This is a genomic window from Aeromicrobium flavum, from assembly GCF_007992115.1.
GTDB lineage: Bacteria > Actinomycetota > Actinomycetes > Propionibacteriales > Nocardioidaceae > Aeromicrobium > Aeromicrobium flavum.
On the sequence record NZ_BJZQ01000008.1, the window covers coordinates 1 to 57,671 of the forward strand.

General features: G+C 67.6%; 40 protein-coding genes, 2 tRNA genes and 2 pseudogenes (1 of these 44 running past the window's edge). 25 read left to right on the forward strand and 19 right to left on the reverse strand.

Annotated features, from left to right (window positions below; genetic code table 11):
• Positions 1 to 64 precede the first annotated feature (64 nt).
• Both greA and AFL01nite_RS09235 read right to left on the reverse strand, forming a co-directional pair.
• Positions 65 to 562: a transcription elongation factor GreA gene (gene greA / locus AFL01nite_RS09230; RefSeq protein ID WP_146827393.1), complete on the reverse strand. Its 498-nt coding sequence runs from the start codon at positions 560 to 562 to the stop codon at positions 65 to 67.
• 66 nt (positions 563 to 628) lie between these two features.
• Positions 629 to 1,009 carry a DUF4307 domain-containing protein gene (locus AFL01nite_RS09235; RefSeq protein WP_186813883.1) on the reverse strand — a complete coding sequence of 127 codons (381 nt, stop codon included), beginning with the start codon at positions 1,007 to 1,009 and terminating at the stop codon, positions 629 to 631.
• Positions 1,010 to 1,083: 74 nt separating this feature from the next.
• Between AFL01nite_RS09235 and mca the strand changes: the two genes are divergently transcribed.
• The gene (mca, locus tag AFL01nite_RS09240; RefSeq protein ID WP_146827493.1) at positions 1,084 to 1,935 is read left to right on the forward strand and encodes a mycothiol conjugate amidase Mca; all 852 of its coding nucleotides are present in this window, start codon (positions 1,084 to 1,086) and stop codon (positions 1,933 to 1,935) included.
• Between the two features lies 1 nt (position 1,936).
• Here the strand turns inward: mca and AFL01nite_RS09245 are convergent, their stop codons facing one another.
• Positions 1,937 to 3,562 carry a phytoene desaturase family protein gene (locus AFL01nite_RS09245; protein ID WP_246119662.1) on the reverse strand — a complete coding sequence of 542 codons (1,626 nt, stop codon included), beginning with the start codon at positions 3,560 to 3,562 and terminating at the stop codon, positions 1,937 to 1,939.
• On the reverse strand, positions 3,559 to 4,005 hold the full coding sequence (locus tag AFL01nite_RS09250; RefSeq protein WP_146827395.1) for an SRPBCC family protein: 447 nt from the start codon (positions 4,003 to 4,005) through the stop codon (positions 3,559 to 3,561). The genes AFL01nite_RS09245 and AFL01nite_RS09250 overlap by 4 nt, the downstream gene beginning before the upstream one ends.
• A 116-nt stretch (positions 4,006 to 4,121) precedes the next feature.
• On the opposite strand from AFL01nite_RS09250, the pseudogene AFL01nite_RS15715 reads away from it, so the two are divergent.
• From AFL01nite_RS15715 to AFL01nite_RS09275, 6 genes and pseudogenes are all read left to right on the forward strand, one after another.
• A pseudogene (locus AFL01nite_RS15715) lies at positions 4,122 to 4,226 on the forward strand (DUF8730 family Cys-rich protein); the annotation flags it as partial.
• Positions 4,227 to 4,253: 27 nt separating this feature from the next.
• A complete protein-coding gene (locus tag AFL01nite_RS09255; protein ID WP_146827396.1) occupies positions 4,254 to 4,472 on the forward strand; it encodes a hypothetical protein in 219 nt (72 codons plus the stop codon).
• Positions 4,469 to 4,912 (forward strand): ASCH domain-containing protein, encoded by a 444-nt coding sequence (locus AFL01nite_RS09260; RefSeq protein ID WP_146827397.1) that lies wholly within the window; start codon positions 4,469 to 4,471, stop codon positions 4,910 to 4,912. Before AFL01nite_RS09255 ends, AFL01nite_RS09260 begins: the two co-directional genes overlap by 4 nt.
• A 1-nt stretch (position 4,913) precedes the next feature.
• Positions 4,914 to 5,471 carry a GNAT family N-acetyltransferase gene (locus AFL01nite_RS09265; protein WP_146827398.1) on the forward strand — a complete coding sequence of 186 codons (558 nt, stop codon included), beginning with the start codon at positions 4,914 to 4,916 and terminating at the stop codon, positions 5,469 to 5,471.
• Positions 5,471 to 5,764, forward strand: coding sequence for a hypothetical protein (locus AFL01nite_RS09270; RefSeq protein ID WP_146827399.1), 294 nt, complete (start codon positions 5,471 to 5,473; stop codon positions 5,762 to 5,764). Before AFL01nite_RS09265 ends, AFL01nite_RS09270 begins: the two co-directional genes overlap by 1 nt.
• A gap of 32 nt (positions 5,765 to 5,796) precedes the next feature.
• Positions 5,797 to 5,997 (forward strand): annotated as a pseudogene (locus AFL01nite_RS09275) (DUF255 domain-containing protein); the annotation flags it as partial.
• Between the two features lie 519 nt (positions 5,998 to 6,516).
• Here AFL01nite_RS09275 and AFL01nite_RS09280 read toward each other — a convergent pair.
• From AFL01nite_RS09280 to mobF, 6 genes are all read right to left on the reverse strand, one after another.
• Positions 6,517 to 7,059 carry a helix-turn-helix domain-containing protein gene (locus AFL01nite_RS09280; RefSeq protein ID WP_146827400.1) on the reverse strand — a complete coding sequence of 181 codons (543 nt, stop codon included), beginning with the start codon at positions 7,057 to 7,059 and terminating at the stop codon, positions 6,517 to 6,519.
• 360 nt (positions 7,060 to 7,419) lie between these two features.
• Positions 7,420 to 8,268, reverse strand: coding sequence for a nucleotidyl transferase AbiEii/AbiGii toxin family protein (locus tag AFL01nite_RS09285; protein WP_222593474.1), 849 nt, complete (start codon positions 8,266 to 8,268; stop codon positions 7,420 to 7,422).
• The gene (locus AFL01nite_RS09290; protein ID WP_146827401.1) at positions 8,265 to 8,807 is read right to left on the reverse strand and encodes a type IV toxin-antitoxin system AbiEi family antitoxin domain-containing protein; all 543 of its coding nucleotides are present in this window, start codon (positions 8,805 to 8,807) and stop codon (positions 8,265 to 8,267) included. Before AFL01nite_RS09290 ends, AFL01nite_RS09285 begins: the two co-directional genes overlap by 4 nt.
• Positions 8,808 to 9,022: 215 nt before the next feature.
• Entirely contained in the window at positions 9,023 to 9,313 is a 291-nt protein-coding gene (locus AFL01nite_RS09295; protein WP_246119663.1) for a hypothetical protein, read from the reverse strand.
• Between the two features lie 5 nt (positions 9,314 to 9,318).
• Complete coding sequence (locus tag AFL01nite_RS09300; RefSeq protein WP_146827403.1) at positions 9,319 to 9,573, reverse strand: helix-turn-helix domain-containing protein; 255 nt, start codon at positions 9,571 to 9,573, stop codon at positions 9,319 to 9,321.
• Positions 9,574 to 10,070: 497 nt separating this feature from the next.
• Positions 10,071 to 12,602, reverse strand: coding sequence for a MobF family relaxase (gene mobF, locus AFL01nite_RS09305; RefSeq protein WP_186813884.1), 2,532 nt, complete (start codon positions 12,600 to 12,602; stop codon positions 10,071 to 10,073).
• Positions 12,603 to 12,938: 336 nt separating this feature from the next.
• Here mobF and AFL01nite_RS09310 point away from each other — a divergent pair, with 336 nt between their 5' ends.
• From AFL01nite_RS09310 to AFL01nite_RS09335, 6 genes are all read left to right on the forward strand, one after another.
• Positions 12,939 to 16,274 carry a hypothetical protein gene (locus tag AFL01nite_RS09310; RefSeq protein ID WP_146827405.1) on the forward strand — a complete coding sequence of 1,112 codons (3,336 nt, stop codon included), beginning with the start codon at positions 12,939 to 12,941 and terminating at the stop codon, positions 16,272 to 16,274.
• A gap of 236 nt (positions 16,275 to 16,510) precedes the next feature.
• Positions 16,511 to 21,238, forward strand: coding sequence for a DEAD/DEAH box helicase family protein (locus tag AFL01nite_RS09315; protein ID WP_246119669.1), 4,728 nt, complete (start codon positions 16,511 to 16,513; stop codon positions 21,236 to 21,238).
• Between the two features lie 74 nt (positions 21,239 to 21,312).
• On the forward strand, positions 21,313 to 24,195 hold the full coding sequence (locus AFL01nite_RS15740; protein WP_146827496.1) for a helicase-related protein: 2,883 nt from the start codon (positions 21,313 to 21,315) through the stop codon (positions 24,193 to 24,195).
• Positions 24,195 to 28,904 (forward strand): Eco57I restriction-modification methylase domain-containing protein, encoded by a 4,710-nt coding sequence (locus tag AFL01nite_RS09325; RefSeq protein WP_371862821.1) that lies wholly within the window; start codon positions 24,195 to 24,197, stop codon positions 28,902 to 28,904. The genes AFL01nite_RS15740 and AFL01nite_RS09325 overlap by 1 nt, the downstream gene beginning before the upstream one ends.
• Positions 28,897 to 35,256, forward strand: coding sequence for a DEAD/DEAH box helicase (locus AFL01nite_RS09330; RefSeq protein ID WP_146827408.1), 6,360 nt, complete (start codon positions 28,897 to 28,899; stop codon positions 35,254 to 35,256). The genes AFL01nite_RS09325 and AFL01nite_RS09330 overlap by 8 nt, the downstream gene beginning before the upstream one ends.
• The gene (locus tag AFL01nite_RS09335; protein WP_146827409.1) at positions 35,256 to 37,499 is read left to right on the forward strand and encodes a 3'-5' exonuclease; all 2,244 of its coding nucleotides are present in this window, start codon (positions 35,256 to 35,258) and stop codon (positions 37,497 to 37,499) included. The genes AFL01nite_RS09330 and AFL01nite_RS09335 overlap by 1 nt, the downstream gene beginning before the upstream one ends.
• Before the next feature lie 272 nt (positions 37,500 to 37,771).
• Here AFL01nite_RS09335 and AFL01nite_RS09340 read toward each other — a convergent pair whose 3' ends face one another.
• Positions 37,772 to 39,175, reverse strand: coding sequence for a site-specific integrase (locus AFL01nite_RS09340; protein WP_146827410.1), 1,404 nt, complete (start codon positions 39,173 to 39,175; stop codon positions 37,772 to 37,774).
• A gap of 127 nt (positions 39,176 to 39,302) precedes the next feature.
• Here AFL01nite_RS09340 and AFL01nite_RS09345 point away from each other — a divergent pair, with 127 nt between their 5' ends.
• Complete coding sequence (locus AFL01nite_RS09345; RefSeq protein ID WP_146827411.1) at positions 39,303 to 41,297, forward strand: thioredoxin domain-containing protein; 1,995 nt, start codon at positions 39,303 to 39,305, stop codon at positions 41,295 to 41,297.
• A gap of 4 nt (positions 41,298 to 41,301) precedes the next feature.
• Here AFL01nite_RS09345 and trhA read toward each other — a convergent pair whose 3' ends face one another.
• Positions 41,302 to 42,003 (reverse strand): PAQR family membrane homeostasis protein TrhA, encoded by a 702-nt coding sequence (gene trhA / locus AFL01nite_RS09350; protein ID WP_146827412.1) that lies wholly within the window; start codon positions 42,001 to 42,003, stop codon positions 41,302 to 41,304.
• A gap of 93 nt (positions 42,004 to 42,096) precedes the next feature.
• Between trhA and AFL01nite_RS09355 the strand changes: the two genes are divergently transcribed.
• Together AFL01nite_RS09355 and phoH2 are read left to right on the forward strand one after the other, a co-directional pair.
• Positions 42,097 to 42,858, forward strand: a complete 762-nt coding sequence (locus tag AFL01nite_RS09355) for an isoprenyl transferase (RefSeq protein WP_146827413.1) — start codon at positions 42,097 to 42,099, stop codon at positions 42,856 to 42,858.
• A gap of 194 nt (positions 42,859 to 43,052) precedes the next feature.
• Positions 43,053 to 44,375: an RNA 5'-3' helicase PhoH2 gene (gene phoH2 / locus AFL01nite_RS09360; RefSeq protein WP_222593475.1), complete on the forward strand. Its 1,323-nt coding sequence runs from the start codon at positions 43,053 to 43,055 to the stop codon at positions 44,373 to 44,375.
• 60 nt (positions 44,376 to 44,435) lie between these two features.
• Here phoH2 and pepN read toward each other — a convergent pair whose 3' ends face one another.
• On the reverse strand, positions 44,436 to 46,952 hold the full coding sequence (gene pepN, locus AFL01nite_RS09365) for an aminopeptidase N (protein ID WP_146827415.1): 2,517 nt from the start codon (positions 46,950 to 46,952) through the stop codon (positions 44,436 to 44,438).
• A gap of 123 nt (positions 46,953 to 47,075) precedes the next feature.
• On the opposite strand from pepN, the gene AFL01nite_RS09370 reads away from it, so the two are divergent.
• The 6 genes from AFL01nite_RS09370 to AFL01nite_RS09395 are packed head-to-tail and all read left to right on the forward strand — an operon-like array spanning position 47,076 to position 52,919.
• On the forward strand, positions 47,076 to 48,227 hold the full coding sequence (locus tag AFL01nite_RS09370) for a glutamate--cysteine ligase (protein ID WP_146827416.1): 1,152 nt from the start codon (positions 47,076 to 47,078) through the stop codon (positions 48,225 to 48,227).
• Complete coding sequence (locus AFL01nite_RS09375; protein WP_146827417.1) at positions 48,224 to 48,838, forward strand: mycothiol-dependent nitroreductase Rv2466c family protein; 615 nt, start codon at positions 48,224 to 48,226, stop codon at positions 48,836 to 48,838. Before AFL01nite_RS09370 ends, AFL01nite_RS09375 begins: the two co-directional genes overlap by 4 nt.
• 27 nt (positions 48,839 to 48,865) lie before the next feature.
• Positions 48,866 to 50,482, forward strand: coding sequence for a CDP-glycerol glycerophosphotransferase family protein (locus AFL01nite_RS09380; RefSeq protein WP_146827418.1), 1,617 nt, complete (start codon positions 48,866 to 48,868; stop codon positions 50,480 to 50,482).
• Between the two features lie 22 nt (positions 50,483 to 50,504).
• Positions 50,505 to 50,960, forward strand: a complete 456-nt coding sequence (locus tag AFL01nite_RS09385; protein ID WP_146827419.1) for a ribose-5-phosphate isomerase — start codon at positions 50,505 to 50,507, stop codon at positions 50,958 to 50,960.
• A gap of 12 nt (positions 50,961 to 50,972) precedes the next feature.
• Positions 50,973 to 51,785: an Fpg/Nei family DNA glycosylase gene (locus tag AFL01nite_RS09390; protein ID WP_146827420.1), complete on the forward strand. Its 813-nt coding sequence runs from the start codon at positions 50,973 to 50,975 to the stop codon at positions 51,783 to 51,785.
• 9 nt (positions 51,786 to 51,794) lie between these two features.
• Positions 51,795 to 52,919 carry a PP2C family protein-serine/threonine phosphatase gene (locus AFL01nite_RS09395; RefSeq protein WP_146827421.1) on the forward strand — a complete coding sequence of 375 codons (1,125 nt, stop codon included), beginning with the start codon at positions 51,795 to 51,797 and terminating at the stop codon, positions 52,917 to 52,919.
• Position 52,920: 1 nt separating this feature from the next.
• On the opposite strand, the gene AFL01nite_RS09400 is transcribed toward AFL01nite_RS09395, so the two are convergent.
• Together AFL01nite_RS09400 and AFL01nite_RS09405 are read right to left on the reverse strand one after the other, a co-directional pair.
• Positions 52,921 to 52,993 (reverse strand) — tRNA-Gly (locus tag AFL01nite_RS09400).
• 46 nt (positions 52,994 to 53,039) lie between these two features.
• The gene (locus AFL01nite_RS09405; RefSeq protein WP_146827422.1) at positions 53,040 to 53,588 is read right to left on the reverse strand and encodes a nucleoside/nucleotide kinase family protein; all 549 of its coding nucleotides are present in this window, start codon (positions 53,586 to 53,588) and stop codon (positions 53,040 to 53,042) included.
• A 62-nt stretch (positions 53,589 to 53,650) separates the two neighbouring features.
• On the opposite strand from AFL01nite_RS09405, the gene AFL01nite_RS09410 reads away from it, so the two are divergent.
• A complete protein-coding gene (locus AFL01nite_RS09410) occupies positions 53,651 to 53,893 on the forward strand; it encodes a MoaD/ThiS family protein (protein WP_146827423.1) in 243 nt (80 codons plus the stop codon).
• 1 nt (position 53,894) lies between these two features.
• Here AFL01nite_RS09410 and moaA read toward each other — a convergent pair whose 3' ends face one another.
• The 4 genes from moaA to AFL01nite_RS09430 form a co-directional block, all read right to left on the reverse strand.
• The gene (gene moaA / locus AFL01nite_RS09415) at positions 53,895 to 54,872 is read right to left on the reverse strand and encodes a GTP 3',8-cyclase MoaA (RefSeq protein ID WP_246119664.1); all 978 of its coding nucleotides are present in this window, start codon (positions 54,870 to 54,872) and stop codon (positions 53,895 to 53,897) included.
• On the reverse strand, positions 54,869 to 55,309 hold the full coding sequence (locus AFL01nite_RS09420; RefSeq protein WP_146827425.1) for a molybdenum cofactor biosynthesis protein MoaE: 441 nt from the start codon (positions 55,307 to 55,309) through the stop codon (positions 54,869 to 54,871). Before AFL01nite_RS09420 ends, moaA begins: the two co-directional genes overlap by 4 nt.
• 90 nt (positions 55,310 to 55,399) lie before the next feature.
• Positions 55,400 to 55,579, reverse strand: a complete 180-nt coding sequence (locus tag AFL01nite_RS09425) for a hypothetical protein (protein ID WP_146827426.1) — start codon at positions 55,577 to 55,579, stop codon at positions 55,400 to 55,402.
• 90 nt (positions 55,580 to 55,669) lie between these two features.
• A tRNA-Pro gene (locus tag AFL01nite_RS09430) sits at positions 55,670 to 55,743 on the reverse strand.
• Between the two features lie 136 nt (positions 55,744 to 55,879).
• Here AFL01nite_RS09430 and tig point away from each other — a divergent pair.
• Together tig and AFL01nite_RS09440 are read left to right on the forward strand one after the other, a co-directional pair.
• Positions 55,880 to 57,265, forward strand: coding sequence for a trigger factor (gene tig, locus AFL01nite_RS09435; protein WP_186813885.1), 1,386 nt, complete (start codon positions 55,880 to 55,882; stop codon positions 57,263 to 57,265).
• A 204-nt stretch (positions 57,266 to 57,469) separates the two neighbouring features.
• Positions 57,470 to 57,671 carry the 5' end (the start) of a lipase family protein gene (locus AFL01nite_RS09440; protein ID WP_186813886.1) on the forward strand. 1,013 nt of this gene lie beyond the right edge of the window, so the window shows 202 of its 1,215 coding nt (coding positions 1-202); it begins with the start codon at positions 57,470 to 57,472; the stop codon falls past the right edge of the window.

The window sequence follows — 57,671 nt, forward strand, 5'->3', positions numbered from 1 at the left end:
AAAAAGGCCCGCCACTCGTCGAGTGGCGGGCGAATCTGCGCCACTCGACGAGTGGCGGCCGGGATCAGAAGGGCTTGGCCTCGACGATCTCGACGGTGATGGTCTTGCCGTTGGGGGTCTCGTAGGAGACCGAGTCGCCGGCGGACTTGCCCATGATGGCCACACCGAGCGGCGACGTGGGGGAGTAGACGTCGAGGTCGACCGAGGAGTCCATGCTGAGCAGCTCGCGCGAGCCGAGCAGGAACGTCTCGGTGTCGGAGTCGCCCTGGAAGCGGATGGTGACCTTCATGCCGGCCTCGACGAGACCGTCGTCGGCCGGGACCTCGCCGACCTCGGCCCGGCGGAGCCGGTCCTCGAGCTGGCGGATCTGCGCGTCGGTCTTGCCCTGCTCCTCGCGGGCGGCGTGGTAACCGCCGTTCTCCTTGAGGTCACCCTCTTCGCGCGCGTTCGCGATCTTCTGGGTGATGTCGGGCAGGACCTCGTTCTTGAGGCGGTTGAGCTCGGCGACGAGTCGGTCGTAGGCCTCCTGGGTGACCCAGATGGTCTCAGTCTCAGTCGACATGGCTGTTCTCCTCACTACGTACGAGCACCCCGGGACCTCCCGGGGTGAAACCTCGAGTCTACAGCATCACACCGGTTCGCAGGAGTCCAGAACGGCGGTGACCGCACGCCGCTCGGTGCGGATCTCGCCGACGACGCGGACGTCGCGGTCGGAGGCCGGGACCTCGATGGTCTTCTCGCCGACGACGACCTTGTCCTGCGACTGGGCGAAGACGCGGCAGCTGAGGGCGACGGGCTCGTCGCGGAAGATCTCGAGGTCGACCTTGGTGGTGCGCTCGTCGACGACCTCGTAGGAGTGGACGCGGGCCTGGTGGACGGGCACGTCGGTCCACGAGGCCCAGGCCGCCCAGGCGACGCCGATGGTGATCCCGATGGTCGCGACGAGGGGCCACAGCCACTTCGGGGTGGGGCGGCGGTGGCGGCCGTAGCGGGCGTCGAGATCGGTCACGACATCCAGTGTCTCAGGGGCGTGGAAGACTGGGCGTCGTGGTCGAGAACGAGGCAACCGACAAGCTCCGCCTGATGCACGTGCATGCCCACCCCGACGACGAGTCGAGCAAGGGTGCGGCCTCCACGGCCAAGTACGTCGCCGAGGGGGTCGACGTCCACGTCGTCACGTGTACCGGTGGCGAGCGCGGATCGATCCTGAACCCGGCGTTCGAGCACCCGGGGATCCTCGAGAACCCCGAGCTCATCGCCGAGATCCGCCGCGAGGAGATGGACAAGGCGCGCGAGATCCTGGGCGTCACCCAGGACTGGCTCGGCTTCATCGACTCCGGCTGGCCGGAGGGCAACCCGAAGCCGCCGCTCCCCGACGACTGCTTCGCGCTGGTGCCGATCGAGGAGGCCGCCGCCCCGCTGGTGCGCCTGATCCGCTCGTTCCGTCCGCACGTCCTCACCACGTACGACGAGAACGGCGGCTACCCGCACCCCGACCACATCAAGTGCCACGAGGTCAGCGTGTACGCCTTCGAGGCGGCCGCCGATCCCGAGCGCTACCCCGAGCTGGGCGAGGCGTGGCAGGTCAAGAAGCTCTACTACCACCACGGCTGGTCGCGGGCCCGCATCGAGGCGATCAACGCTGCGATGGAGCGTCACGGCCTCGAGTCGCCGTACAAGGACTGGCTCGAGAAGCGCGAGATCGACCCCGAGCACGAGAAGCGCATGACCACGCGGGTGCCGTGTGCCGAGTACTTCCACGTCCGCGACCGGGCCCTGATCGCGCACGCCACCCAGATCGACCCCAACGGGTTCTGGTTCGCCGTGCCGCACCAGGTGCAGGAGGAGGCCTGGCCCACCGAGGACTGGGAGCTCGTGACGTCGTTCGTCGACTCGGAGCTGCCCGAGGACGACCTCTTCGCCGGCCTGCGCTGACTCAGCGGCGCAGCGAGCGGGCCCAACCGCGCACCGGCGAGACGACCTTGTCGATCCGGCCGTGCGCCAGCGCCGCGCGGGCGGCGTTCATGCCGGGCGCCCCGTGCACCCCTCCTCCGGGGTGCGCCGACGCCGAGCCCAGGTAGAGCCCCGAGATCGGCGTCTCGGCACGCCCCAGGCCGGGGATCGGGCGGAAGAACAGCTCCTGGTGCATCTGGGCCGTGCCGCCGTTGATGGCGCCGCCGGAGAGGTTGGCGTCGCGGGCCTCCAGGTCGTGCGGCCCCAGGACGCGCCGGGCCATGATGCGCGAGCCGAAGCCGGGAGCGAGCCTCTCGATCCGGTCCTGCATGCGGTCGGCGAAGCGCTCGGCGTCGTCGTGGTCCCACACACCGCGCACGGTGCCGTCACCGGCGTCGCCGATGGTCTTCTGCGGGACGTGCGTGTAGGCCCAGACCGACTCGGTGCCCGCGGGCGACCGGGTGGGGTCGGTGGTGGTCATCTGACCGGCCAGCAGGAACGGCGACGCGGGCACGTAGCCGGCGTGCACCTGCTGGAGGGCCTCGGCCATCTGGTGCCGCGTGTCGGCCACGTGGAACGTGCCCGGGTCGTACGGCGGGGCCGACGCCCACGGGATCGGCCCGTCGAGCGCCCAGTCGACCTTGACCGTGCCCGGGTCGAGTTGGAAGTGCCGCATCCGCTGGTGGACCTTGGCGGGGACGTCGCCGGGATCGAGCAGGTCGCCGTAGAGCGCCGGGGCGAGCACGTCGGCGACGACCGCGCGGGTGGCCCCGTACGGAGTGCCGTCGGCGGTGCGCACGCCGGTGGCGCGGCCGTTGGTCACGTCGATGTGCGCGACCCGGGTGGACGTCTGCACCAGGCCGCCGCGGTCCTCGACCCGGCGCGCGAGCGACTGGGTCAGCATGCCTGCGCCGCCCTCGGGCACGGGGAATCCCACGGTCTGGCCCATCATCGTCATCATCAGGCCCATGAGGCCCGAGCCCGGGGCGTTGAGGGGGATGTCGGCGTGGCCGGCGTTGCCGGCCAGCAGAACGCCGGGGGCGGGCCCGCCGAAGCGGGTGTCGGCCATGTCGATGACAGGGCTCAGCAGCATCTTCACGAAGTCGATGCCGCCCACCTTCGGCAGGTGCCGGAGCAGTCCGAGTCCACCCCTCACCGGGGGGAACGGGGTGAGCAGGCCCGTGATGAGGGCGTCGCCGATCTCGTCCCACAGCGCACACAGCTCGAGCCACGCGGCGCCGTCGCCGGCATGCTGCTGGTCCATCAGCCCGGCGGTGATGTCGCGGTCGCGGTGCAGCATGGCCCACGCGCCGTCGTGGCCGGGGTGTCCGAGCACGGCGGGGGCGTGGCGCCACACCAGGCCGTAGTCCTCGAGGTGAAGGTTCTGGATCGTGCGGGACGCCGCGGCAAGCGGGTAGAACGTGCTGAAGGTGTCGTGCACGAAGTCGGGGTGCACGTCGTTGTCGCTGCGGACCGCGCCACCCACCGTGGGCTGCTCCTCGATCACGAGCACGGACCAGCCGGCGTCGATGAGGTGGTTGGCGGCCACGAGCCCGTTCGGCCCGGCGCCGATGACGATGGCGTCGAAGGTCATCGACTCGGTGGTCACGGCGTCGGCATCTCGCGACGCTCGGCGATGAACGCCAGTCGGCGGAGCGTCTCGGTGTTGCGCCACTTCAGCGGGAGCGCCTCAAGGGGCGGGGGGATCATGGCCGCGGGACCGCTCACGGCCGTCTCGGTGATGGACACGTTCGTGCCGGAGCCCTGCGGCTCGAGGGTGATCAGGACCTCGGCCGCCCCGGCGGGCCACGCCCGGGCGTGCAGCTTGATCAGGCGGCCCGGCTCCATCTCCAGCACCTCGGTGTGGTCGTCGATGAGCAGGGGCCAGGTGCCGACGGAGTGGTGCAGCTTCGACCCGACCTCCGGCCAGGTGGTGTCGACGTCGCGCATGCGCGAGGCGCCCACGACCCACAGCGGGTACAACCAGCCGTCGGCCAGGACCTCCCACACGCGTTCGGGAGTGGTCTTGACGAGTCGCGTGTTGGTGCTCATGCACCCTCTGTACCCCGTTCGGGACGGTCCCACCACCCCAGTGGTCTGCCCGTGCTTCGTGGGGATCGTTAGGCTCCTGAGGTCAGCAGTTCGATCGACAAGTGAGGATGCGGCCCATGTGCTCTCCGGTCCCCTGCAAGCAGTGCGGCAAGACGACGTGGCGCGGTTGTGGTGAGCACGTCGACCAGGTCAGGGCCGCGGTCCCGGCCGACCAGTGGTGCGGTCACGAGCAGGACTAGGCTGCTGGTGTGACCATGCTGGATCTCGCGGTGATCGCCGCCCAGGAGATCGACCCGAAGGGCAACCAGTCGATCGGCTGGCTCGCCGGCCTCTACACGCTCGGCCTGTGCATCGTCGTGGGCCTGCTGCTGTGGTCGTTCACGAAGATGGCCAAGAAGGCCCGTCAGCCGTGGGAGGGCGAGGACCAAGACGTCCAGCGTCCCGAGGACGACCCGCCGGCTCGATGACCGGGTTGCCGCGCCTCTGGCAGGACTTCGTCGCGGCGCACCCCGAGCACGCCGGCGAGCAGCCGGAGGTCGAGCCCTTCGGTGACTCCGTGGAGATGGCCGAGGACCTCGCGCAGTTGGTGCTCGCCGGGACGAAGCGCGCCACCGCCGCTCCCGTCGAGGAGGGCGTGCCGCCGGACGGCGCGCACTGGGTGCTGCTCGACGGTCGTGACGTGGCCGTGGCCGTCCTGCGCACCACCGAGATCCGCATCGGTCGGCTCGACTCGGTGGACGACGCGTTCGCCTGGGACGAAGGTGAGGGCGACCGCACCCGCGACTGGTGGCTGGACGCCCACCGGGGCTTCTTCCGCCGGCGCCTTCCGCACGTGACCGACGTCGACGCGCTGCCGACCGTGTTCGAGCGCTTCCGCGTCGTGTGGCCGCCCGAGTACGCGGACTGACATGGCCGAGTTGCAGACCGAGCGACTGATCCTCCGTCGCTGGCGCGAGAGCGATCGTGAGCTGTTCGCCGCACTGAACACCGACCCCGAGGTCATGGAGCACTTCCCGGCTGCGCTGGACCGGGCCGCCAGCGACGCCATGGTCGAGCGCATCACCGCCCACCTCGACGCACACGGTTGGGGCCTGTGGGCGGTCGAGACCGACGACGGTCGCTTCGCCGGGTTCACCGGTCTCAACCCGGTGCCGCCGACCGTCGCCGCCCTGGTTTCTGGAAACCCGACGGTCGAGGTCGGTTGGCGGCTGGCCCGGTGGGCGTGGGGCCACGGGTACGCCACCGAGGCCGCGACGGCCGCGGTCCGACACGGCTTCGACGTCCTGGGCCTGGACGAGATCGTCTCGTTCACGGCCGCCGGCAACCTCCGCTCCCGCGCGGTGATGGAGCGACTCGGCCTGACGCGCGACCCGGCCGACGACTTCGACCACCCCGCCGTCCCGCCGGACAGCCCGCTGCGACACCACGTGCTGTACCGCCTGACCTGTTCGGAGACGGGGAACTGATGGCTGGACGAGACCTCGCCGCCGAGTTCAGGACGCTGCGCGAGCTGCTGGTCGGGGTGCAGCGTGTCGATGACCACGGTCCGATCCTCACGATCGAAGCGGTGGTCGCCCTGTCCGAATCGGCCGAGGTCATCGAGGGCCGCATCCACTTCACCGACGACCGAGCCCCCGGTCGCCCTTCGCGGACGTCCGACTTCGACTACGAGGTCCGTCAACTCGCCGTTGACGGCCCGAAGGATGCGGCAGAACTGCTGCTGATCAACCTGGAGGAGGAGGCGCTCGCCGCAGACTGACGGCTCACCGCCTGCCCGGGTAGCGTGAATGCGTGGCCAACCGACTCGCTCAGTCCCAGTCGCCGTACCTGCTCCAGCACGCCGACAACCCGGTCGACTGGTGGGAGTGGAGCCCGGCGGCGCTGGCCGAGGCCGAGCGCCGGGACCTGCCGATCCTGCTGAGCGTCGGGTACGCCGCCTGTCACTGGTGCCATCAGGGTAAGCGCCTCGTGGAATCTCACGTCGAAGTCGCGATTTTGCTTTGATTTTAAGGTTTTTCTTGGATGCCCAGTTTCACACGATTTCGTCGAATATCGCCACTTTCGGGCCCTCGTGTATCACTCTCGTGTATCACTCGGCTGTCGAAGGCTTCGCTCTCCCCCACGTTGAGTAGCCATGTGCCTATCAAAAGAATCCACTCAACTTCTGCTGATGGGTCGGCCTCCAAGGCCGGAACCGAGGAGGTCGGCAAGCAAGTTCGCCCCGGTCACACTGATGCCGTTCGACGGAGCCAACGGCCACGGGCGCGAGTACCGCCGTCGTGACGCTCTCGTGGCCAGATAGAGGGGAGACCGGAGGGGCCACGGCGCCGGCGTCTGAACTGTCGAGGGACTTAACACGTTCTGGCGACATGTTAAGGATTGACGTACTTCTTAACACGTCGCGCGGACCTCCAAGTACGAAGGCCGCAGGTTTCCCGTGGCTTCGTCCGCTACCCGGCGGCGAGGAAAGGCCGGATCGTTTCGGACGCATCGACGAGCCTGCCGATCCTGTCAGTTGCGGGGCCGAGTCTGACGACGGGCCGCGATCGCGGCCCGGACGCGATCGACCTGTTCGGCCGTCACCTCCGGTGCATCGTCGGTGGCGTAAAAGTCCTCGACGGCCATCTCCATCAACAGCGCGTACTGGGCCTCGCGGCGGCGGGACTTGCATGCGAGCACGTCATCAAGCTTGATCATCCGACGGCGAGTGCCGGGCGTCTCTGCGGGAAGCTCACCTGAGTCGATCAACTTGATCACCGTGGGCCGGCTGACCCCGAGCAGGTCGGCGGCCTGTTGCGTCGTGAGCAGCGTGTTCTGCGGAGCGACTGAGACAGCCTTGCCGAGGGCCATGGCTTCGACGACTTGCAGCAGGGCGCTGTAGACGGACTCGGGAAGTTCAACCTGATCGCCCTCGCCCGGGCCCGCCAGGAAGTAACGGTCAGCTGGACGGCTGCCGCGGGCATCCTCGTGCGCCTTGATGAAACTCAGCACCTCGGCGACCTTGTCCTCAGCCGTCGGCACGTAGGTCTGCTGGTCGAGTGGCTGCGCGGCCATGATGTCTCCTTCTTTCGAAGAAAGCGTAACGAGGTTTCGTTTCTTTCGAAAGATTGAATGGTGCGTCATTCGATCGTTTCAATGTTCTATACGACGTCCTCAACGAGCGCCGATAGTGCGTCGCTGCCTAGTCGCTGGACCTTGTCAGTGACACCGTCGATCGGGTGAACGCCCTCTTCGGCGAGGAGTTCGGCGGGAACACGTGTGTCGCTCGGATCGGACCACGCGAAGCCAGGGGCGACGCGTTCGTCGGATGTCAGCTCCCGCCACGGCTGCGAACACTAGGCAACTCCTCGACTCTCCTCAGGTTGCGGCGCGCATCGTCTTCACGCCGGCCTCCGGGAAGGGATCAGGCCAGCGTCACGACGACGTCTTCGGCGGTGCCTCCGCTTCGTCGATCGTCTCGATGAAGTCGTTCACCCAGGCGACGGCGGCTTCGACGTTGGGAAGCGACTCCACGTCCTCCGCTGCGGCGTCGTACAGGGTGTCCCACGCTGGGCCGGGGGTGACGACTGGTGGCCAGGACTGTTGGCGCCGGTACGTGAAGAGCCGAGCGCACGTGGCCTTGATTTGGCACAGGTCGAGGTCTTCGCTCCTGCTCAGAAGCTGGAGGTCGACGAGGTCGTGGGCTCGGTCGCTTCCCTCCGAGGTGAGGGCATGAAACTTCTGCGCGATTTGGTGGTCGGCTCGCATCACGGGGACGGGTTGTGGCGCCTCTAGCCCGACCTCCGTGAAGAGCAGGGCCAGATCCTCCGCAAGATGGAACTCCGGCTCCTCGGCGTCACCGATCTCGTTGTGTCCCAGCTCGAACTTCACCGTGCACCACGACTTGCTGCGGTAGCTGAGCTTCACCTCGAACGGTTGCATGACGTACGCGGTGGGAATCGCAGGCGGCCGTGGAGGGGCCTTCTCGATCAGTCGTCCGGTGAAACCCGCCCAACCGGTGGCGAGCGAGTCCTCGAACTCGCTGCGGAATCGAGCAAGGGGTCTCACTCGCGCGGCGTCCAGATCTTGGGTGAAGCGCGTTTCTCGTCCGTAGCGCAGCGCCATCGCACTCCCGCCCTTGACGGCTCCCTCGGGCAGCAATTGACCGACGATCACCAAGGACATGGCAACGCGTCGTCGGAGGACGAGCCCATCACTGCCCTCGATATTGCGGATGCGCTGGTCCAGCGACCGGACATTTGCCGGTGGGGTGGAGTGGGTCACGGCCGGAGCTCTCGCCTGACGCGCCGCCACTCGGCGCCGGTCAGCAGTCCTGCGTTGCGGGCCTCCTTGGCTGCGTCAACCAAGCGCTCGTTCACGATCCGTCCCCGGCACGCCAAGATGGCGTCAGCCATCGTCTGCGACTCCAAGCCTTCGTATTGAGTGGTCGTGACGTCGTCCTTCACCTGGGTCAGCTCGATCCACGGGGGCAGGGTCACCCGTGTTCGTCTGCGGACGCCGACCCTGATGCGCCGCGGATTGACGTCGGCCAGCCCGAAGAGGGCCAGCACCGATTCGCCGTGGAGGAATGCACCTTCGCCGGCACGCAGGAGCGCTTCTGCGAACTGGTCGTACTGGGTGGGGAGCATGTCAGGCACGCGGTACAAGCCGTAGGCGACATTCTCGAGCCCGCCGCGCGCGGCGAGTTTGGGGAGTTCGATCGCCGGCACGTCTGCCTCGACCGCGTCGCGTGTAGTGACGTAGCCGTATTGATCAAGCGCGATGTCGCGCACGATCGCGCGATACTTTGTCCCGGTGGCCATGTCACAACTATACCGAAAACGGTATAGTTGTGACACCCGCAGGAGAAAACTTTGGACGGTCGGTCGATGAGACTGGTCTTGTTCCTGGTGCTGGTCCTCGTCGTGATGATCTTGATCATCGTGATGGAACCTCGTCTACACGCCATTGAGGCCGGGTCCGGCTTCGTGGCCCTGAGGTCGAAATCAAGTCGGAGAGAATTGCGTCTCGACTTGGTCTACGCAGGTCGGCGGCGTCGCTTCGGCTGGGGGAGCAGGTCGGTGATGTTCGACCGAGATCCTGCGGGCTCGCGCGCGTTCAGCGTGGCCTCCGCGAGTTTCAGTTGCCGTTCCTCCCAGGCCATCAGCTGGTCGAGGCGCCAGCGGTCGGGGTGCCGGACGACGGGCGGCGGGATCATCTCGCGGTCCTTGAGGTTCTGGTAGCCGCGGGTCTTGCCCCAGCCGTAGCGACGCAGGACGTCGCCGGCGGAGAGGAAGACGTGGCGGGGGTCGTCGTCGGTCGTGGACATGGACATCAGTCCACCTTCCGGATCCGGCCGACGGGCGCCGAGGCGAGCCGCTGTCGACGAATCCAGTGGCGCACGTCGCCGACGGTGGTGAAGAGCCGGCGACCGAGCTTGAAGAACTCCGGGCCGGTGCCGGTCTGGCGCCACCAGCGAAGCGTGTTCTCCGGAGTATGCAGGATCTCTGCGACCTCATCGAGGGTGAGCAGGTCGTCGTCGTGCCGCTCGGGGAACGGTACGTCGGGGGAGGGGTGGTGTCTGGTCATGGGTGCCTCCTGGCGTCGGTCGGCGATTGCCGACGATTGGACGGGTGAGGGGACACGTCGCAACGAGTGCTGGTGGCCTCTCGCCAGGAAGGTGCGCAGCGGGTTCCGCGGTCAGGTCAGCGCGGTTCGTCGGGCCATCGCAGCGACATGAGGAAGAGCCGGCCCACGGTGCCGGCGATTCGCCGGCACCGGGGTGACCTGCGGAAACTGCGTGCTTACGGTGCGGGCGATTCGCCACCGCCGCCCACGACCTGCGGAAACGCTGTTTACGGTGCCGCCGATTCGGCATCACCGGCGTGACCTGCATAAACGTCAGTTCGCTTCAACTCGGGCCCGCCGTGGACGTCTCCGATCAACGTTCGGATCACCTCGACGTCACACTCCATCCTTCGACAATGCGCCGACCTCGCGTTGCCCGTCAACCCTCGGATGACAGTCGTTTTCCCCGACTGGGACAGTTCGCGACGTGGGCGGACATCCCGCTGCATGCACACGCATCAGAGGTCGAGTCCAGGCGCCGACGTCGTGAACGACGGCGGGTTCGCGGGCTCGGACAGGTGCGGCCGCGCTGGACGCTGGCGCCCGATGTACTGCGGCGGCGCCTTCGGCCCGTACCGGTCGATGGCCTCGGCCGCCGCGGCGCGGGCGTGGGTTGGGCCGAGGTCGGCGCGGTCGCGACCGAACACCTCGACCCACTGCTGGCGGGCGTCCTCGACCGAAGCGGCGACGAGGTGGGCGACGTTGCGCTCCCTACCGCGAGTCATGCCGACGTAGGCCGAGGCCGCGCCGGTGTGCTCGCCGACGATGACGTGCGAGACCGGCACGGTCGAGCCCTGCGCGCCGTAGGCGGTGGTGGCGTAGGCGAGCTCGACGTGGCGGAGCACGTACTCCGGCGGGAGGACCCGCCGACCGGATGCGCCGCCAACGGTGAGGCCCGCCCCGTCGCAGGTGAGCACGGTCCAGGTCTCACGGTTGGCGACATCCGCGTCGTGGTCGTTACGACGGGTCGCCACCGTGTCGCCGACGCCGATCCGCTCACCCGAGGACGTGACGACACGGTCGGTGACCTCGCGGTTGTCCCGCCTGACCCGATGGGCCAGCGCGTTGATCCTCGCGACCTGCTCGCGCGTGTCGGCGACCACCAGATCGCCGAAGGTCGCCCGGGCGGTCAGGGCTGCCTGGCGCTCGACGTCGCTGGGGTACACCACGATCTCGCCCCGGCGCAGGAGTTCGTCGAACACTTCGCCGGGCTTCTCTCCAGTGCGCATCCGCAGCGACAGCGAGGCGTAGGCGGGATCGGTGAAGCGGCGGACGCCGTCGAGCTGGGTGACCCGATCCGGCGCGTAGCGGACGGCGAGGTCGAGGACGCCGCCACGACCGACGGCGGGGAGCTGGTGCCGGTCACCTACGAGCAGCACCGTGGCCCGGCACTCGTCGGCGAGGCGGAGCAGGGCACGTGCGGTGTCCTGGTCGAGCATCCCGGCCTCGTCGACCACCAGCACGTCACGGGGATGCAGCCTGGCCGACGGCATCGGATCGGCAGGCAGCCGAGTCCACCGGCCGTCCTCGTCCCAGCGGTAGCCGTGCTGGTGCAACAGCCACGCCACGGAGTGGGCGACCGTGCCGACCTCGCCCGCGGCGACCTGCGCCGCCTTGCGGGTCGGGCTGACCAACATCATCTGGTGACCGTCCGCCTCGACGGCCTGTCGCGTCGCGGTCAGCCGGGAGGTCTTGCCGGCGCCGGCCGCGCCCTCGACGATCGTGATCGACTGCGCCTCCGCGCGGTGGGTGATCCGGTCGACGATCTCGTGCTCCACGGCCTGCACCTCGCGTGACGTCAGGGCACGCACGTGCTCGGGACTGTCGGTGCGATCGAGCAGGGGACGCGAAGCGGTTACGACGCGTTCAGTCAGGTCCTCGGCCAGCTCGCGCCGTACGGCCGCGTCGATGACTCCGCCCGTGGCGGCGATCAACTGCTCGACCTCGCCGCGCGCATCGGCGGCGTTCCACGCCGACCGCCGCGCACCCAACCGCACCAGTGCCACCTCCACCAGGGCGTCGCGGTCCAGGGTTCCGGGCCTCAGCAGCATCGGGGCCATCGTCGGAGTGTGGTGCTTCGGGTAGCCGAGCTCGTGAAGCTCGTCGACCCAGCGCTCGCGCAGCGCCTCACCGGAGGTTGGCACGACCTTGTCAGGGCGGGCGTCCGCCCACGCACGCCGATCCCACGCTTGCCGCAAGGCCGGCCCGGGTTCCTCACCCGGATGGTCCGAGCGCCACTGTGCTTCGTAGGTGTCGATGTTGGACTCGATCTGCCGCGCCCGCGCGCTGAATGCCCCGACGTAGGGCGCGAGCTCGCGGACCTCGCCGGTCTCCGGGTCGAGGGTCAGCCCGTGTGCGGCCAGCGCTTTCCGGAACGCGGGGTGGGTCATGACGGCCGCGTGCCCGATCCCGTTGATCGCGTCCAGGCTGTCGCGCACGCCGACGGTGTGCAGGCCCCGCCAGGTGTCCTCGGCGAACACGCGGGCGTTGATCTGCAGGTGTAGATGACGGTGCGGGTCGCCGGCCCGGGAGGTGAAGTGGCGGATGACGGCCGCCTCCATCTGCTCCACCGGCACCTGCACCTGACGCCCGCGCGGGCCCATCCGTGTTGTTGCATGGGAGGCGAGCCAGCCGATGATCTCCTGGGCTGCGGCCAGTTGGGCTGCGTCGTAGGCAGTGGCGACCTCAGGATGAAGAGCCGCGGCGAGCGACCACGTCTTCGGCCCGTTGACCGAGACCTCGACAAACCGCACCGCCTGGTCATCGTTCCGCAGGCGCCCCTTCGGCTCGCCGGCCTCGACCTCGAATCCAGCGACCCAGCGCTCGTAGGTCGGGCCGTCCATGTCGGGTCGCCGGTCGAGGCCGTCCGAGTCAGCGACAAACCGCATCGCGAGGCCGCTGCCCTCGGCCAGGTAGTAGTCATCGGCGCGCGACCGGTCAGCCTCGACGTAGTGCCGCGCCGCTGCCGCCGACCCCCGGTAAATCTTCACACCACCGTGCACCCGAACCGCCCCCATCAACAACCACCAACAACCGCTAAATCGCTGGAAAGTGAGCCTGAAACGTCACTGCCCCTACGAACTTTCGTAGCATGCGTGCCGGGTGATCGGGAGGGCGAGAAGGCGGATTAGTGGGGCAGGTTCGAGAGCCGTCAACGACCATCGATGAGTAGCGAAGTCGACCCACATGAGCAGGGTCGATGACATGCCCGAGAAGTGCACCCGTCCTCCAAAGGGCGAGTTGCGTGCGCCCGGTTTTCTAGCTGGCCGCTCATAACGGTGAAAGTTGTCGGCACTTTCATACATGATGCAACTACACAAGGCAGCGTGACGCAGGGAGAGAGCATGTCCGCGGACGGCGAGGTCATGAGGCCGGTCGAACTTCTAAATCACCGGGAGGAGTCCTGGTCACGGAAGGCGGCAGCCGTCTCACTCATCGCCGAGTGTGACGTGAATCCGGAGTTCACCGAGCAGGCGTTGGGCGTGCTCGGCCAAGGGTACCGGGTTCTCAACCCCAAAGGCAGGGCCGAGGGATGGCTTCGCCGCTGGCCGGCGGTTCACGTGATGTCCACCGTGCTGGTGGCGACGGAGCACTACAGCAACGGCACATTCTGGCCGCGCCTGTCAGAGCTCGCGGGGGTCGCCCAAGATCAACAGTTCCAAAGAGCGTGGGGTCAGGCGTTCTTGCACAATCTCGAACAGTTGGGGCTCCCCAGGTTCGAAGACGTGGACGATGCGGGCAGTACGTACGTGGGTCGCATCCTGTTGCACTCCGGGGTGCCCACGTACTGCTTGCCGGACTTCTTCACCCTCGTGGAAGAACGGCGACGGCGGACCCCAGGGCTCAGTGCTGATGCGTTCGTGGCGTGGGCTTCGTCCCGCCCTCTCCCTCACGTCGACAAGCCCGTCGCGCGCTTCCTCAAGTATGGCGGGGAGTTTGCTGTCGACGTCGTGGACCGTGTTTTCGACCTCTTGGACATTGCTTCGGTGGGAGGGAACCTTGACGAGGTTCCTCTGCCTGACAGGTTCCGTCAGGCTGCGCTGGAGCTGGCGCAAGCTGGCTCGATCGCGCGCAGGTCGCGTCGTTCTGCCTCAGGGCTGAATGCAGGCGCTGACCGACACCCGCGATTGTTCCTCGACCCCTTCGGTCGGGGTCTGCTTCTGCGGCTCCCCGCCGTGAGTGAGGCACCAGACGGTACAGCCAACTGGGTCGTCGGCATGGATGGCGTACGCCAGCGAGTAGCGACGAAGGCCCTGTGGCCGGGCTCCGGAGAGCCTGCCCCACCAACGGATGTATCAGTTCGTGCTCCGGTGCGAAGCGTTAGCGCCGCTCTGGAGAGTCACGGGCACTTGGCGGTCACGCTGCCGGTCGTTGATGAACGCGACCCCCTCCTCGCTTTTGACGAGGAAGGCACCCAACTCGTTCCCGGAGTGCCTTGGCGGGTTTCGACAGCTTGGTTGCTCTTCCCCGGCCAGAGGGACGATCTATCGGTGACCGGCACCTTGCACGTGCTCACGGAGGCATCCCTGCCTCCGGGCTGGGTGGGTTGGTCCCTCATCCAGGTTGACCTGACCCACGTCACCTCGATCTCTCATGGCGACAGCGCGAAGGCGCACCCCGTGCGCCGTGCCCATTCAGCGCGGATCGTCGTGCCCACTCCCATCGGTGGCGTACGAACCCGCACAGGTGATCCGGTGTTCACGGCGCCACCTCACATCGATCTACCCCCAGAGCTGGGTCCCGATGTGACATGGGAGGTCAGTATCGTCAACGGGCGAGGGGAACTCCTGGCCCGTCGTGTTGGTTTGACGGATCCTGATCAAATCTGGAGCGAAATACCCCGCCCCCTCTTTGGGGCCTACGCGCTCAAGGTCCGTGGGCCATGGGGACGCAGCGCCTCCCGTGATCTGGTCATTGTGGAAGGCCTGACCCCGACCTTTTCTCCCGTCTGGCGGCGGTTCCAGGTGCAGGGCGGCCTCGTGCCCTGTGAGGTCCGCATCGACGTCAACGAGGCCATGCACTGTGACTCCGCGTCGCTTTCGTTGGACTCGCACACCGTGAAGAGCAGCATCGCCATCACCCGCGGCGCTGACTCCCTGCATCTCTCGGTGGAGCCCGCCCACATGTCCGTCACGCACCAGTCGACTCAGGGGGTGACAGGCCCAACGGTTCAACCGCCGCTGTTATACACCGAGGACCTGGCCGCAGAGCCTGGCGTGCTGATTCTTTCGGTCGGGGCATCGGCGGCTCCGCTCCTACACGTGTTCGACGGCAAAGAACGACTGCAGGTCGTGGAGCCGGGCGCCGACGCTCGACACGGACTGCATCGATTCGATCTACGCAAGATCACCGACACGATGTTGGCCCACCCGCAGTTGAGACTTTGTGTTGACCCTGAGGGCATCCTGGAGATCGCGAACATCCGCCCTCACCGGTTGTTCAGTGGACTCCGGATTACAGATGGTGTCATCGTCCTCGATGACTGTGTCAACTTGGCTGGTCTCACCGTGATCGCGTATGCGACGCGTGCTCCCTGGCGTTCGGGAGTGCAGATTCCCGTCTCCGATGGCCACGCGTCACTGCCCGCCGAACTCGTCCAGGCCGGGCCCCTCGTCGTGAGCGTTCGGGTGGAGGACCCGTGGCTGCCTGAGCCGGTCCCGGCGTGGGCGCAGCCCGGTGAGGCCACGATCGTTTACGACGATGGGCATCTGATCAGTGCAGATACCGAAGAAACAGCTTTGTCGGCCTACCTGGCAGACATGGGTCCAGTGCCGTCTGACCTCAAGGACCTGGGACGGGTCTGGTCTACGTTGGCACGCCTCGACCAGATGCAAGTACGTGAGCGGACGCGAAAGCAAGGCGAGTTGGCGCGTTTGCTGGCGATGGATGTGTCCAGTTCCCTCATCGCGCTCACCTCCTCGGCCCTTGATGCGGCTGAGCGACTCCAGGTGTTGATCGATTCCAAGCTCGCCGCGGCTCCGGTCCAGGGTGCCCCGGTGCAAGTCGCAGACTTGGACTGGTCGAGGCAGAGTCTGGTGATGTCGGTGCTTCTGCTTGGTGCGGTGGATCCCGCTGCCCATCAACAAGCAATTGAGGAGGCAGTGGTCAGTGGTGGAGATCTTCTGCGGCTCGCTGCGCTGGGGAAGGACCCCGCTCCTCAAATCAGTGCCTTAGGACCGAGTCATGACCTCTACGACTCGTCTGGCCCAGACGTTCGTGCTGCCCTCGAGTCCGTCGCCGCCTTCGTCCCTCAAGGGGTCGTCGATCCTGAGTCGCGTCGGCTCGCGACCTTCGAGTTCTTGAAGACACGACATGACCATAATTTGGGCCTCGTCATTCCGCCCGCCGAGAAGCTTCTGGCCCAGGCGCGCGTCCTGTTCACGCGTGTCGGCGATCCGGACTCTGCTTTAGCCGTGGATGCACGAAGTCACCCGACGAATCCCACCTCATGGCGCACGATTCCACAACTTTCGATGGCCTTCGCGTGCGGCGCACGGCACGCCGCCCACGGCAGTGCAACGGCGGCGGGTTGGATCGACGCCCACCGGCGAGCCTGGTCCCAGATCGTGCGCGCATGTCCGGACTTGGTCGCAGCGGACCTGATTCTCGCCGAGTTGATGATCAACCCTCCGTCCCTCCCAGATCTCGAGGAAGCCTTGTGAACCCCTCTATCGACGCCGTCGGTGCCTCCCATGACATCACTAGCACCTACCGGCGGTACCTGAGGTCGCTCCTGGCGGTCCGCGACGCGAAGATGGGTGCGGCGCTCACCCACGCGATCGAGACGAGCCCGCTTTTGGACAAGGGGCCTTTCTTGGAGGCCACGCCTCCTTACGCTCCCCGAGCCACGCTCCAGGACCTCATCGATGAGGGTGTTCTCACCCCCGGGTTCGCTGATATGGCCAGTGCCGCCCTGCCGTTTGACCGGCCTCTGTACGCCCATCAGGAGAGTTCCGTCCGCAAGGTTGGAGCCGGGCGGAACGTGGTCGTTGCCACGGGGACCGGATCCGGTAAGACAGAGTCGTTCCTCTTGCCGATCCTTGACTCGCTTGTGCGCGAGAAGGAGGCAGGGACCCTCGGACCCGGCGTACGAGCGCTTCTCCTATACCCGATGAATGCACTGGCGAATGACCAGATGAAACGCCTGCGACAGCTGCTTGCGCAGTACCCGGACATCACCTTCGGTCGGTACACCGGAGAGACCGAGCAGGACCCCATCAAGGCCCGCGAGAAGTTCGCGGACCTCAACATCGGCGAGCCGATCCTGCCGAACGAGATCCTCAGCCGCCAGGAGATCCGAGATGCGCCTCCGCACTTCTTGCTGACGAACTACGCGATGCTCGAGTACTTGTTGCTTCGGCCCTTGGACTTCGAGCTCTTCGGTGACGGCAACAGTTGGCGCTTCATCGTCGTCGATGAAGCGCACGTCTACGACGGCACTCAGGGCGCCGAAGTTGCCATGTTGTTGCGCCGTGTCCGGGATCGAGTGGCTCCAGGGCGGGCGATTCAGTGCATCGCCACGTCCGCGACGGTTGGCGGCGACACCGACCCTTCGACCGTGACGACCTTCGCCACGAACCTCTTCGGCGAACCCTTCGAGTGGCGAGAGGGCGACCCCGAGCGGCAGGACCTGATCCTTGCGCGTCGAGTAGGCCTCCCCAACGGGCCGTTCTGGGGGCCACTGTCTGCCCTCGAGTGTGTCCAGATAGCCGCCAGTGCCGACCCTGAGTCAGCGGTTCTGGCCAAGGCTGAAGCGCACGGCGCAGTCGGCGAGACCGCCGCTGACGTCCTGGTGAACGAGCAGAGCCTTGCCGAAGTGCGCCGTATCTTGACAGAGGGTCCCCAGCCGATCAGGACGGTGGCCAGACGGGTGTTCGGTGACAGCGATGAAGCCGAGGCCGGTCTGGCCGCGCTGGTTCAACTTGGGAGCGCACTGCGTCGACACGATGGAACGACCCCCCTATCAGCTCGTTATCACCTCTTCCTACGGGCCACCGAAGGGGCTTTCACGTGCTTGGGCACGTCAGGCCCCCACGTGCAGCTGGCACGACACGAGAACTGCCCGGACTGCGCTGCGCGCATGTTCGAAGTGGGTTCGTGCACCCGGTGCGGCTCCGTCCACTTGGCTGGGTCAGTAGAGAAGGTCGGTACTCAGGACTTCTTCTTCCCGCCCAGAGCCAGCCAGCGTCCCACCTGGTTGGTCCTCGGCGATCCGGACGGAAACGTTGACGAGGACGAGGAGGCCGTCGCCTCCGATGTGTTCCTGCTTGAGAGTGAAGCGTTTGCTCTGTGCGTCATGTGTGGAGCGCTCGGAGCTCCGGGCTCTGGGACGTGCCCGTCCCCTGAGTGCTCCTCGACCGAGGTGAGACTGGTCCGGCGACTCAAGCGACAGGGCGAGGAAGTCGCGGGTTGCTTGGTGTGCGGTGCGCGTGGCCAGGGAACTGTCCGGGGGCTTCAGTCGGGCGCGGACGCCAGCGGTGCCGTGATCGCCACCTCGCTGTACCAGAACCTCAGCGCGCCTGATGTGCCCTTGACGGTGACCGACCACAAGCTGCTGATGTTCAGCGACAGCAGGCAGGCAGCTGCCTACTTCGCGCCCTATCTCGAAGATTCCTACGCCCGAGTTCGCCGTCGTCGGCTGCTGAGTCAGAGCTTGGTCCAGGCCGGAACGACAGATGATCCGGTGGGCGTGGAGGACCTGCTCTTCCACCTGCGAAAGGTAGCCGAGAACGCCGGGGAGTTCGAATGGAACGCGTCGGCCCAGAAGCAGACACGCCACGTCGCTCCGTGGTTGATGGCCGAGATCCTCAGCACGGACGATCGCCAGTCGTTGGAAGGGTTGGGACTCGTGAGTATCGAACTCATCAGGAACCCTGCTTGGGTGGCGCCGGCTCCTCTGGTGCAGCTCGGCCTGTCCCCCGATGAAGCGTGGGACCTGATTCAGGAACTGGTCCGAAGTCTGCGTCAACAGGGCGTGGTCTCCATGCCGGAGCAGGTGGCGCCGAACGACGATATCTTCGCACCCCGACTGGGGCCGATCTTCGTGCGTGGAGAAGGCCCGGAGCCTGGCAAGAAGGTGTTGTCCTGGCTTCCGGGCAAGGGAACGAATCGGCGCATCGACTATGTGCGGAGAGTGCTGCGGGCCCTTGACCAACAAGTGGACCCGGCAATGGTTCTTGAAGGTGTCTGGCGAATCCTCACGGCTCCCAACAGCCAAGTGGATTGGTTGCGCACCACTAACGAACCCAAACAGGGGACGGTGCAGCAGGTGGATCACGGAGCTGTGCGTCTGAGGTGGGTCACGGGGGCAGCCCCGGTCTACCGTTGCTCGGTGTGTCGCCGTACGACGCCGGTGTCGGTGCGGGCTGTGTGCCCTGCCCTCGGTTGCGAAGGAACGCTGGTGAAGTTCGCTCCACCGGCGATGGAGAATGAGGCGGACCACTACCGGAACCTGTACCGGGCGATGCGCCCGGCCAAGCTCACGGCGCTGGAACACACGGCACAGTGGACAGGTCGCGAAGCTGCAGCGATTCAGCAGAAGTTCGTCACCGGCCAGGTCAACGCCTTGTCGTGCTCGACCACGTTCGAGTTGGGCGTCGACGTGGGAGAATTACAAGCGGTGCTCCTACGAAACATGCCACCGACGACTGCCAACTACCTGCAGCGGGCGGGGCGTGCGGGTCGTCGCGCCGGTGCTGCTGCCCTGGTGGTTACCTATGCTCAGCGCCGCTCCCACGACCTGAGCAGGTTCGCAGCTCCCGAGGTGATGATGTCCGGTTCGGTGCGTTCGCCGTATGTCCCGCTGACCAATGAGCGCATTGACCGCCGCCACGTCCACTCAGTGACGTTGGCCGCGTTCTTCCGCTGGTATTTCGAGGAGACTTTGCGCATTGCCCGCACGGCAGGGGAGTTCTTCCTTGACGGGAACCAACACGAGGTTCCACCGGTCACCTTGGTCGAGCAGTTCCTCAAGGTGGTTCCCAGCGCACTCACCGACTCATTGCTCCGCGTGGTCCCGCGTTCGGTCGCTCAACGCCTCGACATTGAGGGCGGAGATTGGGTAACAGAACTGCTTGATCTCCTGAAGCAGACTCGTGAAGAACTTGAAAATGACGTCCAGGCTCTCAAAGAGCTGGAAGTCGCGGCCGCAGCCGCGGGGAACTACGGTCTCGCGCAGCGCTACAGCAAGGTGGTCGCCACGCTGCACAAGCGCGAGTTGCTGGGATACCTGTCCAACCACAACGTCTTGCCCAAGTACGGGTTCCCGGTCGATTCTGTCGAACTCCGCACGAACTATGGCAGGTCCGAGCACAACGTGGGCAAGTTGGTGGAGCTCAGCAGGGACCTCTCCCGGGCGATCCACGAATACGCGCCGGGTTCCCAGATCGTTGCCGGTGGGCGGGTTTGGACTTCACGCGGGGTATACCGGATGCCGGGGCGGGAGCCCGAATCGTTCAAGTACCGAGTGTGTGAAGGGTGCGGCTCATTCCGTCGCTCCCACGGCGAGGTCGATCCCATCTGCGATCGATGTGGGACCGAGTCGACGCGGATGCAGCGCACGCTGACAGTTCCGGAGTTCGGATTCGTTGCGGATCCCGAGACGACCCGGCCCGGCAGTCGTCCTCCCCAGCAGTTCTGGAGCGGATCTGTCCACGTGCTCGCCCAATCAGCGGAGGCGACGGAATCCGTGTTGGCCTTGGATGGGGGGCAGATCACCGTCAGCCAGGGCCCGCGGGGACGTATGGTCGCGATCGCCGACGGGCCGTCCGGGATGGGGTTCTGGATCTGTCAATGGTGTGGTTACGGTGCGCCATGCGCCGAACACCCGAGAAGGCCACCGGGATCTCACACGAGCCCGGTCACGGGCAAGCCGTGTACAGGGCCGGCCGACCGCTTGGATCTGGCGCACACATACGAGACTGACCTGCTCGACCTCGCGTTCTCCGCTGGACTGTCGGACGACAAGGACACGTGGAAGTCTGTTCTGTACGCCATTGTGGAGGCCGCCAGCGAGTCCTTGGAGATCGCCCGCGATGACATCGGCGGAACCTTGTCGCCGACGGGGATGAACGCTTGGTCCGTGTCGTTGTTCGACACGGTTCCGGGTGGAGCAGGGCACGTCCTGTTGGTCGCCCAGAATCTGCCGAAGGTCCTGCGCGCGGCCTTGGGCCGTGTCGAGAACTGTGAGTGTGGACCGGAGACGTCGTGCTACGGATGTCTGCGGAGCTTCAGCAATCAACGCGACCATGACGTGCTGTCTCGTGGCCGCGCTGCCGAGCTGCTCTCCACCCTGCTCGGCTCGTCGGCATCGGAACGTGCGTCTTCAGACGCGCCCCAGATCCAGGACTCCGATGACCTCCCTTCGGAGTGGCGGGCTGCTTGGGCTCAAGCAAACCAAGGTGAGCGCGCGTTGTTGCTGACGCTGCTGGCAGCCGATGTTCCTGTCCCGACAGTGGGGGCGGAAACCGAGGAGGGGGTTCCGCTCTCGCTGAGTTGGCCCCACGCGAAGGTGGCCGTCTCCACTGGACTCGAACCTGCTGAGATGGAGCAATTAGTCAACGCCGGATGGAAAGTCGTGGCAGATGACGCAGCCTCTGTTGCCGCGGCCGTTGGGGCCGGCGGGTGAGTGGACCCTCACGGCAGCAACGGGTGTGTTCCTCAGACGCAGTGGATCACGCCGACTAGGGTTCCAACGTGACGATGTCGGGCGCAACAGAGGTGGCAAGTGAGTTCGCGGCGCCGGGTTCGGTTCTCGAGATTCGTGACGAGACATGGCTCGTCACTCGCAGTGAGCGAGCCACCGACGGATGGTTTGTCGAGGTCCAGGGTCTGAGCGAGCTGGTGCGTGGCACCCAAGCGATTTTCTCCACCGCACTGGACAAGATCACGCCCCTGGACCCTGCGAAGGCGACGGTGCGTGTCGACATGAGCCCGGGGTTCAAGCAGTCCCGTCTCTGGCTAGAGGCGTCGCTGCGCAAGACCGCCGTCCCGATGACGGACCCTCGCCTGACGGTGGCGACCCGTGGTCTCCTCGACCCCCTGCCCTATCAGGAGGCGGCTGTCCGGCAGGCGCTCGACCCGGAGAACCTGCGGCCCAGGATCCTGCTGGCCGATGCCGTCGGATTGGGCAAGACCTTGGAGATCGGCATGATCCTGGCCGAGCTCGTACGCCGTGGACGGGGCGAGCGCATCCTGGTGGTGACGCCGAGGCACGTGCTGGAGCAGATGCAGTTCGAGTTGTGGACCAGGTTCGCCCTGCCGTTCGTTCGACTCGACTCGGTGGGCATCCAGCGGATCCGGCAGAAGCTGCCCGCCAACCGCAACCCCTTCGCCCATTTCAAGCGCGCCATCGTCTCCATCGACACTCTGAAGTCCGACCGCTACCTGGCGTACCTGGAGAAGCAGCACTGGGACGCGGTTGTCATCGACGAGTCCCACAACGTCACCAACGACGCCACCCAGAACAACCGTCTGGCACGCCTACTCAGCCAGAAGAGCGAGGCCCTCATCCTCGCGAGCGCCACCCCACACAACGGCAAGCCGGAATCCTTCGCCGAGCTCATCCGGATGCTAGAGCCCAGCGCCGTCACCCCCGACGGGGAGCTCGTCGAGGACGAGGTGCGGCGCCTGATCATCCGCCGTCACCGACATAGCCCGGACGTCGCAAGTGTCGTCGGCGCCGACTGGGCGGAGCGACACGAGCCCCACAACCTGCTGGTGGACGCCAACCCGATCGAGGACGAGATCGCCCAGGAACTTGAGCACACCTGGCTGCACCCCCAAGACGGCGCCTCGCCGTACTCCGGTGGCAAGAACCTCCGACTTTTCCCGTGGATCCTGGCTAAGGCATTCCTGAGTAGTCCTGCCGCGCTCGCCTCGACTGTCACCGAACGATTGAAGCGGCTCGATCCCGACAGCCCGACGGCCCCGAAAGAAACCGAAGCCCTCAAGGTCCTCGGCGACCTCGCCGAACGCAATGTGCAGCAGGGCAGCGCCAAGTACGACCGCCTCGTCGACCACCTCAAGGAAATCGGCATCAGTCGCACGGGCGACGCCCGCGTCGTTATCTTCGCGGAGCGGGTCGGCACGCTGACCTGGTTGCAGGAGCGGCTCGTGGAGACGTTCAAGCTGAAATCGGAACAGATCCGGGTGCTCCACGGCGGCATCAGCGACGTGGAGCAGCAGGAGATCGTCGAATCCTTCAAGGCCGAGTCCAGCCCGATCCGAGTGCTGGTCACCGGCGACGTGGCTTCCGAAGGTGTCAACCTCCACCTGCAGTGTCATGAGCTCGTGCACTACGACATCCCGTGGAGTTTGATCCGCATCGAACAGCGCAACGGCCGCATCGACCGCTACGGCCAGCGCCATCGGCCAAGGATCACCACCCTCCTGCTCAACCCCGCGACGGAGAAGTTCGGCGGCGACATCCGCGTCCTCCAGCGGCTGGTGACCAAGGAGCACGAGGCTCACCAGGCGTTGGGTGACAGTGCCTCGTTGATGGGGACCTACGACGTGAAGGCTGAGGAGGACGCGATCCGAGAGGTCCTCGCCGGTCGCAAGGAGCTCGACGAAGTCGTGCGCACGGTCGACGACGTCAAGGCAGGCAACGGCGTCGAGGCGATGCTGGCCCGCCTTTTCGAGATGGGTGACGCACCCAAGCCGGAGGCGGCGGCCGCCACGAGCGCCGCCGTCGACAGCGTCTTCGACGACGACCTCGACTTTTTGCGCGACGCCCTCGAGCTCGCCTTCGAGACGCCGGGTGCGTCGGTCCAGATGGGTGGCGTTAACTGGCGCGAGCACCAGCAACACGCGATCGTCGAGTTCGTGCCGAGCAATGACTTGAAACAGCGGCTCGACGTACTGCCGCAGTCGTACCTGAAGGAGCGGAAGGTCTCCGGCGGTATCCGGTTGGCGACCACTCTGGACCGCGGCAAGCAGGCGCTGATCGATGCCCGCGGTCCGGAGTCGACGTCGTTGTGGCCCGAGGCACACTACCTGGGACCGCTCCACCCGAGCCTGGACTGGGCGGCTGACCGAGCGTTGGAGTCGCTGGGCCGCAATGAGGTCTTTGCGGTCGCCGGCCAGGGGGAGCAGGCATTCCTCTTGCTCCAAGGGACGCTCACCAACGCTCGTGGTCAAGTGGTCTCCGCGACCTACGTCGTCGTGCAGTTCCCCGACGCCGCCGACCCTGTCTTCGCGCTGCCGCAACAGGTCACCACACTGCGCGAGGCTTTCGAGGTGATGGAGTTCCGTCCCGGCGGAGCGAACACCGGCCTCTTAGCCGGGGCTGAGGGCTTGGACGTGTACGTGGCTCCCGGTGTCGCAGCGGCTCGCACCGTCCTCGACGGTGCGTTCCAAGCCGTCGCCGCAGGTGTCACCGACCGGGTCGAGCGGTGGTCCGAGCGCGCGACCCAGTGGCAACGGGAGGCGGACGCGCTGGCGCAGCGGCTAGAGATCAAGACCCGTCGGGTCAGGGTTGAGGAGGAGCGCGCGCTGGTGCGCACGATGCTGCCCGACCAACAGTCCGTCCGCCCGTTGCTTTTGGTTGTGCCTGCACTGAACTCGAAGGGAATGAACGCCTGATGTCCAGCGACGCGATCATCGTGGGGGAGGAGTGGATCAGTGAGCACTACTTCACCACCGATGCGACTAAGGAGTCCTTCAAGGCCCGGGTGCTGGCACGCCGCACTGCGTGGGACGCGCTGAAGGATCAGGGCACCCCCCGGACCAGGTTCACCGCGGCTCGCAGCAGCCTCCTCAACCGGTTCGCCACTCTCGATGCCCACGACGACCGGGTCGCAGCCGTCCGCGCCCTCAACGCCGACGTCCGGGCCCTGCTGGGATTCGACGGGATCGGTTTCACCAGCAAGGTGCAGGGGCCGGTCACGTTCCTCTCTGCGGCGGGGCTGGATCACACCGCGGGTCTGGCCATCATCGACGCGTGTCCAGCAGAGACCATTGAGCACCTTCTCGCCAAGGACGAGGACAACCTCACCGAAGCGTTCCTGCCTGCCGACGTCGGACCCACAGCTGACGACACGGGCGTCCACAAGGATGCCGTCACCTCCGTGGCACGACTGCTGTCGCTGCTCTTTCTGCACGATGATTTCAAGCCCGCCTTTGCGCTGGTGCTTGCCGGCCCCCACGTCCTGGTGGCCGAGCGCGAACGGTGGCCCGAGGGCCGCTACCTCGCCGTGGACCTCCAGCTGGTCGCCGAGCGCAACGACGACAAGAAGGGTGGCGAGGTCGACCGTGCCCTGGCCTGCCTGGCCTCGGACTCCTTGGCACCGGACGCCCAAGGCGACATCTGGTGGACCGACACCCTGTCCGAGTCGGTCAAGCACACGGTCGGGGTCAGCAAGGATCTGCGCGAGGGGGTTCGGCTCTCGATCGAGATCATCGCCAACGAGGTCGTGGCACGCCGCAAGGCCGGCAGCCTCGATCCGCTCCCGTCCGCTGAGGCGCAGCCCCTGGCCAAGCAGTCGCTGCGCTTCCTCTATCGGATCCTCTTCCTGCTATACGCAGAGGCGTCGCCCGAGTTGGGTGTGCTTCCCGCTGGCGCCCCAGAGTACGAGAACGGGTACAGCCTCGACCGACTGCGTGAACTCATCCTGGTTGACCTGCCCACCCGGAACTCACAGGCAGGGACTCACCTGTACGAGTCACTGGGGGCTCTTTTCCGGCTAGTGGACCGCGGACACGATCCGTCGCGCCACGATCAGGCAGAAGGGGAGTACGTCGACGGTCTCACCTTCCGCTCACTGCGGGCGGATCTCTTCAAACCGGAGGCGACGGCCCACATTGACGAGGTCGGACTGGGCAACGCCGCACTGCAGCGGGTGCTGCGCCACCTGCTGCTCAGCAAAGAACAGCGGGGCCGCGACCGCGGCTTCATCTCCTACGCCGAACTCGGGATCAACCAGCTGGGCGCGGTCTACGAGGGCTTGATGTCCTACACCGGCTTCTTCGCCGAGACTGACCTGTACGAAGTGGCCAAGGACGGCAAGTCCGAGAAGGGCTCGTGGGTGGTGCCGGTCGCGGGGGCCGAAGGCATTGCCGAAAAGGACTTCGTTACGGTCGAGGACAAGTACGGCGAGCGCAAGCCGGTGCTCCACCCGCAGGGCTCCTTCGTCTTCCGGCTCGCCGGTCGGGAGCGCCAACAGTCCGCCTCCTACTACACGCCCGAGGTGCTGACCCGCTTCGTCGTCTCCCAGGCCTTGGAAGAACTGCTTGACCAGGACGGGCAACGCACCACCGCAGCGGAGATCCTGGAACTGACGATCTGCGAGCCGGCGCTTGGGTCGGGTGCCTTCGCCATCGAGGCCGTTCGGCAATTTGCCGAGCAGTACCTGAAGCGTCGCCAGGAAGAGCTCGACGAGAGCGTCGACCCGGACGCATATCCCCGCGAACTGCAGCGGGTGAAGGCCTACCTCGCGTTGCATCAGACGTACGGCGTGGACCTCAATGCCACTGCTGTCGAACTGGCGGAGATCTCGCTGTGGCTCGACACCATGGTCGAAGGGCTCGAGGCACCGTGGTTCGGTCTGCACCTGCGCCGCGGAAATTCCCTCATTGGTGCCCGTAAGGCCGTCTACTCCCGCTCGACCGTGGAGGACAAGTCCTGGCTCAAGGCAGTGCCGAAGCCGGTCAAGCCGGGAACCAATGACATGGACCACGTCGACAGGATCGACGGCCGCATCCCGCACTTCCTGCTACCGGCCGAAGGTTGGGGAGCGGCCGCGGACGTCGGCAAGGACATCAAGGAACTGGTGCCCGAGGCCGTTGCCGACCTCAAGAAGTGGCGCAGGTCCATGCACGCGAAACCCGGCAAGAAGCAGGTCGACGCCTTGGTCGCCCTTGGCCGCCGCGTCGAACGCCTCTGGGACATCGCGGGACACCGTCTCGCCATTGCCGAGCAACAGATCCGGCGCGATATCCCGTTGTGGGGCGCGCCGGAGACCGAGGGCGAGGGGGAGGGTCCGTCGCTCGGGCGTCACGTGAGTCGCGAGGAGATCGAGGAGTCGCTGGCCGACCCCGACGGCGCCTATCGCCGACTCCGGCTAGTCATGGATGCGTGGTGCGCCTTTTGGTTCTGGCCGCTGACCGAGGAAGAAGTGGCGCCACCCACGCTTGAGCAGTGGTATGACGCGCTCCGGATGATCCTTGGCGCTGACACGATGAGGGTCAGCACTGCGCGGAAGGGACAAGACACCCTCGAGTCCGCGCTCATCTGGGACGATCTCGGGGACTTCGAGTACAACGACCGGGTCTTCGCAGACGCTTCAAGGATCGACGCGGTACTGAACAAGCACCCGTGGCTGAGGGTTTGTCAGGCGGTTGCTGACCAGCAAGGGTTCTTCCACTGGCAGCTCGACTTCGTCTCGGTGTTCGATCGCGGGGGCTTTGACCTGCAGGTTGGGAATCCTCCCTGGGTACGTCCAGATTGGGACGCTGCAGCGGCTCTGGGCGAGTACGACGTACGCTTCGCCCTCGAGGGAAAGATGACCGTTGCGCGCGCCCGCGACCTGGCGGATCAGGCATTGTCGGATACCTCGGCGAGGAATGAGTACGTTGGACTGGCGGGCGACCAGCTTGCGGTTCGCGAATCTGTTTCGGATCCCACACTGTTTCCGCATCTTCAGGGACTGCGGCCGGATCTCTATCGCTGCTTTATGGAGCAGACCTGGGACCACCGGGCGCCTCATGGAGTCACCGTTCTTCTGCATCCTGAGACCCATTTCACCGATGAGAAGGCCGGGACTTTGCGCGCTGCGACTTATCGACGCCTGCGGCGGCACTGGCAGTTCATCAATGAGTTGGGCCTTTTTGACATTCACAACCTCGTCACTTACGGAGTTCACGTGTATGGCGCCGTTCGTGCGGAGCCCAAATTCCTCATGGCCACCTCGCTGTACGCTCCGGAGACTGTCATTCGGTCGCTGACGCACGACGGCGCTGGCGAGCAACCGGGCTTGAAGGACCCGGACGGAAGTTGGGACCTCCGACCGCATCGTGGGCGCATCCTTGAGGTCGGAGTGGACATGCTGGCTACCTGGCACTCGATGCTGGAGGATTCTCAAGTTCCCGTGCTGCAAACCCGCATGATTTATGCAGTCAATTCCGCGAGTGCTCGGGTCTTGCGGGTGATCTCCGAGTCAACCCGAATGCAAGACTTGGTACTCCAGTTCTCAGGCGGTTGGAACGAGACCACGGATTACAAGAAGGGCCGTTTTTCGCTCGAATGGGGGCCAGTTGGATCATGGGCAGAAGTGATTTTGCAAGGTCCTCACGTACATGTGGGTAACCCCTTCTATAAGTTTCCGAATCCGTCCATGTCAAGCAACAAGGATTGGGCTTCCGTTGATTTGGAGGCTTTGGGCGCTGGGGCGATCCCAGTGACCTCTTTCAAAATTCGAGGCGATTTCGCTAGATATGACGCGGCATACAATCATTGGGATGATGCTGCGGCGCGAGACACTTACCGCTTGGCATGGCGGAAGATGGCCGCCACTACCGGGGAGAGGACACTGATCCCTGCGCTTATTCCGCCTGGCGCGGCGCACATCCACGGGATGTTGTCGCTCGCAGTAGCTGGAGGTGCTCTGCGTTCCTTGTCGCTACTTGCAGGATTTGCCTCATCATTGGTCAATGACTTTGCATTGCGGGCCACGGGTAAGGCGAATTTGTACGCGAGCAGTATCGAACGCCTGGTTCTCACGAAGGGCCATCCCCTCGAAAGCTATTTAATTCTGCGGGTGTTACGGCTCAATTGTTTGTCCGAAGCCTATGCCGAACTTTGGGAGGATTTCAGCCGCGATGGGGTAACTGCCGATGATTGGCTTGGTGGCATTAACTTCCCTGGACGTCGAGCGCTCAGCGACGTAACACCGACCTGGACCGAAGGAGTGCCTCTTAGGCGCTCCTCTGACAGACGACAAGCTCTGGTAGAGCTCGACGCGCTGGTGGCCCTAATGGTGGGACTGTCGCCGGACGACTTGTCAACCATCTATCGCACTCAGTTCCCCGTGCTCTACGGCTATGACCGCAATAAGTATCTTTACGACATCAATGGTCGCGAGGTGCCCACGCCAATCGTGCAGCTCTGGCGAAAAGAGGGACTCGACGAGACCTCGGTTGACGGCCTGACCGCGGACGAGCGGACTCACACCAACGCCTCGGGCAACACCTACGTCTACGAACTTCCGTTCATCACCCTCGACCGGGAAGCGGACATGCGACAGGCGTACACGCATTTCGAGAGGGTCCTCGCGGAACGGACGGCGCATGAGTGAACTGCTGCCCAGCCTCGCTGCAGGCAGCATCCGCGACGGGTTGATCGACTACCTCGAGACGACGTTCTCGCTAGCCGACCTCCCGGCCAGGACGGCGCTCAACGAGTTCCTTGAGCACTCGACCGACGGGATCTTCAAGGGGCCGTATGTCCGGCTTCGACTGCCGTTCCAGCCGGCGGGGGGCGGATGGCGCGACAGCCTCGGGTGGCACCCCGCCGACTGGGGCGGCTTCGCGCCGTACAGCCACCAGGCGGCCGCGTACGAGCGGTTGTCCTCTCTCAACCTCGGTCCCGACAAGCCGCGTCCGCTTCCTACGTTGGTCACCACCGGCACCGGCTCGGGCAAGACCGAAGCCTTCCTGCACCCGATCCTCGACCACGTGCTGCGGTCGAAACGCGACGGTGTGACCGGTATGAAGGCCCTGCTGCTTTATCCGATGAACGCCCTGGCCAACGACCAGGCCCAGCGACTGGCCGACCTGATCACCACCGACCCCGCCCTGGCCGGGGTGACCGCCGGTCTCTACACGGGACAGGAAGGACCGCAGCGCACCAAGGTCACTGCTGACGGCCTCATCACCGACCGCTACATCATGCGCAGCAGCGCGCCGGACATCCTGCTGACCAACTACAAGATGCTCGACCAGATGCTCCTGCGCGAGGCCGACCAGAAGATCTGGGTCGACAGCGCACAGTCGCTGCAGTACTTGGTCCTCGATGAGTTCCACACCTACGACGGTGCCCAGGGCACCGACGTCGCCATGCTGCTGCGGCGTCTCGGGCTGGCGCTCAAGTCACACGGCATGACAGTGGGCGACGGCGAAGCTGATCGTCCGCTGGGGCACATCGCCCCGGTGGCCACCTCAGCCACCCTGGGGGACCGCGGTGACCCCGCCTCGATGCTGAAGTTCGCCGAGACTGTCTTCGGCGAATCCTTCGGTCCTGACGCCGTGGTCTCTGAGTCTCGCGTTGACTTGGACGACTGGGTCGGCCAAGCGTCGGAAGAAGCCTTCGCATTGAACCCGCGTGAGGGCGCTGAACTCGTGGGCGCAGTCTCTGCTGCGTTGACGGGACTCGGGATGGATCCGGCCGCGACTCCGTTGGCCGAAGCAGTGTTGACGGCAGCCTTCGAGGACGACCTCGCCAGTTACCGCGAGGCCCGCGGCACCGCAGGTGACCTGCTCCGCGTGCACCCGCTGACGGCTGTGCTGGTCGAGGTCTGTCGCGAGGCCACCTCGCTGGCCGACGTGGCCGCAAAGGCCTTCCCGGGCATCGAGGTCGCCGTACGGGAACGCTGTGTGTCGGCCTATCTGGGTGCCATCAGCCACGTGCGCAAAACCGAGGGGCGATCCATGCCGTCGGTCGAGGTGCACCTGTGGATCCGTGAGCTGACCCGAATCGACCGCGAAGCCGCCATGTCGCCAGCGTTCTTCTGGTCCGACGACGGCGGTGCGCCACTCGGGACGGGGCAGGACGAGGACCCGAGCAGCGCCTCCGGTGCCGTTTTCCCCGCGATCTACTGTCGCCACTGTGGACGCTCAGGATGGGGAGTCTCGCTCTCGCCCGCCAACAGCACCGACCTCGACGTCAGAGACGAAGACATCCGCCGCCAGCACGCCTCGGGCGAGGGTCGCTTCCGGGCCTTGCTGCTGGCACGCGCTGAGGGGGAGCGCGCCCTTGAGGTGGCGACCACGGCCGGGGGAGCATCAGGAGCAGAGATCGGGGTCGAGAATCTGCGCTGGTTGCACGTCGCCCAGCGGGAGCTCCTCGCCGCGCCGCCCCAGGGAGAGGCGGCGCAGGACGGATCCGTGATCCCGGTGCTGACCCACGTCAGCATCGAGGCGGACGACGTCTCCCGCAAGGACCACTGCCCGGCCTGCCAGCAACGCGACGGGATCCGATTCCTCGGATCGGCCATCGCCACCCAGCTCTCGGTGGCCCTGTCCACCCTCTTCGGCAGCACCAACCTGGACGCCGCCGAGAAGAAGACGCTGGTCTTCACCGACAGCGTCCAGGACGCGGCGCACCGGGCCGGGTTCGTGCAGAGCCGTTCGCACAGCCTCACCGTCCGATCCGTGTTGCGCGAAGCCGTCGGGTCAGCTGCGACGTCACTCGACATGCTGGCCGAGAGGGTCATCGAACGAGCTGGTGACGACGCAGCGCACCGCTACCGCGTCCTGCCGCCCGATTTGGCGGAGAAGAAGGAGTTCGCGCCGTTCTGGCAGGAGACGACTCTCAAGAAGGTGCCCCAGAGTGTTCGTAAGCGTGTCGCAAAACGGCTTGCGTTCGACGCGGTCCTCGAGTTCGGGCTCCAGTCCCAGTTCGGGCGCACACTCGAGATGACCAGCACCGTGGCCGTCGAGGTCGAGGCTGCCCCCGGCTTGATGACCACGGCGGCGCGACAGGCGGTCGAGGACGGGGGAGGGGAAGCGCTTCTGCCCGTCACCGTCACCGACGAACGGGCCCACGCTTGGGTCCGCGGTGTGTTGGAACGGATGAGAAGCCGTGGCGCGATCGAGCACCCGTGGCTCCACAAGCTGATCGTGGAGGACGGCAACCGCCATTTCATCTGGCGTGGCCGGCCCCGCTCCGAAGGCATGCCCGCCTTCCCGATCGGGCGTACTGCTCCGGCTTATCCCCGAGTTGGTCCTGCGACGAGCGTGCGTGAGTCCGTTCTTGACTCGGTCACCACACCACAGAGTTGGTACGCCCAGTGGGCCGTCCGGGTACTGCAGGTCAGTCCCGCCGAGGGCGCCACCCTGTCGCGGCTCCTGCTCAAGCGACTGGCCGGGCACAACATCCTGACCGCGACCAGCAACAAGGCCGGTGCCGAGGTCTACGCCGTGCCCCAGACGTCGGTGGTGATCGAACCCATCCAGACCCCAGCCCTCGAGGCGGGCGAGCACCTTCTCGTCTGCCCCACGTGCCAGGCGCAGGTCCCGGGGTCAGCGACCGTCATCACCCAGCTCGACGGTGCGCCTTGCATGGTGACGCGGTGTTCCGGTCTTCTGAAGCGGTCGTCGGGGAACCCCGAAAATTTCTACCGCCGCTTCTTCAGCACCCACGAGGTGCAGCGTGTCATCGCGCGCGAACACACGTCGCTCCTCGACGACGACGTGCGACTCGAGTACGAGAACGGCTTCAAGGGTCGTGAGGATCGTCCGAACGCTCCCAACGTCCTCGTGGCCACACCGACGCTGGAGATGGGTATCGACATCGGTGACCTCTCCACGGTGATGCTGGCGTCGTTGCCGCGCTCGGTTGCGTCCTACCTGCAGCGTGTGGGTCGGGCCGGCCGCCTCACTGGTAGCGCGCTCGACCTTGCCTTCGTCTCCGGACGTGGCGAGCAATTGCCCCGTCTGGGTGACCCGCTGTCGATGATCAACGGAGAGGTGCGTCCCCCCGCGACCTACCTCGACGCCGATGAGATTCTGCGTCGGCAGTACCTCGCGTCGCTCGCGGACCGCCAGGCGCGCAGTGCCGGAGGGGTGCATCCGCAGTTCGCCACCGGCGCCATCGGTTCGATGGAGCCGGGTTCCTACCTGCACTCGATCGCCCTCGACGCCGAAGAGGACCTGCTGGCAGGAGGGACGCACCTGGACACGTTTCTGGCCGCGTTCCCGACACTGAAGGAACCGGCTCGCGTGATGCTGCGTACGTTCGTCACCCGCGGCGGCGACGCCGAGCTGACCAGCCCCTTGGGTGAGAGGCTGTTGATCGCTTCGCAGAAGTGGCGCCTCGAGGTCGAGACTCTCGGGCATCGCATCACCGCAATCGAAGCAGAAATCCCTGACCTGAAACGGGTCGCCGAACTGCCGGTCGCTTCGGAGGACGACAAGCACGCCTACCGCGATGCCGAGGCGTCGCTGCGCCTGGCCAAGAAGCAGCGCGCCCGCCTCCAAGGGGATTACTGGATCGGCGTCCTGGAACACGCCGGGATCTTTCCCAACTACACCCTGCTCGACGACGCCGTGACTCTCGACGTGGGGCTCTCCTGGCTGGACCCTGACACGGGAAACTATGAGACCCAGGATTTGTCCTACAGCCGCAACGCTGCTCTAGCGTTGCGCGAGTTCGCACCTGGCGCCACCTTCTACGCCGGGGGCCACCAGGTGAAGGTCGACACCGTCGACCTTGGGGACAGCGGTGAGGCGATCCGCACCTGGGTGCTCTGCCCGGCGTGCGGATTCGTCGCTGACGTCACCGACGGCACCCAAGCTCCCAGCAGCTGCCCCCGATGCTCCAGCGCCGGGATCGCGGACCTCGACCAGCGCTTCGACGTCGTCGAACTGACGCGGGTCTCGTCCACGATGCGGCGTGACGAGGCGGTCATCGACGACGGGCGTGAGGAGCGCATCAAGGAGCGTTTCGACCAGGTTGTCCTCGCCGACGTGAATCCTGCGGGCATCGCCCACCAGTGGTACATCAAGGACTACGGCTTCGGGGTCAAGCACGTCCGCGATCTGGTGATCCGGTGGCTCAACCTGGGCCGGATGTCTGGTCATGGTTCGAGTCGTTTCCTCGGTGGGCACGACGTCAACGCCGAGCTGTTCAGGATCTGCTCCGAGTGCGGACAACTCGACAGCGGCGCACGCAGCAACTCCAAGTACGAACACCGCCCATGGTGTCGCCTGCGCAATGCCTCCGAGGAGGACACTCGAAGAATCGCGCTGTCGCGCACCCTCGTGACGGAGGGGTTGCTGATGCGGCTGCCGCCGATGATCTCACTCGGAAGCAACTTCGCCCTGCCCTCCCTCGCCGCAGCCGTCAAGCTCGGGCTTCGTGAACACATCGGTGGAGCACCAGACCACCTCGCACTGGAGGTCGTGGTTGATCCTTCGCCGGACGACCCGGATCTCAACGCTGACGGACTCCTCCTGCACGACCTGGTGCCCGGCGGAACCGGTTATCTGGCAGAGCTGGCAGATCCCGCCACTCTGCGCGCGATCCTCTTCCGGGCGTACGTGTTACTGCGTGATTGTCAGTGCAGTGGGAGCGAGAGACTAGCCTGCCACCAGTGCCTGCTGCCCTTCGCCGGCCCCGGCCAGGATCGTCTCGTCTCCCGCTCAGAGGCCCATCGTCTGCTGCACGAGATCCTGCACGGCGGAACTCAGACCGACGCCGAGCCCGACAAGGCTGCGGGCTGGGAGATCACTGAGGTCGCCGTTCAAAGTTTCGACCCCGAGTCGAAGATGGAGCAGAAGTTCCGCGCGGTACTCAAGCAACGGTTGAGCACCTTGGGTGCCCACATCAAGGAGATCCCGGGCAACCTCGGGACCACCATGGAGATCACCATCGGGGGAGGGCGCAAGTGGCGCCTGGATCCCCAGGTCACCTTGCTCGGCAGCAAACCGGACTTTCTACTCATCTGCAACGATCCGTCGGTGCCGCGGATGGCGATCTTCTGTGATGGTTGGCGCTACCACGCAAGCCCGCTGCACAACCGTCTATCTGACGATGCCGCGAAGCGCGCGATCCTGCGCGACGACGGATTCTTCGTCTTCGGCATGTCGTGGGCGGACCTCGAGGAGAGCACGCCGAGCGGACCGAACTGGTTCGATCGGGACGCCATCGGACCAATCATGGGCGGTGCTGGAATCAACCTGAAGCCGGCACTCTTCGACCTGCTGTCGGGCAGCGTCATGGACCTGTTGATGGGCTGGATCCAGACCCCCGACCCGGAAGGGATGCGTGCCATCGGTGACGCCATGCCCTTCGTGATCGCCGCTCGAGCACAGGAGAAGGGAGGCACGGGCCAACGCAGTGACCTCATGGCGATCGCTGGTGGGCTGCTGGATGGGCAAGCTCTAGGTCAAGGGGACGTGCCCGTGTGGGCCTGGCGCGACGACACGTTGGTCGTGCTGTCCCGGTGGAACCCCAAGAGCTCCGCCACCGAGATCACGGTGACCCTCGACGACCGCGACCAGGTGATCGGTCACCAACACAAGGCCGCGTGGCAGGAATGGCTCAGATTCAGCAATCTCGTGGGGTTGCGCACCGTAGGCACCAAGGTCACGGTGGCGAGCCTGCTGACCACCACCGCGACGCCGACGGTGGATACTACTGCCGAAGCGGGCCGGAGCACGGACTTCAGATGGGATCCGGTCATCGGACTGGCCGCCGACGAGGAGAGGGAGTTCCTCGTTGCGCTCTCGCGGACTTCCGTGCCGGTGCCCGACCTGGAAGTTGAGATCGACGGAGTGCCCTTAGGGCCAAGTTGGCCCGACCGGAAGGTCACCGTCGCTGTCGACCTGAGCGACGATGAGCGCACGATGCTCGCCGACCTGGGGTGGGACGTGGTCGACATGGACATCGAGGCGGCTGTGGCCGCTCTGGAACTAGGAGGATTCTGATGGCTGTCGTCATCTTCGCCCCGCACAAAGACGGACTGCACGACGGGTCGATCCAGAGCCAGATCATGGCGTTCATCAAGAAACTCTTCCAGGACGACACCCTTCCGGGGCTCCACATCGAGCCCATCCAAGGAGCGATCGATCCCAAGGTGCGTACCGGTCGGGTCAACGACATGTACCGAGCAGTGCTCTTCAAGGTGTACTCGTCACAGGGGGAGCCGCACTACATCTTCACGGGCGTGTGGCCGCACGACAAGGCGATCGCCATTGCCGAGAAGGCCGTCCTCAAGACCAATTCGGTCAACGGGCTTCCCGAGCTGGTGATCAACCCGCTGGTGGAGCAGCTCGCGCCGGGTCACTCGGCGCCCCCGACCGTTCCCGAGGCAGTGAGCGAGGCTCCGGCTGGGGCGCCGCTCTTGGAGTCGGTCAGTGCGGGCATCAGCTTGCAGCGCATGACGGACGAGCTCGGGTTGGATCCGGAACTGGCAGAGCGCGCCCTCGCCGCCACCACCGAAGACGAGCTGCTCGCGCTGGCGAGTGGCGCCGTCGAGTGGCAGGGGCTCGCGCTGGTTGAACTAACTGCAGGCGGAACGATCGAGCAGGTCTTGGAGAGTCTCGACATCCACGGGACGGTGGAGGTCGCCGAAGGAGAGTCCGAGGAGGACCGACTCCTCGAAGCGTTGAAGACGCGTGCTGGGAAGGCCCAGTTCGTCTGGCTCGAGGACGACGACGAGTTGCGTGCCGTCATCGAGGACGGCGACTTCGCCGCCTGGAAGGTTTTCCTGCACCCGGAGCAGCGCAAGTACGTCGAGGGCCTCTACAACGGCTCATTCAGGCTGTCCGGAGGAGCCGGTACCGGCAAGACCGTCGTCTTGCTGCACCGCGCAAGGTTCCTCGCTCAGCGAGACCCGTCGGCGCGCATCGTATTGACGACCTATACCCGCACGCTGGCCGACGCCATGAAGCGCGACTTGCTTTCGTTGGATTCCAACTTGACCTTGGCCACATCGCTAGGCGAGCCGGGGATCTTCGTGACGGGGGTCGACTCGGCCGCGAGCGCCGTCCTCTCCAGTGCGACGCCTGCTGCCCTGGACGCGGCGGTGGAACGCGTGCTCGGCGTCGGCGGGAACCGCGCGAGCAAGCGGACGACCAATGAGGCCAAGGCGTGGCGTGACGCGGTGGAGTCCTCAGGGGTCGGGCTTCCAGATGAGCTCAAGAGCCCGTCTTTCTTGATTGCCGAGTACGACGCCGTGGTTCTTCCTCACCGGATCACCACCAGGGACGAGTACCTCAAGGTCCGTCGGCCGGGACGGGGCGTTGCCTTGGGTCGGGCCCAGCGAGCGATGGTGTGGGACGTCATCAACGCCTACCGGACGTCCGCCGCGGTGGCCGGCCTGGTGGACTTCGGTGAGGTCTGTGGGATCTCCGCCGCACTCCTCGACCAGGCGTCCACGGCAGGGCAGGACCGTCGCGCTGACCACGTGTTGGTCGACGAAGGGCAGGACCTCACCGCTGCGCGGTGGCAGTTCCTGCGGGCGCTGGTCGCAGAAGGACCCAACGACCTGTTCATCGCGGAGGACGCTCAACAGCGCATCTACGGTCAACGCATCACGCTCGGGCGCTACGGGATCAAGATCGTGGGTCGGGCTCGGCGACTGTCGTTGAACTACCGCACCACCCATCAGGTGCTTCGTTTCGCAATGGGGGTGCTTGAGGGACAAGACTTCGTCGACCTCGAGGAAGAGGAGACGGACTCCTCCACCTACCGATCAGCACGGAGTGGCCCCCAGCCGGTCCGCAGGGGGCTCGCCTCGCTGACCGAAGAGCTGGACGAAGCCGCACGGATCATCAGCGAATGGCTCGACCCTGACCTCGGCATGAGTCCCGAGGCGATCGGCATCCTGGTGCGGGACCAGCGCACGTCTGATCGCGTCACCAAGGGCTTAGAAGACCGGGGCATCAAAGTCCGGCAGGTCACGAAGGGCGCGGCGACTGCCAAGGATCCGCAGGTCATGACGATGCACCGTGCGAAGGGAATGGAGTTCTCCCGCGTTCTGATCTTCGGCGCGGACGCTGAGATGCTTCCCGCGTCTTACTTGCTCAAGGATGTTGCGGAGGGTGACCGAAGCGACGTCCTACAACGAGAACGTTCGCTCCTCTACGTCGCTGCGACCCGAGCGCGCGATGAGCTGGTGGTGCTCTGGGAAGGATCGGGCAGCGCGTTCCTCGCGGGCGCACAGTAGGCCAACGAAAGGCCGGGCAATCTCCAACTCGCCCACTTCGTCCTGAGCACTGAACTCCCTTCGCTCCGCGTGGGCAGTCTCGCGGCTGTCGAGATCGCAGTCGGACTCAGATCGCCCTGGGCGGCAGGCGCATCGCAGTTGGATGTTGAGCGCCCGGCGAAGGAGCCATGCGTGGACCGGTCGGAACTTCGAAAGCCCGCCGAGCACGCGAACTCGGGCAGGCCACGCTCACCCGCGCGTTCTGCAGTCTTCGAAGTTGTCCTGGCGAGTGGCTACAGAGTCGCGAGTTTACTGACCGAGTCACGCAGTGCGTCCTCGCCGGCGCGTACGTAGTGGTTGAGGACGGTGGTGAGCTTGTCGCCGAGGTACTGCGCGACGACCTCCCAGGGCTCGCCGAGTTCCTCGTGGAACCATTTCGTCGCGGCATGGTGGCGCAGGTTGCGGTAGACGATCGTGCGGGGCCATGCGTTGTCTGGATCGTTCTCGTCGACCCACGCGCGGATGCGGTGCCAGCGGTCGTTGTGCCACTCCGGTTTCACAGGTACGCCGGTGAAGGTGTCGACGAACAGCCACTGTTCGTCCTCGGGAGGGACGGGGTAGTTCCACCAGGCGACGCTCTTGTCAAGCGCGCGGGCGGCGAGGTTGGCGCGGCGCTGGCGCTCGGCCTCTTGGGCATTGGTGACCTGCTGGAGAGAAGCCTTCGCAGGCAGGCCGAGCAGTTCCTTGACGCGGGGAAGGAGCTCGCCTTCCATGAGCGACCGAGGCAGAGGCACCTCGTGCAGCGTGTGGTTCTTCACCGGGCCGCGGTAGGGAGCCTGCCCTCGGGGTGTGGTCCAGGAGCCGTTGACCTGCACGTAGCCGCGGTCGAAGAAGACGTCGATTGCACGCAGGGCGTTCTGCTCGCTGAGGCGCAGGCCGCCGAAGCCGGCGACGCGGATCTTCGTGCCGAACAGCGGGAGCCGGGTCATCTGGCGGTCGGTGCCCTCGGGGCCGCACAACAGATCAGCGGCGGCGGCCATCGCGCGCACCTGACGGGTCTCGGGGCGTAGGCGCGGGTCGACGTAGTGCGCGGTCGCTCCGTGGAGGATGTTGGCTCGCGCGATCTCAAGGCCGTCCAGCGGATCGATGCCACGGTCGAGCCAGCCGAGCCGCCACGCGAGCTTGCGCATCGCCGCGAGTTGAACACGCAGGTCCTCGCGGCCGCTGGCGGAGAAACGCGTCTTCGACCCCTTCTCCATCACCTTGCGGCTGTGCTCGATGCGCCACTTGGTCACCGGCACGTCCCCGATCGTCGGCAGGATGTGCGCGTTCAGGACTGACACCCGCTGCTCGATGGTCCGCGGGTGCTTGCCGCGCGCCACGCTGTCGTTGACAAACTCCTCGCCGAGCATCCGGATGGTCCGCGAGGCGCGCAGGTCAGCACCTGCCGGCAGCGCCTGCTCGGTGTCCAGTGCGGCTTCGGCCTGGTTGAAGATCTTGCGCGCCTCTGCCTCCGAGTTGGCACGTCGCAGCACCCGCTTCCACGGCTCACCCTCGCCAGCGGGAGCGCGGAACATCACCTGGTACTTCGTGCCTCCTGGCGCCGGTGCGTACAGCCGGACCCGCCACGGACGCGAAGTCCCGAGCGTGCGCGGCTTCCCCTGCGCCAGTAGCGTCGGCTTCTTGCGAGGTGCCATGTGCATCTCCTCCCTAGGCTGGAAGTCAGGTGTGCAGCCCGCGCCTGCTGAACGACGTTTCGTGTATCACTCTCGTGTATCACTCGGGCAGAAGTGATACATCTGCCACTTGTCAGGAGTCATGGACATGACCAACCGACTTTCCCAGTCACAGTCGCCCTATCTGCGACAGCACGCTGAAAATCCAGTGGATTGGTGGGAGTGGGGACCGGAGGCACTTGCGGAAGCAAAGCGTCGTGATACACCGATTCTCCTGTCGGTCGGGTACGCCGCCTGTCACTGGTGCCACGTGATGGCGCACGAGTCCTTCGAGGACCCGGCGACCGCGGCCTACATGAACGAGCACTTCGTGAACATCAAGGTCGACCGCGAGGAGCGGCCGGACATCGACGCGGTCTACATGCGGGCGACGCAGGCGATGACCGGGCAGGGCGGCTGGCCGATGACGTGCGTGCTCACCCCGGCGGGCGAGCCGTTCTTCGCGGGCACGTACTTCCCGCCAGAGCCCACGGCGGGCCACCCAGCGTTCAGCCAGGTCCTGCAGGCGCTGGTCGACGCGTGGCAGAACCGCCGGGACGAGGTCACCTCATCGGCCGGGCAGGTGCTCGACTTCCTCGCCACGAACGACGACCTCGGGGGTGAGCCGCTGACCGCCGACGACCTCGACGGGGCGGCGCGCACGCTCGTCGGGCAGGCGGACGAGGAGGCCGGCGGCTTCGGCGCCGCGCCCAAGTTCCCGCCGTCGATGATGCTGGAGTTCCTGCTGCGGCAGCACGCCCGCACCGGCGACGAGAAGGTCTGGCAGGTCATGGGCCGCACCTTCGAGGCCATGGCGCGCGGCGGCATGTACGACCAGCTCGCCGGCGGCTTCGCCCGCTACAGCGTCGACCGCTTCTGGCGCGTGCCGCACTTTGAGAAGATGCTCTACGACAACGCCCTGCTGCTGCGCGCCTACCTGCACTGGTACCGCGCGCTCAGGGCCCGCGGCGACGAGGGCCCGCAGGTCGCGTTGGCCGAGCGGGTGTGCCGCGAGACGGCCGACTTCCTGCTGGCCGAACTGCGCACCGACGAGGGCGGGTTCGCCTCGGCGCTCGACGCCGACAGCGACGGTCACGAGGGCACGTTCTACGTGTGGAACCCGCACCAGCTGATGAAGGCGCTCGGCACGGGCGACGCGGCGTGGGCGGTGCAGCTGCTGTCCGTCACCGGCGGCGGCACGTTCGAGCGCGGCCTGTCGACGCTGCAGCTGCTGAGCGACCCCGACGACCCGGAGCGCTGGGAGCGCGTGAAGGCGCGCCTGCTCGAGATCCGCGCCGAGCGGACGCGTCCCGCCCGCGACGACAAGGTGGTCGCCGCTTGGAACGGCTATGCGATCACGGCGCTGGCGGAGACCGGCATCCTGCTCGACCGTCCCGACCTCGTCGAGGCGGCCACCGAGGCCGCGACGCTGCTGTGGGACCTGCACGTGGAGCCGGGATTCGTCCGGACCTCGCTCGGCGGGGTCCGCTCCGAGCACGCCGCCGTGCTGGAGGACCACGGCGCGGTCATCGAGGCCTTCGTCGCCGTGCTCGGCGCCACCGACGACCCGCGCTGGCTCGACCGGGCCCGTCACGTGGCCGATCGTGCGCTCGCGCACTTCCGGGCCGAGGACGGCGGTTGGTACGACACCGCCGACGACACGACGGCGCTGCTGGTCCGCCCGCGCGACGTGTCCGACAACGCGAACCCGGCCGGCTCCTCCGCGCTGGCCCACGGCCTGCTCGCGCTGGCCGCGGTCACCGGCGACCACGACCTGCGAGCCGCCGCCGTCGACTGTGTCGAGTCGGCCGCAGGACTGGCCACGGGCGCCCCGCGCTACGCGGGCTGGACGCTCGCCGCGGCCGAGGCGCTGCACGACGGGCCGGCCGAGATCGCGGTCGTCGGCGAGGTGGGCGGGCCGATGCACCGTGCGGCCCTCGGACTCACCACGCCGGGAGCTGTGGTGGTCGCGACCCGTGAGGGATCGCCCGTCCCGCTGTTCGGGGGGCGCGAGGCGATCGACGGAATGGCGACGGCCTACGTCTGCCGCGACTTCGTCTGCCGGCTGCCCGTCACCGACCCCGCCGCGCTGACGGGGGAGTGAGGGATCAGTTCCCTCGGTACACCAGGAAGCTGACGCCGATGTAGTGCACGATGAACGCCGCGATCGTCAGCGCGTGGAAGACCTCGTGGTACCCGAACCAGCGGGGGTTGGGGTCGGGCCACTGGAAGGCGTAGACCAGGGCGCCGATCGTGTAGAACAGCCCCCCGAGCGACAACATGACGAACGTGACCGTGGACGCCGCGGCCATGAAGTCGGGCAGGTAGATCAGCGCGGCCCAGCCCAGCGCCAGGTACAGCGGCACGTAGACCCACCGCGGCGCGGACAGCCAGAAGACCTTGAACAGGACGCCCAGCAGGGCACCGCCCCAGACCAGCGAGAGCAAGATGATGGTCTGGTCGCGCTCGAGCAGCAGCAGGGAGAACGGCGTGTAGGAGCCGGCGATCATCACGAAGATGTTGGAGTGGTCGAGCCGGCGCAGCGTCTGCTTGGCGCGCTCGCGCCACGGCACCGTGTGATAGACCGCGCTGACGCCGAACAGCAGCAGTGCGCTGAGCATGAACACCGCGGCGCCGGCGCGTGCGGCCACGCTGTCGGCCAGCACGAGCATGACCAGGAACGAGATCAGGGCGAGGGGTGCGGTGGCCGCGTGCAGCCAGCCACGGAGCTTGGGCTTGATCTCCTCGACCGTCCCCCGTACGCGATCGCCCACGTCTTCGACGATCGACTCGTGCTTGGGGGACGCCATGGCCGCAATCCTAGTCCTCGGTGTCGCAGGGGCGAGTCGGGCGACCACGTGACGGTCGTCCCAGCGCGCAGGTCGGCCGCGTACGCTGGCGCCATGCCGGTCAGCGATCTCCTCTACGGCGTGTACGAGCGTCGCCTCGCCAAGGGTCTCGAGGCCGAGTGCCTCCCGCGGCACGTGGGCGCGATCGTCGACGGCAACCGGCGCTGGGCCCGTGGAGCCGGGGCCGGGGTCGACCACGGCTACCAGGCCGGCGCCGACAAGATCAGCGAGTTCCTCGGCTGGTGCGACGAGCTCGGCGTCGAGATCGTCACGCTCTGGCTGCTCTCCACCGACAACCTGCGCCGTCCCGCCGACGAGCTGGCGGCGCTGCTGGTCGTCATCGAGCGACTCGTCGAGGACCTCGCCGCGGCGGGATACCGCATCCGCCTGATCGGCAACCTCGACATGCTGCCGGCCGAGTCAGCGTCGCGGATGAAGCGCGCCGCCGACCTCACCGCGGACGTCGAGTCGGCCCTGTCGGTCAACGTCTGTGTCGGGTACGGCGGCCGCCAGGAGCTGACCGACGCCATGCGCTCCCTCCTGCTCGAGCAGGCCGGCTCGGGTCGCACGCTCGAGGAGGTCGCCTCGACGCTCGAGGTCGACCACATCGCCGAGCACCTCTACACGAAGGGCCAGCCCGACCCCGACCTCGTCATCCGCACGTCGGGCGAGCAGCGGCTGAGCGGCTTCCTGCTGTGGCAGAGCGTGCACTCGGAGTTCTACTTCTGCGACGCCATGTGGCCCGCGTTCCGTCGCGTCGACTTCCTGCGCGCGATGCGCTCCTACGCCAGTCGCGAGCGCCGCTTCGGCAGCTGACGCTCGCCGCCTGTCGTTCACACAAACGTCACGCGCCGCGCGGCGAGTCTGCCTTCCTCCGTCACATCCCGGTCGTACTTTCGGGGTGTGCCCATGCTCGATCTCGAGCCCTTCGGTCATCGGAAGGCTCAGCCCCCCACCCACTAGATGAGGGCTGGGCGCCGGGCGCGCGTGTGGCTCTCGAGGAGGCAGCCGTGGCTGCTACGAAGAGTGTGACGAACCGCCCCGATCACCGCACCTACGTCCTCGACACGAGCGTCCTGCTGGCCGATCCGGCCGCGATGGCCCGCTTCGGGGAGCACGAGGTCGTCATCCCGATCGTGGTCATCACCGAGCTGGAGGCCAAGCGCCAGCACCCCGAGCTCGGCTACTTCGCGCGCAACGCCCTGCGCTTCCTCGACGACCTGCGCGTCACGCACGGCACCATCGACGTCCCGATGCCGATCGGCGACGAGGGCGGCACCCTGCGGGTCGAGCTGAACCACACCGACCACTCGTCGCTGCCGTCCGGGTTCCGGCTCGGCGACAACGACACGCGGATCCTGTCGGTCGCCCGCAACCTCGCCAACGAGGGCCACGACGTCGTCCTGGTCTCCAAGGACCTGCCGATGCGCGTCAAGGCGTCCGCGGTGGGCCTGACCGCCGAGGAGTACCGCGCCGAGTGGGCGCTCGAGACCGGGTGGACGGGCATGACCGAGATCGAGGTCGACAGCCTCGATCTCGACGACCTGTACGAGCACGGCACGATCGACCTCGAGTCGGCGCGTGAGCTGCCGTGCCACACCGGCCTGGTGATGCTGTCCGACAAGGGCAGCGCGCTCGGCCGGGTGACGGCCGACAAGCAGGTGCGGCTCGTCCGTGGCGACCGGGAGGCCTTCGGCCTGCACGGCCGCTCCGCCGAGCAGCGCATCGCCCTGGACCTGCTGCTCGACCCCGAGGTCGGCATCGTCTCGCTCGGCGGTCGTGCCGGCACCGGCAAGTCGGCGCTGGCGATCTGCGCCGGCCTCGAGGCGGTGATGGAGCGGCGCCAGCACAAGAAGGTCATCGTCTTCCGCCCGCTGTACGCCGTCGGGGGGCAGGAGCTGGGCTACCTGCCGGGCAGCTCCGAGGAGAAGATGGGCCCGTGGGGTCAGGCCGTGTTCGACACGCTCGGCGCCGTCGCCTCACCGCACGTCGTCGACGAGATCATCGACCGCCAGATGCTCGAGGTGCTGCCGCTCACGCACATCCGCGGCCGCTCGCTGCACGACGCGTTCGTCATCGTCGACGAGGCCCAGTCGCTGGAGCGCAACGTGCTGCTGACGGTGCTGTCGCGCATCGGCGCCAACTCCAAGGTGGTGCTGACGCACGACGTCGCCCAGCGCGACAACCTGCGGGTCGGTCGCTACGACGGCATCGTCGCCGTGGTCGAGAAGCTCAAGGGCCACCCGCTGTTCTCGCACGTCACCCTCACCCGGTCCGAGCGCTCGCCCGTGGCGGCGCTGGTCACCGAGATGCTGGAGGACGTGACGCTGTAGGCGCAGGCACGGAGACGGCCCCTGACCACCTCGGTGGTCAGGGGCCGTTCGCGGGGCGGATCAGTTGATCTCGCGGGCCTTCAGGGCGCGGCGCAGGTCGTCGCGGCCCTCCATGACGTAGCGGCGCGCGGCGGCGGGGGCCTGCGTCGCGTCGAGCCACGCGTCGACCTTGGCCAGTGCCTCGGACGTCGGGTTCGCCAGCGGGAACAGGTGGATCAGCGCGTTCTGGCCGATCCACACGCCCATTTCGTCGATGACCGTGTCGGCCATCTCGAGGTACCGGTCGACGTACGGCGCGAGCACCTCGACCTGGCCGGGAACCTGGAAGCTGGCCGCGATCTGGCGACGCGTCTCGTTGGGGGTCGACGCGTCCTCCACGACGCGGCGCCACGCCTCGGCCTTGGCCTCGGCGAGCGGACGCAGGGCGCGGGCGCCGGCGGCGTTCTCACGGCCCTGGTTCGTGTCGTCCCGGGCCAGCTCGGCGTCGATCTCGGCCTCGTCGGCATCGCCCAGCCGGGCCAGGCCGCGGATGAGGCTCCAGCGCAGGTCGGCGTCCAGCTCCAGCCCCTCGACCGAACCGCCGAGCACCTGCCGCAGGCGATCGGCAGAGGTGGCCGCGGACGCCAGCGCCCGCGCGAACGCGAGCTGGTGGTCGCTGCCCGCCTCGGCCGCGGCCAGCAGCTCGGCCACGCCCTGCTCCCAGTGCCGTGCCAGCTCGGGACGCTTCTCGTCGGACGTGAAGAGGTTGATCGCGGACTGACCCTGGCGCAGCAGCGAGGAGACGGCGGTGAGGTCCGACTCCGTGCCGACGCCCGCCAGCACGAGGTCGACGAACGACGCCGACGGCAGCTCCGCGTCCCGGGTCATGTCCCACGCAGAGCCCCAGCACAGCGCGCGCGGCAGCGACTCCGCGACGTGGCCGATGCCGGACAGCAGCGTCTCGAAGGAACCCTCGTCGAGCCGGATCTTGGCGTAGGTCAGGTCGTCGTCGTTGAGCAGGATCAGGTCGGGACGGCGCCGGCCGACGAGCTCGTCGATCGCGGTGCGGTCGCCCTCGATGTCGGTCTCGATCCGGTCGACGCGCACCAGTTGGTCGCCCTGGCGCTCGTAGAGGCCGATGGCGATGCGGTGACGGCGCAGCGTCGGGTACTCCTGCGTCGCGGTCTGCTCGACCTCGAACCGCGTGAACTCGCCGGAGTCGTCGACGTCGAAGTCCGCGCGCAGCGTGTTGACGCCGGACGTCTGGAGCCACTCGGCCGCCCAGCTGTCGAGCTCGCGCCCGGAGGCCTGCGACAGCTCCGCCAGCAGGTCCGTGAGCTCGGTGTTGCCGTACGCGTACTTCGTGAAGTAGCTGCGCAGGCCGGCGAAGAAGTCCTCCTCGCCCACCCAGGCGACGAGCTGCTTGAGCGCCGAGGCGCCCTTGGCGTAGGTGATGCCGTCGAAGTTCGCCTCGACCGCGTGCAGGTCGTAGTTGTCGGCGGCGATCGGGTGCGTCGTGGGCAGCTGGTCCTGGCGGTACGCCCAGTTCTTGCGGTTGTTGGTGAAGCCGGTCCAGGCGTCGGTGAAGCGGGTGGCCTTGACCGACGAGTGATGCGCCGCGAACTCGGCGAACGACTCGTTCAGCCACAGGTCGTCCCACCACTTCATGGTCACGAGGTCGCCGAACCACATGTGCGCCATCTCGTGCAGGATCGTGTTCGCGCGCTGCTCGTAGGCCGAGACCGTCTGGCGGCTGCGGAAGATCATCTCGTCGCGGAAGGTCACGCAGCCCGCGTTCTCCATCGCGCCCATGTTGTACTCCGGCACGAACACCTGGTCGTACTTGCCGAAGGGGTAGCCCATCTGGAAGGCGCCCTCGAAGAACTCGAAGCCCTGCTTGGTGACGAGGAAGATGTCGTCCTCGTCGAGGTGCGGCACGAGCGACTGGCGGCAGAACACGCCGAGCGGGATCTCGCCGTGCTGGCCCGTGTACGTGTCGCGCACCTCGTGGTAGTCGCCGGCCACCAGCGCGGTGATGTACGTGCTCATCGTCTTCGTCGGCGCGAAGTGCCACACCGCGGCGTCGCCGTCGGCGGCGACCGGCTCGGGCGTGGGGGAGTTGGAGACGACCTTCCAGTGCGACGGCGCGGTCACGTGAAACGTGAACTCCGCCTTGAGGTCGGGCTGCTCGAAGGTGGCGAAGACGCGGCGGGCGTCGGGCACCTCGAACTGCGTGTAGAGGTAGACCTTGTCGTCGGCCGGGTCGACGAAGCGGTGCAGGCCCTCGCCCGAGTGCGAGTACAGGCACGTGCCGGTGACGACCAGCTCGTTCTGGGCCTCGAGTCCGTCGATCGCGAGGCGCTGGTCGGCGTAGGCCGACAGGTCCAGCTCGCGACCGTTGAGGGTCACCGACGACAGCTCCGCGTCGACGAGATCGACGAAGGTCGACGAGCCGGGCTGCGCGGCGAACGTCAACCTGGTGACGGAGCCGAAGCGCTCGCCCTCGAGGGTCAGGTCCAGGGCGATGTCGTAGGCCGCGTCCGAGACGACGGCGGCGCGCTGGCGGGCTTCTTCACGAGTCAGGTTGGTTCCGGGCATGTCCTTACTCTTCCACCCGGAGCCCGGTCCGTCCCAGCCACCCGGGCGCCTCCGGACCGGAGATCGGTCACACGCGCGCCTTTCGGCGGCGCCCCGGCCGAGACCGTCGGGCAGGATGGGGGCATGGACATCGGGTTCGCCGCCTCGGAGCGGTCGACGATCGGCGTGGAGTGGGAGCTGGCGCTGGTCGACCAAGACTCCGGGGACCTGCGTCAGGTGGCGCAGACGGTGCTCGACGCGGTCGCGCCGCAGGGCGGTGGCGACCATCCGCACATCAAGCAGGAGCTGCTGCTCAACACCGTCGAGGTGGTCACCGGCGTGTGCCGGTCGGTCAAGGAGGTCACGGACGACCTGAGCCGCAGCATCGAGACCCTCCGCCTCATCACCGACCCGCTGCGGGTCGAGCTGATGTGCGCCGGCACCCACCCGTTCGCGCGGTGGACCCAGCAGAAGGTCACCGACAAGCAGCGCTACGCCACCCTCATCGACCGCACCCAGTGGTGGGGCCGCCAGATGCTGATCTACGGCGTGCACGTGCACGTCGGCATCGAGGACCGCGACAAGGTCCTGCCGATCAGCCGGGCGATGCTCACGCACTACGGCCACTTCCTCGCGCTCAGCGCGTCCAGCCCGTTCTGGGGCGGCCAGGACACCGGCTACGCCTCGAACCGCGCGCTGATGTTCCAGCAGCTGCCCACCGCCGGGCTGCCGTTCCAGTTCGACCACTGGCACGAGCTCGAGCAGTACGTCGACGACATGATGAAGACCGGCGTGATCGACGTGTTCGACGAGATCCGCTGGGACATCCGCCCCTCGCCGAAGTTCGGCACGCTCGAGATGCGCATCTGCGACGGCATCCCGACGATGTCCGAGCTGGCCAGCATCGCGGCGCTGACCCACTGCCTGGTCGAGTTCCACTCGCGCGAGCTGGACGCGGGCCGTGAGCTGCCGTCCATCCCGTCGTGGTTCGTGCAGGAGAACAAGTGGCGCGCCGCGCGGTACGGCATGGACGCCATCCTGATCCTCGACCGCGACGCCCGCGAGGAGCTCGTCACCGACGACCTCGAGCGGCTGCTGGTCCAGCTCGAGCCGGTCGCCGCCGATTTGGACTGCACCGAGGAGCTGCAGGGGATTCGCGACATCATGGCCGCCGGCGGGGCGTCCTACCAGCGCCAGCGTGCGGTCGCCGAGAAGCACGCCGGCGAGCTCGACACCGTGGTCGCGGCGCTCATCGAGGAAATGCGCGCCGGCCGTCCGTTGTTGGACCGGACATGACCACCTCTGAGACCGAGACCGTCGACCTCTGGTTCGACCCGCTGTGCCCTTGGGCCTGGATGACGTCGCGCTGGATGCTCGAGGTCGAGCAGGTTCGGCCCGTCCACACCGTTTTCCACGTGATGAGCCTGTCCGTCCTCAACGAGGACAAGGACGTGCCGCAGGAGTACAAGGACATGATCGAGCGCGGCTGGGGACCGGTGCGCCTGTGCATCGCGGCCGAGCAACAGCACGGCACCGAGTCGCTGCGCGACCTCTACACGGCGCTCGGCACCCGCCGGCACGTCGAGGGCCGCGACTTCGACCGCGCGCTCTACGAGGAGGCCCTCGCCGAGGCCGGCCTGCCGGCCGAGCTGGCCGCCGCCGCCGACGACACGTCGCTCGACGACGCCGTCCGCGCCTCCCACACCGACGGCATCGAGCGCGTCGGCGAGGAGGTCGGCACGCCGGTCATCTCGATCGGCGACACCGCCTTCTTCGGTCCGGTCGTGTCGCCCGCGCCGAAGGGGGAGCAGGCCGGCACGGTGTTCGACGGCGCTCGCGCGCTGGCGTCCTACGACGGCTTCTTCGAGCTGAAGCGCACGCGCACCCGCGAGCCGATCTTCGACTGAGGCGTGTCGGCCGCGATACTGGGGCCGATGTCCGACGAGAAGCTGAGCGCGGTCGCCCGCCTGCGCCGACGCCACGAGCGCTGGGCGGACGACCTCCGCCACCGGTTCCGCACCGACGTCCCGACGCGTGACCGCACGCTCGCCTGGTCGTCGGCCGGTCTCGTCGCCGTCGGAGCCCTGGCGCTGGTGGCCCGGGCCCTCGTCCACGACGTGGGCGTCCCCGAGGTCGCGGCCGCCGTGATCGCGGTCGGCATCGTCCGGGCCGCGATGCTGCGTCCGGCGACGCCGCCGCACGTCCACGGACTGCCCGGAGCGCCGGAGCCCGAGGTCTGTCCGGCGCCCGAGCCCCGCGACCGTGGCCCGTTCGTCGTCGCCGTCCGCTGGATCGGCGCCCTGACCGCGCTGGCCGTGGCGGTCGCCCCCGTCCAGGTCGTCGCGGTCGCCTTCGTGGCGCTGCTCGTCGCGGCCGTCCCGGTGGTCGCGGACAAGCTGGTGCTGTGGCAGGCCCGGCGGGAGCTGCGCCGGGCCCTGGCGGCCTGGGAGCCGCGCTTCGTGCTGGGCTACGGCGGCTACGGCGGCGGTCCGATCCACGTCGGCATGTGGGAGCCGCACCTGCTCGCCTCGGGGGACCGCGGCGTGATCGTGGGTCTGCGCGAGCACTACTGCGCCGAGCTGCGCGCGGCGATCCGGCCGGCCATGCCGTGGATCGCGACCGGCTCGGACGTGCTGGGCGACATGCGCGCCCTCACGGTCCCCACGATCACGACGTTCTTCTACGTCCACAACGCGCCCGGACACCTCAAGCTGATGGGGATCCGCTCGGTCCGCCACGTCTGGCTGGGCCACGGCGACTCCGACAAGGCCGGCAGCCACCACCCGCGGCACCTGCGGTTCGACGTCCTCGTCGCGTCGGGGGAGGCCGCCGTCGAGCGGTACGCCCGGCACGGGGTCGAGATCCCGCGCGAGCGCTTCGTGCTGCTGGGGCGGCCCCAGTCCGGCGACGTGCTGCCCGCAGCCCAGCCGGTCACCGAGGTCGCCCGCCCCACGGTGCTCTACGCCCCCACGTGGGTCGGCAACGGCCAGCAGACGGGCTTCTCCTCGATGCCCCTGGCGGGGAGGATCCTGCGCACCCTGCTCGACGCCGGGGTCGACGTCGTGTTCCGTCCGCACCCGGTCTTCCTGCGCGATCCGTACTGGTCGGCGAAGCTCGTCGAGCTGAACGAGATCCTGCGCGCCGACCACGACGACCCGGCCACCCCGGGCCGGCACGCCTGGGGCGAGGAGGCCGTGCGCGACTGGTCCGTCACCGCGTGCATGAACCACGCCGACGCCCTCGTCTCCGACGTCTCGAGCGTCGTCTCGGACTGGCTCGCGTCGGGCAAGCCGTACCTGATGGTGAGCATGGTCCACCGGCTCGACGAGTTCGTCGACGCGGTGCCCGTGGCCGCCGGCGGGTACCGGGTCGACCGGACGCTCGCGGGCCTGCCCGAGGTGCTCGACGAGATGCTGCGCCACGACCCGATGGCCGAGCAGCGGCGCCGCCTCAAGGTGCACGTCCTGGGCGAGTACGCGGGCGACGAGTCGGCGCGCGCGTTCTCCGCGTGGGTGCACGAGATGGCCCACACGCCCATGGTCCGCGACTGAGCGCACCTGCGAGAATGGCCGCATGCGCGTCCACCTCGGTGCCGATCACGCCGGCTACGAACTCAAGAACCACCTCGTCACCTGGCTCACCGAGCACGGTCACGAGCCCGTCGACCACGGCGCCCACGCCTACGACGCCGACGACGACTACCCGCCGTTCTGCGTGGACGCCGCCCAGGGCGTCCTCGACGACAAGGGCTCGCTCGGCATCGTGATCGGCGGCTCGGGCAACGGTGAGCAGATCGCCGCCAACAAGGTCCCCGGCGTCCGCTGCGCCCTGACGTGGAGCGTCGAGACGGCCCAGCTGGCGCGCCAGCACAACAACGCCCAGGTCATGGGCATCGGCGCGCGCATGCACTCCCTCGAGGAGGCCGAGCAGATCGTCGAGGCCTTCCTGGCCACGCCGTGGAGCGAGGCCGACCGCCACCAGCGCCGGATCGACCTCCTGGCGACGTACGAGGAGACCGGCCGGTTCTGAGGGGCGAGCAGCGTGCCTGAGGGCCACACCCTCCACCGGCTCGCGCTGGACCTGACCGGCACGTTCGGCGGCAAGCCGGTGCGCTCGGGCAGCCCGCAGGGCCGCTTCGAGGGCGCCGCGCGGCTGGACGGCCGCGAGCTGACCGAGGCCACCGCCCACGGCAAGCACCTCTTCGTCGCGTTCTCCGACACCGAGGAGCAGGTCCACGTGCACCTGGGCCTCTACGGCGCGTTCTCGTTCGTCGAGGACCCGGAGCCGCCGGTGGTGGGCCAGGTCCGCTGGCGGCTGTCGTCGGGCAAGGTCACGGCCGACCTCCGCGGTCCGACCGCGTGCGAGCTCCTGACGCCCGACGAGGTCGACGCGGTCCTGGCCAGGCTCGGCGAGGACCCGCTCGACCCCGACGCCGACGTCGAGCGCGCGGCCGCCTTCGTGGCGAGGTCGCGCGCCCCCATCGCCACGCTGCTGATGGACCAGCGCATCGTCGCGGGCGTGGGCAACGTCTACCGCGCCGAGGTGCTGTTCCGGCACCGGATCGACCCCATGGTCGCCGGCCGCGACCTGCGCCCCGACACGTTCCTGCGGCTGTGGTCCGACCTCGTCGACCTGATGGGGGAGGGCGTCCGGACCGGACGGATCGACACCGTCCGCGCCGAGCACGAGCCCGAGGCGATGGGCCGTCCGCCGCGCGTCGACGACCACGGCGGCGAGGTCTACGTGTACCGCCGGGACGGTCAGCCGTGCCTCGTCTGCGGCACCCGGGTGCGCACCGAGGTGGTGGCGTCCAGAAATCTGTTCTGGTGCCCGCGCTGCCAGCGCCGCCGGTAAGGTCGGTCCGTGAGCACGACGAGGGTTTCGAGGCGCGACCCGGTCGGTCGCTACCTGTCCACGAACGCCCGCGAATGGCGTTCGGGCTCTCGCGACGGCCAGATGGCGGTGCTGGCGGCGCTGCTGGTCATCACCGTGGTGATGTTCATCGCCAGCCTCCAGTGGTACGCCCTCGTGCCGGTGTCGATGTTCGTCGTGCCGATCCTCATCGGCGGCATGCTGCTGCAGTGGTGGCCGCAGGCCGCGCTGTCGGTCATCGTGCTGTTCGCCGCCACCGTGTCGGCGCTGGTCTACTCGGTCGACAACGGCTTCAACTCGGCCCGACCCGCCTCGGTGCTCTCGGTCTACTTCGCGGCCGGGATCATCCTCTACAGCTCCTCACGCAACCGCTCCGGCCTGCCCGCCGCGCTCGGCGAGGCGATGCTGATGGAGCTGCGCGACCGCCTGCAGGCCCAGGGCGCCGTCCCGAGGCTGCCGCAGGGCTGGGTCAGCGAGTCGGCGATGGAGTCGGCCGGTGGCGCCAAGTTCGCGGGCGACTTCCTCGTGGCCAACCTGTCGAAGGACGAGAAGTACCTCGAGATGGTGCTCGTCGACGTCTGCGGCAAGGGTGTCGCCGCGGGCACGCAGTCACTGCAGCTGGCCGGAGCCCTGGGCGGCCTGATCGGCTCCCTGCCGCCGCTGGGACTGTTCGCCGCCGGCAACGACTACCTCCTCCGTCAGGACTGGGACGAGGGATTCGCGACGGCGGTGCACGTCCTGGTCAACCTGGAGACCGGCGGCTACGAGGTGCTCAATGCCGGCCACCCGCCGGCCATGCACTGGAAGCGCGACACCGAGCAGTGGGTCGTCAGCGGCGCTCGCGGGCTGGCGCTCGGCATCATCGACCGCCCCGAGTTCCACGGCACGACCGGCGTCCTGCAGCCCGGCGAGGCGCTCATGTTCTACACCGACGGCGTCGTCGAGACGCGCACGCTCGACCTGGCCGTCGGCATCGAGTGGTTGCGCGGAGCGGCTGAGATCGCGATCTCGCACGGGATGGACGGGGCGCCGCAGCGCATCCTCGACCAGACGGAGCCGGGGGAGGACGACCGGGCCGTCCTGATCCTGCACCGGCTGCCCGAGACCGGGCTCTGAGAGCGGACGACGAGATTCGAACTCGCAACATCCTGCTTGGAAGGCAGGGACTCTAGCCATTGAGTTACGTCCGCGCGACGCCGTGGCGCCGAGTCCATGATGCCACAACCGCGAACGGAGTCAGGACCCCGTCGAGACGATGAGGTCGGCGGCCGCGGGGGTGACGTCGGAGGCGAGGTACTCCTCCTCCTGTGCGGCCCACACGTCCCACCACGGCGCGTAGGTGTCGCCGTCGCGGGCCAGCGCCCGGGCGCGGCGCTGCGGCTCGTCCGCCTCGAGCCAGACGAGGTAGCTGAGGAACGGGCGCAGGGCCCGCGCCCCGGAGCCGACGCCCTCGATGATCAGCTCGGGCGTCGGGCGGACCGTGAGCCACCGGCCGGGCCGGTCGACGGCCCAGTCCCACTGGCGGGCCCGACCGGTCTCGCCGATCGCGAGGTCGGCGAGAAGGGCGCGGACGGACGCCGGGGTCCGGGCGAGCCCGTGCCAGCCCGGGTAGAGCCGCTCGAGGTGCAGGATCGGCGCGCCGGTCTGGTCGGCGAGGTCGAGGGCGAGCGACGTCTTGCCCGATCCGCTGCGCCCGTCGATCGCGATGACCCGGGTGCCCCCGCAGGCCGGCGCGCGGCGACGGGCCTGCTCGGCCAGGCGAGTGACGGGTCGGGAGGGTTCCACCGGGTCGACGCTAACGCGCTCGCCCGATCGTGACCAGAGCGCGTGCGGGATACGTTGGCTCCATGGAGCCCGTCCGAGTACGACTCTTCGCCGCTGCCCGCGAGGCTGCCGGCACGTCCGAGACGACCGCCGAGGTGGCCACGCTGGGCGACCTCCTCGACGACCTGATGCGGCGGTACGAGGACCTCGGCCCGGTCCTGACGCGGTGCTCGGTGCTGCTCGACGGCACGCGCACGACCGATCGCGCCACGGTCATCCCGGCGGGCGGCACGGTCGACGTGCTGCCACCGTTCGCCGGCGGCTGACTCAGCCGCCGATGGCGCTCATCGGCCGGATCGGCTGCACGAAGGTCGGCGAGTCGATCCCGTGGCCCGCACGCTTGCCGGCGATCGACGTCTCGATGATGCGCGTGAGGTCGGCGTCGGTGCCGCCACCGCGCAGCACCGCCACGAGGTCGGACTCGTCGCGGGCGAAGAGGCAGTTGCGCACGTGGCCGTCGGCGGTGATGCGGATGCGGTCGCAGGCCGCGCAGAACGGGGCGGTGACGGAGGCGATGACGCCGACCGTGGCCGGGCCGCCGTCGACCGTCCAGGTGTCAGCGGGGGAGGAGCCGCGTCCCGGCACCGGCTCGAGCGTGAACCGGCTGCGCAGCGTCGCGAGGATCTCCTCGGCGGGCACCATCGCGGCGCGGTCCCACGTGTGCCCGGCGTCGAGGGGCATCTGCTCGATGAACCGCATCTGGGCGCCCGCGCCCACCGCGAACTCGACCAGGTCGACGAGCTCGTCGTCGTTGACCCCGCGCATGGCGACGGCGTTGAGCTTCACCGGCGTGAAGCCCGCTTCGCGTGCCGCGGCGATGCCGGCGAGCACGTCGTCGAGGCGGTCGCGACGTGTCAGCTGTGCGAAGCGCTCGCGGTCGAGGGTGTCGATCGAGATGTTGAGTCGTGCCAGGCCCGCCTCGCGCAGCGGCACGGCCAGCTCGGCCAGCCGCAGACCGTTGGTGGTCATCGAGACCTCGGGGCCCAGCGCGGCGAGCCGGCGGACGACCTCGACGGCGTCCTTGCGCACGAGGGGCTCGCCGCCCGTCAGCCGGATGGAGGTGACGCCGAGGTCGACACAGACCCGGGCGACGCGCTCGATCTCGTCCGTGGTGAGGATGCTGTCGCGCTCGATCCACGGCACGCCCTCGGCCGGCATGCAGTAGGTGCAGCGCAGGGAGCACTTGTCGGTCAGGGAGATGCGCAGGTCGCGGTGGACCCGGCCGAAGCCGTCGACGAGGCTCACAGTCCCACCCATGCGGAGCTTCCCGTGTCGTCGGTCTGGCGCTTCCAGATGGGCACCTCGGTCTTGATCAGCTCGATCAGCGCCCGCGTGGACTCGAGGGCCTCGCGGCGGTGCGGTGCGCTCGACGCCACGACGACGGCGACGTCGCCGACCGCGAGGGTGCCGAACCGGTGCGAGACGGCGATGGTGGTCCCGGTCGAGAGGGCGATCCGGCCCGCCAGCGCGGCCAGCATGCCCTCCGCGTCGGGGTGCGCCTCGTACTCCAGTCCGACGACGGTGCCCGTGGCCTCGGGGTCGTGATCGCGGATCGTGCCGACGAAGACGTCGGTGGCGCCGACCGCGGGTCCCTCCACGGCGGCCAGGTGCGCCGCCACGTCCAGGGGCGCGTCGATCACGCGGGCGTGGGCCACGCGTCCGGGCACCGGCTCCTTCGTCATGCGCCCCAGCCTAGGCGGCACGGTCGCACCGGGCGCGCTCGTGAGCGCGCCGGGTCGGTGCCGATGACGTGAGGATGCCGACTCGCAGGGTCACGACCACCAACCGGTGAGGTTGGGCCCGCCGCCGGTGGGGGGAGTCTGGCGGCCCTTCCCGCGTTCGCGCTTCATCGCTCCCGTGGCGCGGCGCCGCGACTGGAGGACCTGCCGTTCCTCGTCGCTCAGCTCGACGGGGACGCGCCTGGTCCTGGTCTTGAACAGTCGTCCGAACATCGGGGCCCCCGTCGATTCAGGACACCCGAGCACCTGCGGTGTCGCTCCGAGCCTAGTCGCCGGACGTCCGTCGGCGCCTGCCTCGAGGGGTCGGGATGACAGGATTCGAACCTGCGGCCCCCTGCTCCCAAAGCAGGTGCGCTACCAAGCTGCGCCACATCCCGTGGGGCACGGATCAGTGTACGGCGGCCGGACGGCGGCCCGTTTGACCCGCCGCCAGTGCAGCCCCGTAGACTGAACGCTGGCCTGCGTGAGGTGTCCGTGGGCTTGACACGAGCCCATCGACGCAGGAGTCAACACGTGAAGAGCAGCACCGAATCGCTGAGCCCCACCCGGGTCAAGCTGACCATCGAGGTGCCGTTCGAGGAGTTCAAGCCGAACCTCGACAAGGCCTACAAGACCATCGGTGCGCAGATCCAGGTCCCCGGATTCCGCAAGGGCAAGGTCCCCGCGGCCATCATCGACCAGCGCGTCGGTCGCGGCGCCGTCCTCGACGAGGCGCTGAACTCGGCCCTGCAGGGTTGGTACACGCAGGCGCTGCAGGACACGAACACCACGCCGCTCGGCCAGCCCGAGATCGACCTGGCCAAGTTCGTCGACGGTGAGCCCATCGAGGTCACCGCCGAGCTCGACGTCCGCCCCCAGCTCGAGATCCCCGACGCGTCGGGCATCGAGGTCACGGTGCAGGACATCGAGGTCAGCGACGACGACGTCAACGAGCAGCTCGAGCAGCTGCGCGAGCGCTTCGCCACGTTCAGCGACGTCGACCGCCCGGCCGCCGACGGCGACTCGATCACGATCGACCTGTCGGCCGCTCGCAAGGACGGCTCGCTCATCGACGAGGCGCAGGCCGAGGGCCTGCCCTACGTCATCGGCAAGGCGACGATGCTCGACGGCCTCGACGAGGCCGTCACCGGCCTGTCGAAGGGCGAGTCGGCGACGTTCTCCACCACGCTCGTCGGCGGCGACCTCAAGGGCGAGGAGGTCGACGTCACCGTGAAACTGCAGGACGTGCGCCAGACCGAGCTGCCCGAGCTCGACGACGAGTTCGCCCAGATGGCGTCCGATTTCGACACGATCGACGAGTTCCGCGCCGATCTCGTCGAGCGCCTGACGCGCGGCAAGCGCATCGAGCAGGCCGCCGAGGCCCGCGACCTCGTCCTCGAGGAGATCGTCTCCAAGGTCGACGCGCCGATGCCCGAGGGACTGGCCGAGGCCGAGCTGACGAACCGTCGCCAGCAGATGGACCAGCAGCTGGCGATGGCCGGCCTGACGCTCGAGGACTACCTGCAGGACCAGGAGGACGGCAAGACCGTCGACGAGTTCGAGTCCGAGCTCGAGCGCGACGTCCGCGAGTCGATCGTGGCGCAGTTCGTCCTGGACCAGCTGGTCGAGGAGAACGAGTACCCGCTCGACAACGACGAGCTGAGCCAGCACATCATGCGCCGCGCCCAGCAGTCCGGCGAGGACCCGAACTCCTACATCCAGCACATCATGGAGCACAACCACGTGCCCGAGATGATCAGCGAGGTGCTGCGCGGCAAGGCGCTGGCGTCGCTGGTCGAGTCGGCCAAGGTGACGGACCAGTCCGGCAACGTCGTCGACCTGGCCAACCTGCGTGCCGACGGCACGGTCGGCACCGACGAGCCCGAGACTGAGGCCGAGGACGCGTCCGACGAGAAGTGACGACGACGGGCTGAGCCCGTCCGCGTGAGAGGAACCGGCACCCCCAGGGGTGCCGGTTCCTCCTGTTACCGGGGCAGTGTCCGCCGTCCGGCGCGACGGTCTTGACGTGACCCGCGTCACGGGTGCAGTCTGACTGTCACGTTCTGTAACTAGTAGTTACCTGCCGTGGTCTCGGGACGGCCGCACCCCACAGGAGAGAGCCCCGTGACCCGTCCTCGTCCCCTTGCCGCGTCGTTCGCGGCCGCCCTCGTCGGCACGCTCGCCGTGTCCGCCCTCGCCGCCCCCGCGCAGGCCGCCGACGACATCTACGCACCGCCCGCCACGGTGAGCGGCGACCCCGGCACCGTCCTCAAGCAGGCGCCGAGCGTCTACGCGCTCGACACGCTCGGCACCAGGGCCAAGGCCA

Coding starts and splice junctions, on each gene's coding strand:
- AFL01nite_RS09265 (WP_146827398.1), top strand. CDS start 4,914: ATGGCCGAGTTGCAGACCGAGCGACTGATCCTCCGTCGCTGGCGCGAG.
- AFL01nite_RS09410 (WP_146827423.1), top strand. CDS start 53,651: ATGGAGCCCGTCCGAGTACGACTCTTCGCCGCTGCCCGCGAGGCTGCC.
- AFL01nite_RS09355 (WP_146827413.1), top strand. CDS start 42,097: ATGCCGGTCAGCGATCTCCTCTACGGCGTGTACGAGCGTCGCCTCGCC.
- AFL01nite_RS09340 (WP_146827410.1), bottom strand. CDS start 39,175: ATGGCACCTCGCAAGAAGCCGACGCTACTGGCGCAGGGGAAGCCGCGC.
- AFL01nite_RS09325 (WP_371862821.1), top strand. CDS start 24,195: ATGTCCAGCGACGCGATCATCGTGGGGGAGGAGTGGATCAGTGAGCAC.
- AFL01nite_RS09425 (WP_146827426.1), bottom strand. CDS start 55,579: ATGTTCGGACGACTGTTCAAGACCAGGACCAGGCGCGTCCCCGTCGAG.
- mca (WP_146827493.1), top strand. CDS start 1,084: ATGCACGTGCATGCCCACCCCGACGACGAGTCGAGCAAGGGTGCGGCC.
- AFL01nite_RS09270 (WP_146827399.1), top strand. CDS start 5,471: ATGGCTGGACGAGACCTCGCCGCCGAGTTCAGGACGCTGCGCGAGCTG.
- AFL01nite_RS09335 (WP_146827409.1), top strand. CDS start 35,256: ATGGCTGTCGTCATCTTCGCCCCGCACAAAGACGGACTGCACGACGGG.
- AFL01nite_RS09250 (WP_146827395.1), bottom strand. CDS start 4,005: ATGAGCACCAACACGCGACTCGTCAAGACCACTCCCGAACGCGTGTGG.
- AFL01nite_RS09385 (WP_146827419.1), top strand. CDS start 50,505: ATGCGCGTCCACCTCGGTGCCGATCACGCCGGCTACGAACTCAAGAAC.
- AFL01nite_RS09380 (WP_146827418.1), top strand. CDS start 48,866: ATGTCCGACGAGAAGCTGAGCGCGGTCGCCCGCCTGCGCCGACGCCAC.
- AFL01nite_RS09300 (WP_146827403.1), bottom strand. CDS start 9,573: ATGACCAGACACCACCCCTCCCCCGACGTACCGTTCCCCGAGCGGCAC.
- AFL01nite_RS15740 (WP_146827496.1), top strand. CDS start 21,313: ATGTCGGGCGCAACAGAGGTGGCAAGTGAGTTCGCGGCGCCGGGTTCG.
- AFL01nite_RS09280 (WP_146827400.1), bottom strand. CDS start 7,059: ATGGCCGCGCAGCCACTCGACCAGCAGACCTACGTGCCGACGGCTGAG.
- trhA (WP_146827412.1), bottom strand. CDS start 42,003: ATGGCGTCCCCCAAGCACGAGTCGATCGTCGAAGACGTGGGCGATCGC.
- AFL01nite_RS09330 (WP_146827408.1), top strand. CDS start 28,897: ATGAGTGAACTGCTGCCCAGCCTCGCTGCAGGCAGCATCCGCGACGGG.
- pepN (WP_146827415.1), bottom strand. CDS start 46,952: ATGCCCGGAACCAACCTGACTCGTGAAGAAGCCCGCCAGCGCGCCGCC.
- AFL01nite_RS09260 (WP_146827397.1), top strand. CDS start 4,469: ATGACCGGGTTGCCGCGCCTCTGGCAGGACTTCGTCGCGGCGCACCCC.
- greA (WP_146827393.1), bottom strand. CDS start 562: ATGTCGACTGAGACTGAGACCATCTGGGTCACCCAGGAGGCCTACGAC.
- AFL01nite_RS09295 (WP_246119663.1), bottom strand. CDS start 9,313: ATGTCCACGACCGACGACGACCCCCGCCACGTCTTCCTCTCCGCCGGC.
- AFL01nite_RS09370 (WP_146827416.1), top strand. CDS start 47,076: ATGGACATCGGGTTCGCCGCCTCGGAGCGGTCGACGATCGGCGTGGAG.
- AFL01nite_RS09345 (WP_146827411.1), top strand. CDS start 39,303: ATGACCAACCGACTTTCCCAGTCACAGTCGCCCTATCTGCGACAGCAC.
- AFL01nite_RS09290 (WP_146827401.1), bottom strand. CDS start 8,807: ATGGCCACCGGGACAAAGTATCGCGCGATCGTGCGCGACATCGCGCTT.
- AFL01nite_RS09315 (WP_246119669.1), top strand. CDS start 16,511: ATGGCCAGTGCCGCCCTGCCGTTTGACCGGCCTCTGTACGCCCATCAG.
- AFL01nite_RS09420 (WP_146827425.1), bottom strand. CDS start 55,309: ATGACGAAGGAGCCGGTGCCCGGACGCGTGGCCCACGCCCGCGTGATC.
- AFL01nite_RS09375 (WP_146827417.1), top strand. CDS start 48,224: ATGACCACCTCTGAGACCGAGACCGTCGACCTCTGGTTCGACCCGCTG.